This window comes from Pseudoalteromonas sp. SWYJ118 (assembly GCF_015864505.1).
GTDB classification, from domain to species: Bacteria; Pseudomonadota; Gammaproteobacteria; order Enterobacterales; family Alteromonadaceae; genus Pseudoalteromonas; species Pseudoalteromonas arctica.
The window spans coordinates 57,672-115,342 of the sequence record NZ_JADYXC010000002.1; the positions used below are offsets into that span (position 1 = coordinate 57,672).

Consider the following 57,671-nt stretch of genomic DNA (forward strand, 5'->3'; position numbering starts at 1 on the left):
CATCCATAGAGCGTTGCAATGAACCTCTAATGCCGGTTACTTGTATTATTTCTACATCTTCATCGACAACGGTTTCTGCAGCGTAGCTTTGGTGAGGAAGCGTAACCGACCCTATTGCAGCGAGTATGGCTGTTGAAATTATCTTTTTCTTAAACATCATGATGCCCTTTTTCTTATTTAATTATTATTGACGTACTGCAAGACTTTAAGAATTACTCGAAACATAATTGTAAACTATTTGTTTCATTTTACGGTCAATAAATAATTATTGTGTGTGTATGTTTTAAACGTTTTACAAAGACCACAACCAGTTTTAAACATGTGCTACTTAACTAAAAAACATTAAATATCATCAAGTTTATGCTAATTCTTTGTGCTAATTTTTTACTTTAAAATATTTTCATTTTGTCATATGTCCTCAGCTTCCTCTTAAATCGACCATTAACAAAATAAATTAATGGTCATATTGACTATATCTTTTTTGTGCAAATAAAAGGCGTTGCAGTGCTCACGCAGATAATTTGCATTGTTTATAACTATTTTTATTAAGCGTGTTCATATGGGCTTATTGTTTGGATTTTTCCGTTTTCGTCGTGCTCAAGCTTAGCCATTTTCATACTGCGTAAATGGGTTTGCCCGCTCGATAACGTACTGTCGTGATAAAATAAAAACCAATCACCATTGTGCTTAACAATTGAGTGGTGCGTGGTCCAACCCAGTACTGGGTTTAAAATAACGCCCTGATAGGTAAATGGTCCGTACGGATTATCGCCCGTTGCATAGACAATTTTGTGTGTATCACCCGTTGAATACGAAAAATAATAAACACCGTTGTGTTTGTGTACCCATGGGCCTTCAAAAAAGCGGCGGTTGTTATCGCATACTGTAATTGGTAAGCCACTCTCATCAAGTACAACAACCTCTTTTACGTCTTCGCTTAGGCTGATCATATCTTCCGATAATTTTGCAACGCGTGCTGGAATTGCAGCTTCACCATTTTTTGGATATGTACTTTCTTTGTTAAATTCGCTCGTTTGCCAATTTTGTAATTGGCCGCCCCACAAGCCACCAAAATACAAATAATAACTTGAGTCGTCGTCTTCAAATACAGCAGGGTCGATACTAAACGTGCCTTGAATGTAATCGTCTTCTGCTTTAAAAGGCCCTGTTGGGCTGTCACTTTTTGCAACGCCAATTCTAAAAATACCTTGCTGATCGCGTGCCGGAAAATAAAGGTAATACTGACCAAGTTTATGCGCTGCATCGGGTGCCCACATTTGCTTGCTTGCCCATTTTACGTCGTCTACACAAAGTGCTACGCCATGGTCTATGGCTTTGCCCGTGCTTTCGTCCAGCGAAAACACATGGTAGTCGCGCATTGCAAAGTGGTCGCCGTTATCATTAATTTCATTTTTTGATTCAATGTCGTGCGACGGGTAAATATACACTGTGCCGTTAAACACATGCGCTGACGGATCGGCGGTATACATGTGATCAACTAATACATTGTGATTTTGTATTAACGAGTTGGCTCGTTGTAAGTCTTTTAACTGTTTAAGTTCAGCGTCACTTAATCCATTAGATGGGGGTGCTGCTTGCGCTGTATTTTGCATTTTTACTCCTAGTATTGCCTGCCCAATTTACACTTTTAAAAGGTGAAAAATGGACTGCTAAATTAGTTTATGGTTTTGTTATCAGCCAGCTTCGTTTGAATGCGCTTTACTTCAGGCTCGGTAAGTTTGTAACGTGTTATAAAAATTAAACATGCCACGGTACAAATTACTGGAATACCAGCAAAGGCGAGTAAAATGCCTGATAACGTGTGTTCTGATTGCTCTTGATTAGGCACATATGCATAGCCAGATAATATCCACCCTGCAATAGCACCGCCAATTGCAAAGCCTAGTTTTATTGCTAATAAATGACCCGAAAACGTAACTGCCGTTAATCTGCGGCCAATTTTTAATGCGCCGTAGTCAACCGTATCAGCCACCATCGAAAACATAATTGGGGTAATAATCATGTGGGCAAAGTTAGCAATAAAGTACACAATAAAAATGGTGACTATAGCGTCGCTCTCAAGTACGTAAAACATGCTGTGAGAAATAATTACGACCACTAAAGCGACAATGAAAAGTGTTTTCTTTTCAATAAATTTGGTTAAAAAGTTAGTAGATATAGCACCCAATACTGAGCCAATTGCTGAGAGTGTTAAAAAGTTAGAAGTAAGCGAGGCTTCTCCTACGTAGTACTTAATATAATGCGGTGCGACTGAGGCTCTAACGCCAATTAAGATTAATGTTGCTAGGCTTATAACGGCTATAACAACCCATTGATCGTTTTTAAATAGGCTTAAAAACTCAAGAAAGGCATTCTTTTTACTTTGCGCGGGTTTAACTTGTTTGGTTTCTTTGGTCATTTTAAAACACAGTAAAAAACACGCTGCGGCAAGTCCGCCTAAAAACACCATTGCTAGCGGGTAACCTACTACATCGTTGCCGTCGCCAAAAAAGGCAACCAGCTTAGGCAGTGCCCATACAATTACAAGCAGTGCTGCCATTGCCATTGCAAATCGGTATGACTGTAGCGATGCGCGCTCTTTAGGATCGTTTGTCATTACTGCGCCAAGTGCACCGTACGGTATATTAATGGCGGTATAACACGTCATTAATAGCCCGTAAGTTAAGTAGGCATATATAAGTTTGCCCGTAGAATCAAAATCTGGGGTTATAAATGCTAAGCAAGCAAACACACCGTACGGAACAGCTAAAAATAATATGTAAGGGCGGTAAGAACCCCAACGGCTGCGAGTTCTATCGGCAATGCTGCCCATTATTGGATCGGTAATACCATCAAATAAACGAACCGCTAATAATAAGGTACCCGCAGCAGCTGCAGATAAACCGTAAACATCGGTATAAAATATCAACATAAAGTTAGCGACCATTTGAAATACAATATTACTGGCTGTATCACCTAGGCCGTACCCTATTTTTTCTTTAATTGTGAGTGTGTGTTTTGTGTTGTTCATGTGTGCTCAATTTTCAATGCAAATCGATATAGTCAAAAATACTATATGCATTTTTAGCGCATGTAAACATTTATGTTACATTTTTAATCAACTGGTAATTTATTTAATACATGACGCTAATTTGGCGTTAAATTTACTAACATACAAAGGTATTATTCGTTCGATAAAAAACCAATACCAAACCAAAGTCGAATATCGCCGTTAATGCGTAAAAACAGGGACAGTGTATAAAGTGATTAATTAAATAGATGTGATTGTTTTAGATAGGATTTATAAATGTTTTTTATTTGCGCTTTAAGCGCCTTTTATATACTCTTAATAGTCTTTATAACAATATGTATGTATAGCATTGGCTGAGTAATTTATGCACCATAAAACATCAAATATTTCTAACAATATTGACGAAGAATCGATTCCTGATGACTGCATTAGTAATCTAACCGTAGATAATATTGTATTTGCTATCCATGAAGGTAAGTTAAAAGTGCTGCTGGTTAAATATAATCGCGGCCTTGCAACAAGCCAATGGGGTTTAATTGGTCATTGGGTTCGTAAAGACGAAAACTTAGACCTTGCAGCTCTGCGTGTTGTTAAAAGTACCACCGGTGTTGAAAACCTTTATTTAGATCAGTTAGGTGCATTTGGTAACGTAGACCGCTACCCCGCTAGGCGTATTATTACTATTGTTTACTACTCGCTCGTGCGCTTTGAAGAAACCAATCTTGTGAGTGGCGATAACGCTGTAGAATGTGAATGGTTTGATGTAAATAACGTCCCTAGTTTAATGTTTGACCACGCCGACATTTTAAAAAGTGGCCTTGATTACTTACGTTATAAAGTAAGGCACGAGCCTATCGGTTTTAGCTTACTCCCAGAAAAATTCACCCTGCTTGAGCTACAAGGAATTTACGAGTCGATTTTAAATAAGTCACTCGATAAGCCTAACTTCAGACGTAAGTTTCAAAAAATGAACTTATTAATAAACTGCAAAGAAAAACAAACCAACGTAGCCCACAGAGCTGCTACTTTGTACCGTTTTGACATAAACGTATATGAAAAATTAAGAGAGTTTGGTTTTACATTTGAGTTTTAAATATTCAAAAACATTATTAGATTAAAGTTTGGTCTTTAAGGCCAAACAGCATGCTGCTAAAGTGTATGTGTTACTTATAATTCGCCCGCATTATTAATACACACTAATCAAAAAGGAGCTTTTTACTTGAAACTTACGCCGCCCTGGGCAACCACTCCCTTTTTCATCAGCACGTTGCGTGCACCCTTAATCGCCATCTGCGCGAGAATCACGGTTATTTAAATAAAATACTCCCCTATACTTTGGGAAACTAACTAATTAGGTTTATTACATGTTTGATCACGTAAAAAGAGATTGGCTCTCTAATGTTCGTGGTGATGTGCTTGCTGGTATTGTTGTGGCACTTGCCCTAATACCTGAAGCGATTGCCTTTTCTATTATTGCGGGTGTTGATCCTAAAGTGGGTTTATACGCCTCATTTTGTATCGCCGTTATTATTGCCTTTGTAGGCGGACGCCCTGGCATGATATCGGCTGCTACCGGTGCAATGGCGCTGTTAATGGTAACGCTAGTTAAAGATCATGGTCTGGAATACTTACTGGTTGCTACCTTACTTACTGGTGTACTACAAATATTTGCAGGCTTTTTAAAGCTTGGTGAGTTAATGCGGTTTGTATCGCGCTCTGTTGTTACAGGGTTTGTAAACGCACTGGCAATTTTAATATTTATGGCACAGTTACCTGAGCTGACTAATGTTACTTGGCATGTTTATGCGATGACCGCAGCGGGTTTGGGTATTATTTACTTATTTCCGTATATTCCAACTATTGGCAAAATACTTCCCTCTCCTTTAGTGTGTATTGTTGTTATTACACTGGTTTCAATATTTTTAGGGCTTGATATTAGAACCGTTGGCGACATGGGCGACCTGCCTGACACTCTGCCTATATTTTTATGGCCTGATGTACCGCTAACACTCGAAACACTGCAAATTGTTTTACCCTACTCTATTGGTCTTGCTGTTGTCGGCTTACTTGAGTCAATGATGACCGCCACTATTGTTGATGACTTAACCGATACAACAAGCGATCGTAATAAAGAGTGTAAAGGTCAAGGTATTGCTAATATTGGTGCAGGCTTATTTGGTGGTATGGCGGGTTGCGCCATGATTGGGCAGTCTATCATTAACGTTAAATCGGGCGGTCGTGGTCGGCTCTCAACGTTTATTGCCGGTTTGTTTTTAATCATCATGGTGGTGTTTTTAGATGAATGGCTACGGTTAATTCCTATGGCTGCATTAGTTGCAGTAATGATTATGGTATCGATTGGTACGTTCTCATGGGCATCCGTTAAAGATTTAAAAAAGAACCCGCTTTCGTCAAATGTAGTGATGATTTCCACCGTTATTGTGGTGGTTGCTACGCATAACTTAGCCATTGGTGTTTTAGTTGGCGTATTGTTAGCAACGTTGTTTTTTGCCAATAAAATTGGCCGCTTTATGGTGGTTAAAAGCAATCATGATGAAATCAACGACCAAATAACTTATGAAGTAGTTGGCCAAGTATTTTTTGCCTCTGCTGAGCAATTTATAGCGTCGTTCGATTTTAAAAATGCGGTTGCTAATGTAGTAATAGATTTAACCCATGCCCACTTTTGGGATATAACAGGTGTATCGTCACTCGACAAGGTGGTTATTAAATTTAGGCGTGAAGGCGCAACAGTTGATGTTATTGGTATGAATAGCGCAACCGAAACCGTTGTTGATAAATTTGGTGTGCACAATAACCCTGAAGAAGTCGAAAAACTACTTGGCGGACATTAAGGAGAATGTAATGACTAAAATAATTACCTGTGTTGATGGCTCAGCCATCACTAAAAATGTAACCGAAGCCGCTATTTGGGCTTCAAAAAAGCTAAATAAACCCATTAGTTTTGTGCATACGCTTGAAAAAGCCCAGCAAACTAATATCGGCAACTACTCTGGCAGCATTGGGATTGGCGCGCATTCTTCGCTGCTTAGTGAAATGGTAGCCCTTGACGAGCAGCGCTGCAAAGTAAGTTTAAAAATGGCTGACGAATTATTAAACTCAGTAAGTGAGCATGCTAAATCGGCAGGCATTACTAATTTTGAGTTAATTAAGCGCCACGGTGATTTGCTCGATACCGTTATCGACTTTAAAGACGACACTCGCCTTATTGTTATTGGACAAAATGGTACTGGGCATAGTAATAGCTTAGCGGTACTTGGCTCGCATATAGAAACCCTAATACGCAATGCAACCCAACCTATTTTGCTTGTTCCTGAAACGTTTAAACAACCTACGTCATTTATGATTGCGTACGATGGCCGCGAAACAGCCGACAAAGCGCTACAACAAGTGATTGATGGCGGTTTATTACACGGCTTACATTGTCATTTAGTGAGTATTAAAAACAACGAAGAAGACCTTGAAGAAAAGTTTATTAACGCGCAATACAAACTCACCAGTATGGGTTTTAAAGTGTCAGCAAGCTTTTTAGAGGGCAATATTTTTGACTCGTTAATGCAATACAAAGAGCAAAATAATGTAGAACTAATTGTAATGGGTGCGTTTGGCCACTCTAAGCTAAGGCAGTTTTTTGTAGGCAGCAACACCATTAAAATGCTCGAAAACAGCGATGTGCCTGTGGTTATTTTGAAGTAAAGGTCACTTTTAAGTAAGTGGTTATTTTAAAATAAGTAGTTATTTAAAAATAAATTTAATAGCCCACACCAAAAAGCCTAAAATCACTTAACTGATTTTAGGCTTTTTTGTTTTTGGCTTAGCTTCAAACTTTTCGAATAAAAACTGAATAAACGACGTCACCTTTTGAGCCACAAATTTTCTATGCGGATAAATAGCAAATAAACCAAACTCAAATGTTTTATAATCCCGCATAACCTGCATAAGCTTACCCGATGCAATATCGTCTCTCACCACTATTTCAGGGATTAAGCCAATACCGCCACCCGCTACAACAACCTCTTTTACAGCTTGTGGATTATTAACCGAAACACGCGAGTTTACGCTTGCCGTTAATGCCTCACCACTTGGTGAAACTAGAGGCCAATGACGACCTATTTTAAAGTTACTATCAATCACTGTGGCGTGTTGCTCAAGCTCTTCAACATTCATAGGAGCACCAAAGCGGTTTATATAATCTGCCGACGCACATAAAATTAAAGGATAACTGGTAATTTGCCTCGCGATTAAATTAGAGTCAGACACGCTACCAATTCTAATTGCTAAATCAACACCCTCTTCTAGCAAATCAATTGTTTTGTCAGAAAGCACTAAATCAATACTTAAATCGGGATAGCGACTCAATAACTCAGGCATTAACGGCGCTAGGTTTGATTCACCAAACGACACCGGTGCGCTCACCCTAAGCTTGCCGCTAGCAAGCGCTGTTTGACCCGATAAGTTATCGAGCATTTCGCTGTAGCTTTCAATAACGGGCACTACACTTGCGTAATAACTTTGCCCCGCTTCGGTAATCGAAATTCTACGCGTGGAGCGGTTAAATAATCTAACCCCTAAGTCTTGTTCTACAATGCCCACGTATTTACTAACTAGCGCCTTTGAAAGCCCTAGTCTGTCGCCTGCGGCTGTAAAAGAGCCTGTTTCAACAACCGCGATGATTGTTTTAATGCCAAGAATAGTATCCATGATTGTCAATATAGCATTGACATTAATTCCTTGCTAGCTCGGTTTTTCAAAACTGATAATAGTGAAAGAATAGCGTTACTAAAAATCACTATTCAAAATTAAAAACAGGACTACCCATGAACAACCTAACGCTATACCGTTTTACTTTATCTGGTCATTCACACCGCGCAGAGCTATTTACATCGCTTTTAAAGCTTGATGTAAATATGGTTGATGTGGCACTGCAAAACGGCGCACAAAAGCAAGCTAACTTTCTTGAAATGAATATTTTTGGACAAGTACCGGTACTTAAAAATAACGATGACGTTATTAACGATTCAAACGCTATTTTAGTGTACTTGGCACAAAAATTTGATGCTAACAGAACCTGGTACCCTGAAAATGTTACGGTTCAAGCGCACATTCAACGCTGGTTGAGTGTTGCTGCGGGGCTTGTGGCTTCAGGCCCTGCTGCAGCGCGTTTAGTTACTGTGTTTGGCGCGCAGCTCGATCATCAAAACGCGATAAACATTGCCCATTCATTATTTAAAACCATGGATGCGTACTTACAAAACCGTGAATACTTAGTAGGCACTCAGCCAACTATTGCCGACATTGCCAACTTTTCGTACATAGCACACGCACCAGAGGGCGGCGTATCACTTGAGCAATACCCAAATATTTTAAGATGGTTAAGCAACATTCGTAAACTTGACGGCTTCATAGCAATGCCTGAAACAAAAGCGGGTTTGCTGGCTTAGTTTTTTAAGTTTTAAATACTGTTTTATAAGAGGCTATTAAGCCTCTTTTTTTGTGCTTGTTTAAGTGAAATCTGAAAAGCTAGTCTATAATATTTATAATTGGCAATAGGTTTTAGAGTTTGGTATTAATAGTTAGCTATGGCTTTAGAGCTTTAATATCTAAATAATTGAACCTTGGAAACTAAACGATAAGGATGATCACCGTGCTCATTACCGCTAATAAAATTATAAAGCTCTTAATAATGTGTATTACGATGTCTTTGACGTTTTTTTTATTACGTGGGTTCTTCGGTGAAGACGAACTAATTTTAACTAATTTGTTCCCTTATTTACTATCCTCCGCAATTGGTATAACTTTAGTTTCTTTATACCTATATTATTTCCCTAATCAGCAAAAAGTTAAATTTTTTTCATTTTTTATCCCTGGTATGATTTTGATGCTGTTATTAATACCAACCGGCTTATCTCAAATATGGCTAATTGATGAACTAATATTACTCTTATGTTTTATATTTGGTGGACAAGAGCTTATAAAAACTAAAAAGTGAATAAAAATCGTTTAGTACTAAACAAGTTAACTACCCATAATAAACGTTATGCCTCTTGTAGGCTCACTCAACATCTAATTGGATCAAAGGTATATGAATAATACTGATTACTCACAATACTCAAAAGAGGAGCTTTTTGAAGCTTTAGAAAGCATTGACTATGAGTTGTATGCTTCTAATGCGCTTAACGCTTATAGTATGCTTTTAACTAAGTTTGATGTAAGCGATAACGAAATAACAAAGCGATATAGTGACGATAGCCTAATAGCTTCAATTTTCAAATTGTGCTTATTCCCTCTTGCTAATAATTCTTCATTTTCAAGTACGGATTTAAGAAATAAAATTGCTACGATTAAAATCGCACATCAAGAAGCCTGTTCATAACCACAAATGTTTTACTAACCCATCGAAATTTAAGTAGCTTGAGGGCTACAGCTCTAAATCAAGCTCATCAACACCTTTAGCCGGAACAGCGCAGCAAATTAGCGCCTGCCCTGCCTCTACTGGGTAACTTACGTTATTGCGATAAACCACAGCACCTGCGTTTATTTTTACGGCGCAACTGCCGCAGCTGCCGTTTCGACAACCAAACTCAGGTTCTAAACCATGGGCTTCGGCTACATTAAGTATAGTGTTGTCGCCTTTGTTCCAGCGCTGCTCAAAGCCCGATTTACTAAATTTAATTACCGTGTTGTCTGCTTCCTCAACGTTCAACTTTTTGCTTTTATTAGACGCTCCGCTTGTGTTGAGTACTTTGCGGTTAATAGCGGAGGGGCCAAATGCTTCTGCAAATATGTTTTTATCCTGTACACCTAGCAATAACAGCTCGTTATATACGTGCTGCATAAACGCTTCTGGTCCGCATAAAAAGAACTCGTAATCATCAAGCGGTAAATAATACCTAAACACATCAGCATTTATTCGCCCTTTTAAATCAAAGCTTTCGTCTTTTAAATTAAAGCTCTCATCTTTTAAGTTAAAACCACCGCCTTGCTTTTCATCAAGCACAGGCTGAGATAAAAGTGAATAGTAATCAATTGCCCCGCCACTCGTATCTGCTAGTGTTTTTAGCTCGTTATAAAATGCGCGCTGTTGGGTGTTTTTAGCACTGTGAAAAATATGTAAAGGGCGTGTATGGCGGGTTCTTAACCCTTCATGGGCAATGTGTTTAGCCATTGAGATCATAGGTGTAATACCTATTCCACCACCAATGAGTACCGCAGGTTTGGTACTGGTGGGGTCAATAAAAAACTGTCCTTGTGGGTATTTAGCTAAAATAACATCCCCTACTTTTACGTTATTATGAAAGTAGCTAGACACCTCGCCACTGAGCTCTTTTTTAATCGATAACCGATAAAAGAGTTCATGCGGGCTTGATGAAACGGTGTAGGTTCTAGTAACAGGTTTGCTATTACTATTGTTATTGTCGCTATTTTTACTTGGTATTTGTACGGTTAAGTGCTGCCCAGCTTTAAACGGTAACAAGGTTGTGTTGTTGTGCCCTTCTAAATAAAAGGAGGTAATTACATCACTATCTTTAATTATTTTAGTTACTTTTAAAGGCTGCCAAGCATGTTTTAGTTTTTCGGCTTGTTTGTTTTTATCAGCCTCAAGCCACGTGCCCGTCATTTTAGTGTTAGGTGAGTAAGCATCAAATTTGGCAGTAAAAGGGAGTAAGTTTTTAAGCCACATTCCTTTAGTAACGGTAAATTTCCAGCCTCGGTCTGCACCAATAAAACCTTTAAGCTCTGGATGCCCGTCCCATAAAATTTCAACGCTGCCGGTAAGCATTAATACATTACCCGTGTCAAAATCAGGAAATAACAAACCTGCTTTTGGGTTTAATAAAAAGTTACCCATGGTATTAAAAAAATTGTTACCTGCGTAATCAGGAATCGTTAATGTATTACCTTCGCGCTTTACAAAACCTGGCATTCCCCCACGGTGAGAAACATCAACACCTTCAATTTTTGGATTGTTTTTTGCCGTTATAAAGCTTGAAACAAAAAATGTATCTGTGGTGTCAATTAACGTTGTCGCGGCGTTATCAAGCGTATTAAATTCAACTTTTTGCACTGCATTACTTTTAAGTAAAGGATCTCTATTAAACGCTAAGTCGCGCGTTTGAATATACTGCGGGCAATTACCAAAAGATTGATCAACATTAAAACTCACCTTATTATCGCTAATTACCTCACCTACACGCACATTTAAACGGTTACGCCTACGCGTGCTCAGCTCAATGCCTAATAAACCAATTGGCGAGCCTGCAATTTTTAACGTGTTATGTAGAGGGTCGTTTTTATCAACTGCGTGCGTCATTAATAACGACGTAGGAGTTGGGGCGCTTAAAAAGCCTGACAGCCCTGAAACAATAGATACCCACACATCGGCGTTTTCATCAACACTGCCTGCAACCACAAACGGTAACTGCTCAAAAAATGCTTGATGCTGCTCTGGCATAAACGAGCGCACAGCACGCTTGCCAAATGTTGCCATTATTTCTCGTTTACCGAGTTTGTCTTGTATTGCCAGCTCGCCTTCATGAAAAGGTGAAGCATCTATTGAGTTTGTGTTAGTCATTTCGCTCGTAATTTGTGTGCGTATTTTATGGGTTAAATTTAACTCAATACACAATAAATGATAATGGGTGTTTTATTGACTGATAATGCACAAAACAATGACAATACTTGCACCCTATTAGTGCCAGGCGCGCACCAACATATAACAAAACTGGTTTTATCCTCACTCTAAAAACACATTAAATGCCTTTTAAACAATAAGTTATAAAACTGGCTGTGTTTTTGCAAACATTCTATTAACAAGCCCGTTTTACTTACGGCAAAAATTTAGGTTGTGAGCACACTAGCTATTAGCAACCATCGGCAAAGAAGCCCGCACACAGTTATGCATAATGCGTATTTGTGGCGGGCTTTTTTGTTAATTGTATTTAAACCGTCACTTTAAGGAATGCCCTATGCAAACCTCGCAAAAAATACTCATTATTGGTAATGGTATGGTCGGACACCACTTTGTTGAGCAAATGCGCCAAAGCGATGCCAACGCAGACATTACTGTACTTTGCGGAGAAGCAAATCTTGCATACGATCGCGTGTACTTATCAAGTGTATTTGATGGCAAAACAGCTGCCGATTTAGCACTTACCACCCACGACAACTACAAAACACTCAATATTAATGTGCATACAAGCCAGTGGGTTGAAGGCATTGATAGAACTGCAAAGGTAGTTACCACGCTAACGGGTGAACAATACCCGTACGACAAACTTATACTTGCAACCGGTTCCTTCCCATTTGTGCCGCCTATAAAAGGTAACGACCAACCCCATTGCTTGGTGTATCGCACATTAGAGGATTTAGAACAAATAAAAGCCAGTGCTGCAGTAAGTAAAAGCGGTGTTGTTATTGGTGGTGGTTTGTTGGGGCTTGAAGCCGCAAACGCGATTAAGCAACTAGGGCTTGATACCCACGTAGTTGAATTTGCGCCGCAGCTTATGGCTGTCCAGCTTGATGGACAAGGCGGTACGCTACTAAAAAATAAAATAGAAAAACTTGGCGTTACGGTACATACATCAAAAGCGACCAGCGAAATAGTAAAAGGTGAAACGAGCCGCTTTAGATTAAATTTTTCGGACGAAACATTTTTAGAAACAGACCTAATTTTATTCTCTGCCGGTATTCGCCCGTACGACCAACTCGGTAAAATTGCCGACTTAGAACTGGGTGAGCGCGGCGGTATTATTATTAATAACCAATGCCAAACATCTGATCCTGATATTTTAGCCATTGGCGAATGTGCCCTGTGGGACAAAAAACTATTTGGCTTAGTTGCACCGGGTTACAACATGGCACGCGTTGCAGCGAGCCAATTAAGTGGTGGCGAGCTTGAGTTTTTAGGTGCTGATATGAGCACAAAACTTAAGTTATTAGGCGTAGAAGTAGGCTCAATTGGCGACGCTCACGCAAAAACGCCAGACTGTAAAGAACTTATATACCAAGACGCTATTCGCGGTTGTTATAAAAAAATCATACTAAGTGAAAAAGGCGATAAATTACTGGGCGCTGTACTTGTTGGCGACACCAGCGATTACGATACATTACTACAGTACATGCTTAACGACATGGACTTACCCGAAAACCCTGAGTGCTTAATTTTGCCAGACAGTGGTGGCGCACCGTCGCTATCGGGCAGCGCCCTACCCGACACAGCCACTATTTGTTCGTGTCACAATGTGAGTAAAGGCGACATTGTAGGTGCAATTGATGGCGGCTCATGCGATTTAGCCTCGGTAAAGTCATGCACTAAAGCAGCAAGCGGCTGTGGCGGTTGTGCCGCGTTATTAAAATCAGTTGTTGATAACGAATTAGCAAGCCGTGGTGTTGAAGTTAACAACCATGTATGTGAGCACTTTGCGTATTCACGCCAAGAACTACTGCACATGGTAAAAGTAGAAAGCATTAAAAGCTTTGATGACTTACTAACTAAACACGGCAGCGGTCATGGCTGTGAAATATGTAAACCTGCCATTGGCTCTATTTTAGCCTCAACATGGAACGACTTTATTTTAGAGCCTGCCCATGTTGGCTTGCAAGACACTAACGATACTTACTTAGCAAATATGCAAAAAGATGGTTCGTACTCTGTAGTACCGCGTATTGCTGGTGGCGAAATAACCCCCGACAAACTCATTGTAATTGGACAAGTAGCCAAAGATTTTAACCTGTACTGCAAAGTAACGGGCGGTCAACGTATTGATTTATTTGGTGCGCGCTTAGAAGAGCTTCCTGTTATTTGGGAGCGACTGATCGAAGCCGGATTTGAGACCGGTCATGCTTATGGTAAGTCTCTCAGAACCGTTAAATCGTGTGTGGGTAGTACGTGGTGTCGTTATGGTGTGCAAGACAGCGTTGGACACGCAATAGAAATAGAAAACCGCTACAAAGGACTGCGTGCACCGCATAAATTTAAAATGGCGGTATCGGGTTGTACCCGAGAGTGCGCAGAAGCACAAAGTAAAGATATTGGCATTATAGCCACCGAAAACGGCTGGAACTTATACGTGTGTGGTAATGGCGGTATGCGCCCTCGACATGCTGATTTATTTGCGACCGATTTAGACACGCCAACACTAATTAAATACATTGACCGCGTAATTATGTTTTACATTAAAACGGCTGACAAATTACAGCGTACGTCGGTATGGATGGAAAACCTTGAAGGTGGTTTAGATTACCTTAAAAGCGTAGTCATTGACGACAGCTTAGGCATTTGCGACGAGCTAGAAGCGCAAATGGAATTAATTACACAAACCTACGCCTGTGAGTGGAAAAAAGCGATTGAAAGCCCAGATGCAGCCAAACGATTCCGCCAGTTTATTAATAGCCCTGAAACTGACGACAACATTTTATTTGTGCAAGAGCGTAACCAAATTCGCCCTGCTACAGAAGCCGAAAAACGTGAGCAACGTAATACACAAAACCGTATTCCAGTAATGGAAGTTGAAGAGGAGCAAGCTGATGTCTTGGCATAATATTGGAACAATCGACAACCTAGTGGCTAATAGCGGCGTATGCGCACTAGTTAATAATCAGCAAATTGCTATTTTTTACATTCCACAAAATCCAACGGCTGTGTTTGCCATTAGCAACTACGACCCTATTGGCAAAGCGAATGTATTATCGCGTGGCATTATTGGCTCAATCGACAATAAATTAGTTGTCGCCTCGCCTTTATATAAGCAACACTTTTGCCTAGAAACAGGCGAATGTTTAGAAGCAGAAGCAATACACTTACCGGTTTTTAATGCAAAAATTGAAGACGGTAGTGTATTTATAAGCTCTGAACCAAAAGTTACAACAGCTGTGGCTTAGGGGAATATTATGAGTGTACTGTCTTATTTTTCGGGTATTGAAAACGTGTGGTTAAATAAGCTTGTTACTAAACTAACAAGCTCAAATAGTCGCAGTGCTAAAAGTGGCAACGTTTATATAATTGGTGCAGGCCCAGGAGACGCAGAGCTAATTACAGTAAAAGCGCAACGTTTAATTAATACCGCCGATGTTGTTTTATACGATTGGTTAGTAAGTGATGATTTATTAAAAACGCTTCCTAAAAAAGCACAGCGAGTATTTGTAGGTAAACGTGCTGGTAAGCATTCGATGACCCAAGCTAACATTTGCGAACTACTGGTTAAATACGCGCAACAGGGCTTAAACGTAGTGCGTTTAAAAGGCGGCGATCCGAGTATATTTGCACGTATTAACGAAGAAGCTGATGCACTTACCAAGCATAATATTAATTTTGCTATTGTGCCAGGTGTTACAACGGCTTGTGCTACTTCCGCTTATACGGGTATTCCGCTTACAGCAAGAGACGTAGCGCGCAGTGTTACGTTTTTAACGGCGCAGTTTGCCGATCCTAACAAGCAGCCTCATTGGAAAAATTACGCGTTTATGCCTGGAAACAACAACCCCACTTTAGTGGTTTATATGGGGCTTTCGCGCTTACAAACGCTAAGCAACGGTTTACAATCAGTGGGCTGGCCAAGTAATACACCCATTGCACTAATCGAAAATGCCACTACTACTAAGCAAAAGGTAATTACCAGTACGCTTGAACTGATAGTAAATGAGCATGCTAAACACAACCTTCAAGGCCCTACCCTAATTATGATTGGTGAAGTGATAAATCATAAAATGGCAATTAGCCCTGAGTTATTAAACAGTATAAATGTTAACACATGATACAAAATGAATAATGCACTTTTCGCGCTTACTACCTCCCCAGGAGTAGGCGCTTTTTTTGTTTTTAATTTGGGTTCAAGTTGTGTGCAATAACATGCTTTAATGCACCAAATAAGTTAAAAGTAATGGTAAGTTAAATTATAGAAACACAGTGACAAACAAAAATAACACTTTAAGTAATTGTATTAGCTTGATTTTAAATTCAATGATGAAATTTATTAATGATTGGAACGGTGGTTGCACTTTAAAAACAAAAAAGTGTGGAATACTATCAATGGCGACAAACAATCCTCTCACAAAACAGTTTTTATTAGCGGCTAAATATCAAGAAATACACGCGCTAAAGCAATTACAAAACAGTTGTTCCTCGCTCACTAAGTTAGGCGATTTTGTACATCAGTTACAAAAAGAACGCGCAATGAGTAATATATTTTTGGCCTCAAATCGAGAGCGATTTAAAACCCAATTACAAGAACAAATCCCTTTAAGCAACAGCGCACAAACTGCATTTTATGATTCTCTTAAACAAACATTTATAAACGACAACGCCGATACGGGCCATACTCGGTTATTTAATTTAATTACCTACAGCTTACAAGCACTCGATGCATTACCGGTATTGCGCAAGCAAATAGCACAACAAAACATTAGTGCAGTACATGCTACGCAGTCGTTCACGCAGTTAATTGCTAGTTTACTCAATATTATTTTAGAGGCAGCAGATGGCGCAAGCGATCCTAAAATAACGCGTTTGTTAGTTGCCTTTTTTAATTTTATGCAAGGTAAAGAGTACGCAGGACAAGAGCGTGCCTGTGGCGCACAAGCATTTGCAGCAAGTAAATTTACCACTGAGCAAAAACAGCAGCTCGCGCACTTTGTACAAGAACAAAACCACAGCTTTGAATTTTTTAATGAATACGCCGATGAACACCTTTTAAAATGCTTTGCCACACTAACAACGCATCAGGTTAATAATCAGGTGGAGCAACTTAGAAGTTTACTGCAAAAGCTCGATGACGAGAATGCTCAACCGCTCTCACAACTGAGCGAAGTATGGTACGAAGTAACCACTACGCGCATAGATATAATGCACAAAATTGAACAAAATATAGCAGATCAATTAATTGATACCGCTGCAATGCAAATAGCCTGTGCTCAACGCAGCTTAAATACAAATAAGCAGGTACTTAACAATATGGCAGAGCAACACATAGCCCCTACTTTAGGCCAATTAGCCATTAAGCAACCAAAGCCAGAAGTAAGCCAAAACATAGCGGCCGATAAGCTCAATAGTAATAAAAGTATGTACGATTTAATTATCGAGCAAAGCCAGCATATTAAACAAATAAACCAAGCGTTACTTGACGCTAAAAAAGTGATTAGTGAGCAAAAGGTAATTCACCAAGCCAAGTACATACTTATTGAGCAGTTAAAGCTCACCGAAGAGCAAGCCCATAAACAGCTACAAAAACAAGCAATGGATACGCATAAAACCTTATTTAGCGTAGCGCAAACAATTATACAAATGAGCGATTAAATATGCTGTTTTTACTTGGGCATGTTGATCTTCAGTAAGAACACTACCCTACATAATACTTATTTATTCAGTTATAAATTTCACGCCCAGACTTAGTTTCGCCTTATTTTAAAATAGATTCATAAGCTACTGACTACAATAAGGTAAGGCTTTAATTTGGCATTAATTTATAAAGTGAATAATTCAACACATTCAAAATAATCAACTACAATAAGTTAATCATTTGTTGCATCTCATTTTGTTGAGGCGTATTTATTTAATAGTGTTGTAGGATTTTGAATGCCCAATGTAGAGAGTTATATCGCAGATGTATCATTAATTGATGAACAGCAATTAATTACGCCTGTTGATAATGGTATTCAAACAAGCTTAAAAAGCTTTGCTGAGCTAATTTTAACTATTTTTGATGCCACCGCATTTTCTATTGTTGCTAACCTCCCTGAACGTTCCGTTGAGCTATATAAATCAGGTTCAAAAATAACAGTCGATAAAGAGCAACTATCTGATGACGTTTTTAATGAATCGATTATCGAACATGATCCTAAAATATTTAGAGTGGTATCACCTATTATTTTGCCCTCAAACCTTAAATTTGGGTGGTTTATATTTGACCGACCAAGTAATTCGCGACTTACCGAAAAAGAAAAGTTAATCTTAAATAGTTTACAAAAAAACTTTGTAAATCAGTTAGTCCAACAAAAAGAATTATTAGAAAAATTAAACAGTGCTAAGTTTCACTCAACAATTTGTGAGCTAAAAAAAGAAGACGAAACTGAAAAAGATCGCCTAATTAAAAAATTACAAAAAGTGAGCGATGAACTTGATGAATTTATCAGCATTGCTTCACACGATCTCAAGTCACCATTAAATGCTATAAAACGTTTATTAGAGTGGATTTATGATGACTGTAAAAATTTACTCCCTCAAGAGCACCTAGAAAACTTTCAGCTTGTGCTCAGCCGGGCTAATAGAATGCAAGTACTGCTAGAAGATTTACTAAGCTACTCGAGAATAAATAGCTGTGATTCAACGCGTGCAAGCATATCTTTAGAAAGTATTTACCAAGATATAGAACAAATTTTAGAAGTTCCAAAAACTGTCACTGTTGATATACACGCCAATAACGAAGTACTCGATATACCGCTACTCCCTTTTAAAACTGTTTTTCAAAATCTTATTAGTAATGCAATAAAACATAACAATAAAGAGCACCCGATTATCGATATTTCACTTATCCCCTCTAATCAATATTACATTATTGAGATAACAGATAATGGGCCTGGAATTGACCCTAAATATTTTTCACTCATATTTAAGTTATTTCAGACATTGCAATCTCGAGATGATGTTGAAGGGAGCGGCATTGGACTCTGTATTGCCAATAAGCTCATTATTAATTATGGGGGCAAAATTGAAGTAGCCTCCGATGGGAAACTTGGCAGTACATTCACTATTTATTGGCCCAAAGTTTAACTATGAAATTATCAATTATAAACGAGCATCATGTAGATGCTGCTCTTAGAAGGAACTTATGAATATTTTAATTGTTGATGATGACTTAGTTGATCGCAAATTAATTAAAAAAATGCTTATTTCTGATGGCTCTCATCATCATGACATTACCGAGGTAACGTGCGTATCCGAGGGCTTGAAAGCCATTGAAGACACGCACTTTGATATAATACTACTCGATTATAATATGCCTAAAGAAGATGGCATTGAAATGCTAATTGAAATGCGTGCAAAGCCTAAACTCGGTAACACCGCAATTATCATGATTAGTTCCTCAGAGAACTCAGCTTTGGCTATTGAGTGTATAGAAGCCGGCGCTCAAGACTTTTTACCAAAAGGTGATATAACGAGGGATAGTTTAAATAAAGCGCTTATATATGCCAAAAAACGCTTCGAGGCAGAACAACGTATGCACAACAGTTATCTTGCTGTAAAGCATATGGCAGAAAGGGATCAGCTTACTGGTTTGTCTAATCGATATCATTTTGAAGAAATACTAAAAGTAATGATAGCTAACAATAAACGTGCTAAAAACTGCGTGGCGTTACTTGCTTTAGATTTAGATAACTTCAAAAATATTAATGATACGCTTGGGCATAGTGTCGGCGACGAAATTTTAATACAAACAGTAGAAAGGATTCATAGTTGCCTGAGGAAAAACGAAGGATTTGCACGCTTAGGAGGCGATGAATTTGCAGTTATAATAGGTGGGATTTGCAACATTAATCAAATAGGTATGATAGCAAATAGAATTTTAGCTGAAGTTTCTAAACCCTTTTTACATGAAGGTAGAACTTTAAATTGCAGTGTTAGCATTGGAAGCGCCATATACCCAAATGATGCTACTGAATCTCATGAACTGCTAAAATGTGCTGATATTGCAATGTATCGCTCAAAGCAAAGTGGTAAAAGTAGAATAAGCTTTTACAAACAGCAATATCAATATGAATTTAGTCGTCGGGTAGATATTCAAAATAGTATAAAAGAGCATATAGAGGAAAAAAACTTTAGGCTATTTTATCAACCTGTTTATTGTTCAAAAACACAAATAATGACAGGTGTCGAAGCCCTGATCCGTTGGCCAGATACAACCGTTAATTATACCCCCGATGAGTTTATTCCTATTGCTGAAGAGTGCCGATTAATAGCCCCCCTTGGAAAATGGATAATTGCGAGCGCTTTAAAGCAGTTATCTTTGTGGCAGAAAGACTATCAAACGCCGTTAACTCTATCTATTAATATTTCACCGATACAGCTGCAAAGAGAAGTTTTACAAACGTATCTATTAGAGACGGTCGAAAAATACAATTTAAAAACCAGTAGTATTATTCTCGAAATAACAGAAACAGCTTTTATGGAAAACAGTAAAGAAGTGATTGAGATATTAACTTCTTTGTCTAATAAAGGGTTTAGAATTGCTTTGGACGATTTTGGTATGGGTTATTCATCCATATCTCACCTTATTTCCTACCCTATTGATATAGTAAAATTAGACAAAAGCATGCAATCGTTAGGTGGAGAAAATAATAAGCGATTAAAAATAATCGAGAGCTTATCTTTAATGCTGAAGAAACTAGATTTTTCTGTGGTAGCTGAAGGAATCGAAACTGAAACCCAGCATCAGCTGTGTAAAAAATTAAATATAGACTACCTGCAAGGTTTTCTCTTTTCAAAGCCTATGCCTGTAAACGAAATTAATTTGCTGCTCGATGACTATAGTAAAAAAATAAGCCTTTAATAAATAGGTTATTTTGAGCCTTTGTAAAATTGAAGCTTAAATCAAACATCTGTGTAACCTTAAGCTAAAAACCTTTGGTTTGTGTCATATACTCAAACTAAAGGCTCTCCAATTGGCACAGCCTAGCGGATTAAAACTTAAAACACATGCAAATCAGCTGTGTTTTTTCAAATGCTGACCGATGACAGCCAATACTTTTTCTTTTAACTCTGCTGCCTGAAAACTTCCTTTTACAAGGTAACCTTTAACAAAATCGTGTGACATTATAATCTTTTTTTCTTCTTCTCTTTCTGATGAGCTAAACATCATAACCACACACGAGCTGATTTCTATCATCTTTCTTAGTTTAGAAAATTCCTCTAAAAATTGGATCCCATTAACTCTTGGCATATTAATGTCTAAAAATATAAGTATTGGAGGAAATCCATCAGGGTATTCTTTTCTGTTAGCTTCATAATTCTCTAAAAATTCTAATGCTTCCTGGCCATCTTTTTTTTCAAAAATTGTAAGATCTAATTCAGCCTCTTTAATTAATCTTTTAAGAATATACCGGTCAACTTCATTGTCATCGACAATTAATATAGGGGGTTTAATTTTTGTCATGTTAGCTTATCCATTGGTATTATTATTTTAAACGTCGTACCTTCATCAGAGCTTTGCAGTGATACTTCACCATTTAAATACTCAATATGTTTTTTAACCAGCGCCATCCCTAAACCAGACCCCGTACTTGTCTGTGCATGAAATCGCTTAAACATATCAAACACTTCACTTTGATGCTTTTGTGGTATTCCCATTCCGTTATCTGTAACAGTAATAAAAAACGTCTCTTGCTCATTAAAAATATCACAGCGGACATAAGGCGAGTCTTTATTTCTGTCGTAATACTTCAACCCATTTGATATCAAATTTTCAATAATTTGAGCAAAACGCGCTTTTTCCGACCTTATAGGTACTGATAGATTAATTGTTGTTTCGAGCGTACAAGGATTATCTTTCATGAGCCAAGACAGTCGTTCTTTCATATCAATAATTAACTGATTAAAGTCAATTACATCTTTATCCTCATTACCAATATCAGCTTTGGCTAACAATAAAATATCAACAACAAGTGTTTCTAACTTTTCCATTTGTTGATAAATAACCAGTGCATTTCGGCTTGCCTCCTCTGTGTCTCCCGCTTTTATATCTTCGATAACAAAATGCGCTAAGGATTTAGCCCCTGACAGCGGTGACTTCAGGTCATGGGAAGCCCGATAAGCAAACTGGGCAAGCTCATCATTTGCTTGCTGCAGGGAAGCTGTCTGGCTGTTTATAATCTCTTTGAGTTCAATACTGTTTTCAATATTTAAAAGATCATTTTTAATTCGCTGTCTAGCCGCGATAACGAGTGCTTTTAATTCACCCGACGTTTTTATATCAAGTTCATCGTCTAGATTAATATTGCTTTCGGGCTTACTTGATAAAAGTAGAGTAAGATTTCGAATAGAGCTCGATATTGTGCGAGAAAGATAACTTATAAAAAGAATATTAAAAAAAGATATGATTATAACAAGTGGAATTAACGTCATTAGTATAAACGATACTGTTTTTCTAATTGGTTCCTCAAACAGCTCCGTGTTTTTATTAAAGCCACTTAGCGAAGTATTAAGATTTAGTAAAAAAGCGTCTCTACTAAGTTCCCCCTTTTTATACTGATTAACTGACAATAAGGCTTTATCAGCAATTTCAATATCGTTTTCACAGATTGTTAATGTATGATCTGTGTTAATAACTTTCATAACAGCATAATTTAACGGGTTTATTTGTTCAATACATTCAATCGGTTGCTGCCTAATTAACAATATATCCGACTCAATGGTATTTATATCTATGGGGATATCATTTTCTATTTTTTTAACTGACTTGGTAAGTTGATGTGTATACTTTAAATGAAGAAAGTTAAGTTGATGAAACTTAGCTCCTTTAGCTATTTCAAAAGCTGAGTAGACAGTAATACTTATCTCTGCTGCAGTTAATATTACAATAAGCATCAGTTTTCTTGAGATATTCATATACGACACCTATTTTAGCTACTAACCCAAAAATTTTTAAATAACACTATAATAATTATAGTATTTATAACCTTAGGTATAGCAGATTTTATCTTTTTTACTAGCTCCTCTATAAATAATACCAACCTGCATAAATCTTTGATCAATTTACCGAATTAAATTGCACTATAACGTCGTTAAAAATTTTTTATTTAGAACAACTAGATACAAAAATTTTTGCCTAGTTCTAGTGTAATTTCCTTAACGTTAAATAGACCCCATACATAAGCAGATTGGTATAACAATTGATATTTAGCTTTATTCACTTTTAATAAAAAGATCCTTTATTAGTTTTTTGCCACTATAAAGCAAACTTGGGTAATATTACGCCTCTAAAAGTTCTGGTGCATTGGCAAATACACCAGCAGCTAAATACAAAACTTTGTTAAGTCATCCCATATTTAAAAAGTGTATTAACATGCAGCATTTTTTGAATGAAAAATATAGGCTCGTGTGTGGTCGTACACTAGGTTAAAAGTAAAAGCGTAAAGGGTTATAAAAAAAGTTACGCCAATATCCATTATTAATGCTTCCCATAAGCCTACTTTTAAAATGATTGCCATCACGGGAATAGTAAAAACAAGTAACCCGCCTTGAAATAAAAGCACGTGAAAAATACGGAATAATACAGAACGTTGCTCTTTTGCACCAGTAGCTACTTTGTCAAAACACCAGTTGAAAATAAAGTTCCAACACATAGCAATTGTGGCAACAATTACCATAGTGCCCGATAAAGCCCCTATTGCATGATCTGTAAATAGTGCTAAACCTAAAATTGATAATGACACGGCTAAAATCTCAAACAAAACTGCCTGAAATACTCGCTCTGTTGCTCCCATTTTCTCTGTCATAATGTTCTCTTTTATCTATTAATATTTAAGTGTAGTGATAATGACAGATTTATTTAATTACAAAAGTTAGCAACTATCACCTATAGTGATAAGATGAATATATAGTTCTAGGGCGTGTTGATCATTGGTGGGTGAATTTGCAGCAGTATGTTTGGTTTTTAGGCAAGGCAGAGCCTATATAGTGTGGTTATTCCCCATAAATAGGTGATAACGCAGCATAAAGACCAAACATGCGCTGCCCTTTGGGTTCTTTCTAGGGGCGATTAACTCTTTGTTGCTCGGCTTTTACTTAGCCCACTAGGTTACAAACCTCGCGCCGTGATTTAATCGCCCCTAGATTGAACAAATTTCAATCCACAAAGATCAACACGCCCTAGATAAAGTAGAATAAAATGTACAGTTTAGAGCAACTAAAAATATTTGTAAGCGTAGTAGAAACCGGCTCTTTTTCAGCAACAGCGCGAAAGTTAAAGCGTGCGCAGTCGGGTATTAGCCAAGCTATTTCTAATCTTGAAATCGCAATAGATCAAACATTGTTTGACCGCAATAAAAACACTCCCACTTTAACAAAAAGTGGAAAAACCTTGCTACCGGTGGCTTATTCAATACTGCAACAACAAATTTATTTCGATCAAAAGGTTGAGTCTCTTGCTAAAAACAACGAGCAAGACGTAGTAATTGCGATTGACGAAAGCATAAGTAATCACGGAATTTTAAAAATAATAGCCCCCCTTGCACAGCAATATCCTATTACAAACTTTGAATTAATATCGGCTACTACGTTTGATGTAGAAGAACTTGTAAAAATAGGTAAAGCACAAATAGGCATCATTTATAGTGATGGTGAATTAAAGGTAGATATGGACTTTTTTTTGCTAGGCCAAGCTCGATTTTTGACGATTGCGTCACCGCAACATGCGCTTGCCAAACTTAATAAAGTAAATAGCAGTGACTTAAAAGCACATAGGCAATGTGCTCACCGTAGCCTTAATCAATCAGAGTTATGGTTTAGCTATGCTATAAGCGCTAAGGTTTGGTACGCCAATACTCATCAAACACTCATAGATTTGGTAACACAAAATGTGGGCTGGGCGTTGGTGCCTGAGTTGGCAATAAAACAACAACTTAAACAAGGTGGCCTTGTTGCCCTACCCGTAACACATGAGCAAGGCGGTTGGCTAACGCCTATTGGTTGCGTGGTATCAAGAAGTAAACCGGCAGGCCCAGTTACTGAAAGTTTACTAACCCTTTTACAGCAACATTTTTTAAAAGAAGGTGATTGGAAAGCTAAAGTTTAACAACACTCACACGGCGTTATATTGCGAGCTTCTTTTTAATCTTAGTTTGCCACTCAAGCGCAAGCTCGGGTAGTTCAAGTGCTGCGAGTAAAACGCTTTCATAACCTGGGTATTGTTTATCAAAAAACGCCTGGAACAACGTTTTTACTGAAATGTTATGCGTCGCTTTATGCTCAATAGTGACTGCATCCCCCGTTTTAGCTATACCTGGCTCTTGCACTCTAAAGTAAACACCGGTGTGATAATACTGAGTAAACAGTTTTAAGCTTTGTTTATTATTAAGTGCAATAGCCAATTTAAAGCACGGCACACGAGGCTGACTTACTTCAAGCAGTGCAGTACCCATTCGAATTTGGTCGCCTATATGTATATTCGTTTCATCGAGGTCAGAAATAGTGAAGTTTTCACCAAATATGCCGCTACTTAAGTTTTCGTTTTCAAGAGTCTTCTGCCAGTACTCATAATGATTGTGCGAAAAAGCATATACTGCTTTATCTACCCCGCCGTGGTTAATTAAATCAGCTTGCTCGTCACCTATTATATTTAGCTTTTCAATCGCTACAGGTTCGTTAGTTGGGGTTTTGAATATTCCTGTTCTCACCTCTTTATCATTATGAATAAGAGTTTTAATTTTAGAGATATTAGTCGAGATGATTTTCATTGCGATACCAACGGATGAGGAAGTAGTGATTAATTATGCAGGTTTTAAAATTATTATAAATAAATTTAAGCAAAAAAATGACCGCTCAAAACTAAGCAGTCATTTCACAATATACAGTTTTTATTATTCTGCTTGTTTTAAAAAATACGTCTCAGCTAATCCATTATGTATTCCGGCTAAGTCTATTTGTATTTCATCGATAAAGTCATGCAACAGACCATTTTTAAGTACTCGTACGTCTTTATTTTCTAACTCAACAATTGCATCATCAATTGATTTAATAATTTCTGTTGAGTTTGGCAAAGGTAAAACCAATGCTTTTAATTCATTCATACAAAATAAAATAGATCGTGGGAATACTTTGCTGTGCATCACAAATTCTATTACATCAGCACGCTGTACTCTAACGCCCATTTCTTGGCGATACATTTGATAAGCACTTAATGAGCGCAATAAGCTGATCCACTGAATATTATCAAATGGCTTCACTTCTTCTTCATTAGTAATTAACGTAGCTGAGCGAATATCTAAAATTCGCGATGTCATGTCTGCGCGCTCTATAATCGAACCAAAGCGGATAAAAACATAGCCCTGATCATGATTAATTGTGGCATCTAACGCCCCAAATATTTGATGGGCTGAATCTATAATCTTTTTTAAATAATCAAAACGTCCGCGCTTTGTTATCCCTTCTTTTTGATTATCTTTTACATAATAATAAAGAGAGTTAATTTCTTCCCATACATCTCGAGGAATTACATCGCGGATTGTACGCGCGCTTTCTCGTGCCGAAGTAATAGAGTTTAAAATTGACGAGCTATTATCGCTACCAACAAGTAAATACCTTAATGCTTTTTGTTCAGTAAAATCAGTATGGTTTTCTGAATACGCTTTACGCACACCAATAATATCAATTAATGGCTCCCAGCCGGTACATACGCCTTTGGGTAAGTCCATCATCAGTAAATTGTTAACGTTGATTAAACGAGCCACATTTTCCGCACGCTCAATGTATCGAGATACCCAATATAAAGTTTCGCCTACTCTTGATAACATATTATTTAGCCTCTTCGTCAACAATCCAAGTATCTTTACTGCCACCACCTTGCGATGAATTAACCACCAAAGAGCCTTTAACCATAGCAACACGCGTTAATCCACCAGTGGTAACTTGCGTATCTTTACCTGATGATAAAATAAACGGTCTTAAATCGGTATGTCGACCATCTGGTTTATTACCATCAAATGTTGGTACTGTTGATAAATCTAATGTTGGTTGAGCTACCCAGTTTCGTGGGTCCGCTTTAATTTGAGCAATACACGCTTCTTGTTCTTTTTTAGTCGATTTAGGACCAATTAATAATCCATATCCGCCAGATTCATTTGCTGGTTTAACAACAAGCTTATCGATATTTTTAATCACATGGTCGCATTCTTTCGGGTCTAAACATTTGAACGTTGGGACATTAGCCAGTTTAGCTTCCTCGCCTAAGTAGTACTTAATCATCTCAGGTACATAGGCGTAAACTACTTTGTCATCAGCAACACCTGCGCCTGGTGCATTAACCAAAGCAACATTACCTTTAGACCAAGCACGCATTAATCCAGGAACGCCAAGTTGGGATTCTGGTAAAAAGGCTTCTGGGTCTAAAAACAAATCATCTATACGACGATAAATAACATCAACTCGTTGTAGCCCTGTGATTGTTCTCATGTATACACAGTCATCTTTTTCAACAACTAAATCGCGCCCTTCTACCAGTTCGCAACCCATTTCTTGGGCAAGGTAACAATGCTCAAAATAAGCGGAGTTAAACACCCCAGGAGTAAGTACTACGACTTCTGGTTTATCTTGTGGACGAGGCGACATTGCCGCTAGCATATCAAATAATTGTGAAGGGTAATCATCAACAGGTAAAATCGACACTTGCTCAAATAATTCAGGGAATACACGCTTCATTACAGAGCGATTTTCAAGCATATAAGATACACCAGAAGGAACACGCAGGTTATCCTCAAGCACATACATTGTACCGCTGCCATCGCGTACTAAATCTGAGCCACAAATATGCGCCCATATTTTATTTGGCGGGTTTATTCCCACGCATTGCTGGCGAAAGTTAACTGATTTTTCTAGTAATCCTTTTGGAAAAACACCATCTTTTATTATTTTTTGGTCGTGGTATAAATCATCTATAAAAAGGTTAAGCGCTTCAACACGTTGCTTTAAACCAACCTCTACGCTTTGCCATTCTTTTTTACCAATAGTTCGAGGGATAATATCAAACGGCCAGGCTCTATCAATCATATTACCTTCGTTGTAAACCGTGAAAGTAATACCCATTTCTTTAATAGCTAAATCAGCAACCGCTCTGGCTTTTACTAATTCTTCGCCCGATAAATTAGCAAAAAATTGTGCTAATTGTGTTCCATGCGATCTAATGTTTCCTTGTGCATCAATTAATTCATCAAAGAAACCTTTTGTTTGGTACGCTTTCCAATCAATTTTCATACACTCTTTCACCTTATCCATCATCATATATGACGTAGTTAAACTGCTATTCCATTCGAATCATATCAACCGCTACATCAAGCAATTGACTACCGCCACCAAATACCACTCCTTTTAAAGGAGTTACGTCAGAAAAGTCTCGCCCTACGGCTAGAGTAATATGCTGATCGCGTGGTAAAACATTATTTGTTGGATCAAAATCAACCCAACCAAAGTTTGGCACAAATACCGCAAACCATGCATGAGTTGCATCTGCACCTTCTAGCTTTTCTTCGCCTTCTGGCGGCATGGTTTCTATGTACCCACTTACGTATCGACCTGCTAACCCCACGCTGCGTAAGCATGCAAGCGCAAAGTGTGCAAAGTCTTGGCAAACGCCCCTTTTTTGTGCAAAAACAGTGCTCAAAGGCGTACTAATTGTTGTAAAACCAGGATCATAATGAAATTCATGAAAAATCCGTGCCATTAAATCTTTGCATGCAGAAATTATATTTTTGTGTGCATCAAACGAAATTAATGCGTATTCCTTAATTCCTTTATCTATTGGAATAAGCTGTGAAGGTAGTACAAATTCAGACGTTTTTAATAATTCCGCTGTATTTGGTTTAACCAATAAATCACGTACTTTTCGCCAAGCAATATCAACGCTCTCTAAATTACTATTAGCGCCGACTAACAGTTCTACCTCGCTGATCATCGTTACTTTAAGTTTTTTATGCTGTATTGCTATTTCAAACGCTGTTACCTGATTATTAAAATAATCAGTAAATGATTGTAAGTAAGTCGGTGTAGGTTCAATTTCTACACGACTACTGTGGCATATTTGCCCGCGATTCGTTTTTGGCGTTAATCGCGCTTGGTTTTGACACAAACTAACAAAGTCTGAATAGTTGTATGTAGTCGAGTGCTTTATTTTATATTTCACGATTGAGCTTGCTCAATATTAGTCCAGTTCAATTTATTTGCCGTTTGGGTATGAGAAAAATACTGTAGTAATAATACATCACAAAATGTATCTAAGTTCATACGCGTATTATGGTTAAATTCGATTAACTGGTTACGTTGTCCATTTTCACTTTTTTGTAGGTAATCTTTCTCAGTTACATAACAACTTGTTTTAGAAAGTAAAATTGCTTTTTCGTGTGCCGCAATTACGCCTTGTCTGCGTTTTGTGGGTAAATGCTTACACAACTTATTAATTTCCTCTAACTGAAATAATAAAGAACGTGGGTATTCAGCATCTAAAAGTAATAACTCAAGCCCTGTACCAATGGTTTGATACATTCTGTATCGGCGCTTATGCGTAACTAAACTAACTTGGCAACTTAGCACTGCTTCAAGTAAGCCAAGCTCTTCGGGCTCGTCTAACTCTTTGGTTAATAAAGCCGCACTTAATGATGTTATTTGTAAGCTACGCTCTACTCTTCTGCCCATTTCGAGTAAAAACCAGCCATTACTATTTGGCATACAATCTGTAATCGAGCCATTAAAAGCCATAATTGAGCCTATAACTCTATCTAGGCTGCTTTGCATTGCACGTGTTGGAATATTAATATTTACATTTTTAAATACTTTAATTTGCTCATTAATATCATCAATTATTCGGCGACTATCATGAGATAGTAATTCTTGAATTTGCACCGACGCATTTGCAATGTACTTTAATGTATTAATAATACTGCCAGCGCATTGCTCGTCTGCAAGGAGTTGAAAAGCAGTTTCTTTAGACAGATTTACATCAATGCCATCTAGTTTTAAATCAGGTTCTATATAGGGATAAACAATATACTGCGACCTAATGGCATTAGAAAGCCGTGCAACTATACTTTTTCGTATTGAATCTGGGTAAACAGAAAACTCGGTGTACTTGTCTATAAAAATACGCAAAATACGTATGGTGTTTTCGCAGCGTTCTAAGTATCGACCCAACCAAAAAAGGTGCTCAGCCGTACGGCTCGAAATAACCCCTTCGAGTAGCGTTACATCCATTCTTTTTCTAATTGGCACCGGTGGATTATGCTCGCCTAAATCAACTCTATCGGCTGTATTTATCCATGTATCTTTGATCCAACCAGATATTCTCGGGTTGTTACTTTTTTCGTTCGAAAAACACAGTGCTGAAGGAAGTACTTCTACGCCATTTTCTGTGGTTAATGCATAGCATCTAAACACCACTGGCTTGGAGATTAATTGCCCATCATGCCAAAATGGTGCACTGCTAAAAGAAGGTTTTTCTTGGAAAAAGTAATTATCGGGTTCTTTGCTAATAAGTAGCTTTATTTCTTGCTCGTCTAACACTCCATCTAACTTGAGTGTAGGGTCTATAGCAGATAGTAGTTCGAGGTTATTCCAATCAACGGCTTGCGCTTCTTTTACACTTAAATAATTTGGCTCACCTAATAACAGCGGTTGTTTTAAAATTTGCTGCGATAACTTTTCTAAGTTGCACTTTATTGAAGGTGACGAGAGCACACCGCTACCAAACGGGTTTAAAACCTTAACCGACCCTTGTCGTACCGATTGTAATAAGCCCGGAATACCATGAAGTGAATATTCAGTTTGCTCTAAAGAGTCAATACAACGATCAGAAACCCAGCGTAAAATGACATTAATTTTACCCAAGCCTTGTAACGATTTTAAACAAACGTCACCACCACGTACGGTTAAGTCGGCGCTTTGTACTAACGTGTAGCCAAAGTAGGTAGATAGGAATGCATGCTCGTTGTAGTTAGGGTCATCAATTCCTTGGGTGAGAATTACAATTCGTGGGTCATCCATATAATGGGTATATTCATTAATACCCTCTTGGAATAAATTTAAAAATTCTTTAATTTGCTGAACATTACATTCGGCAAATTCTTCAGCCATTACACGCCTTGCAATAATACGGCTTTTAATTAATAGCCCTAAGCCTAACGGGCACTGACAATGATCGCTTAATACTTTAAATTCGCCTGTTGGCGTGCGGTAAACATCTAATGCAGTAAAAAAAAGTGTTAATTCATTACTAGGTAAACTAAAACCTTCGCGTAAGTAATTAGGGTCTTGAAAAAGCTGCTTTGCAGGAATATGACCATCAACTAATAGTGTTTGGTCACCGTAAATATCTTGCTGAATTTTATTTAATAAAAGGGTTCTTTGTTTTATTCCCTCTTCGAGCAACGCCCAATCGGCTTTAGATAACATAAATGGCAATGGGTCAAAATGCCACTGCTTATTGCTTTCATTTTTAATATTGCCATTTTGTAGCAATTGGCTAATTTCTGTAGCGCGGCTACTAACATCATCTGCTGTTAGACTAGCTAAACGCTTAAATAAAGTATCCCAATGGTCTGGGTTTAAACCACTGTGGTTTGCTAGTTCATCATGTCCATGTGATTTATCAAGGTATAAAGACAACCACTCAGGCAATTCCGGCATCGCGTTATTGTTAATATACAAGCTGAAAGCGCTCCAATTTATAGTAAATAGCCGTGTTCATAATGATGCTTTAAAAATATTTAGTCATTCCACTTTAAATAATTTCAAAGTGGAATGACACAACTATCAATTATTATTTAAAGTTAGGCTGCCTGCGTAAATCCAAGGTATTTGGATAATCAGGATTACTACTTTCTTCATCAGGTACCACGTATTCACTTGCGCTTTGCGCCGATTGAAAACTATGCGTAACCGCCGATGGGCTCCAGCTTGGTTCTGCTGATGCAAGTAACGATGGTGTATGCCCATGCTCCCAAAATCTTGCAACTCTGCGCCCTTCGGCTTCAAATGCATTAACCGGTAGTGTTTCAGGATTACGACCTCCAGCATGGCTCACATGATATACAAAGCCTCCAACTGAACGACCTTCCCACGTATCAATTAAATCAAAAACTAATGGAGCATGTACGCCAATAGTTGGGTGAAGCGCTGTAGGTGGTTGCCAAGCTCTGTATCGTATACCCGCGACCATTTCATCTTTTGCTTTACCTTTAACCGGTTTAAGCGGCACTCTTCGACCATTACACGTTACAACATAGCGATCGCTCATTGTTCCTTGTACTTTTATTTGTACTCTTTCTAATGACGAATCTACATAGCGCGCCGTACCCGACGCACTTGCCTCTTCGCCTAGTACATGCCAAGGCTCGATTGCGGTTCTAAGCTCAAGTGTTACGTTATCAAGTTCTCGCGTGCCACATACCGGAAATCTAAATTCAAAAAATGGATTTAACCAACTTAACTGAAATTGAAAACCTGCCTGTTGTAAATCGCGGCTTACTTCAGCTAAATCGTTTTCTACATATTGTGGTAATAAAAACTTGTCGTGTAACTCTGTACCCCAACGTATTAATGGCTTGTGGTAAGGTTTTTTCCAAAACCAAGCAAGTAAAGTACGCAACAGTAGCATTTGCACTAAACTCATTTGTGAATGTGGAGGCATTTCAAAACCTCTAAATTCTACAATCCCTAAACGACCTGTGGCTGAGTCGGGTGAATAGAGCTTATCAATACAAAACTCTGCTCTGTGTGTATTACCCGTTAAATCCACTAATAAATTACGCAGTAACCTATCAACTAACCAAGGTTCAGGCACCTCACCTTCGGGCATATGCGAAAAGGCAATTTCTAGCTCGTATAAAACTTCATCACGGGCTTCATCCACTCGCGGCGCTTGGCTTGTAGGACCAATAAAAAGCCCCGAAAATAAATACGACAAACCAGGATGATGCTGCCAATAGGTAATAAAACTTCTTAAAATATCAGGTCTGCGTAAAAATGGGCTTTGCTCAGGTGTTTCGCCACCAAGCGTTACGTGGTTACCACCACCAGTACCAGTATGGCGACCATCTGCCATAAACTTATCGGTACCTAATCGGCATTCTTTTGCTAAACCGTATAACGTTGTAGTTCGACTGACTAATTGATCCCACGATGTTGAAGGATGAATATTTACTTCAATAACACCTGGATCTGGCGTTACAGCGTATTTTTCTACGCGGCTATCTTTAGGTGGGCTATAGCCTTCAATAACAAGCGGCATTTTAAGTTCTTTAGCCACACTCTCTATACTACTTATTAAACCCATGTAATGTTCAAAATGACTTGTTGGTGGCATAAATATATATAAACGCCCCTCTCTCACTTCCATTACAAGCGCAGTTTTAACCATTTCTTTACCAATAAAGCCCTTTTTAAGCTTTTTAGCTTTGGTAAAATTTTCTGGAATATCAAATGGGTCGCGGTCAATAATATTGCCGCTCCACTCAAGGCTGTCTAAAGGTAGGCGATAACCAAGTGGTGATTCACCCGGTAATAAAAAACAATGACCCCGTTTAAACTCCCACGTACACGACTGCCAACAGTTTTTACTATCGTTCCATTTTAAAGGTAGAACATAGCCAACAGGCTTTTCTATGCCTTTATCCATTTTAGCTAAAAAGCCTTTTCGGCTCATTGCATGGAGAAGTTCTGGTTGATCTGGCTTTATTTCGGTAGGTAATGAGGCTTCTTGCCACATGTGATATAAAAAATCTTCATAAGCCGTAGTAAGTGCCTTGGTTTCAAGACCAAGTGAGTCACACAGTTTATCAGCAAACTTTTTAGTATCGGTATGATCAAATTTATAATCTTTATTAGGATCGGCTAATAGTGCAGCATCTTGCCATAAAGGCTCGCCGTCTTTGCGCCAATAGCACGCATATTGCCAACGTGGTAATGGCTCACCCGGATACCATTTACCTTGTCCGTAATGAGTAAAGCCACCTTTTGTGTATACTTTATTCATTTCTACAAATAAATTTTGAGCTAATATTCTTTTTTCTTTACCATCGGCATCAGTATTCCACTGAGGATGTTCCATATCGTCAATAGAAATAAACGTAGGCTCGCCACCCATAGTTAAATGTATGTTTTCTTCATTGTAAACATTGTCAACGTGCTGACCTAAGCGGTTAATTGCCGCCCACTGCGCCTCAGAATAAGGCTTAGTAACACGTGGGTCTTCGTGTACACGCGTTACTTTATTATAAAAGCTAAACTCCGATTTACAGTCGTCTATACCGCCGGTTACCGGCGCTGCCGAGCTTGGCTCTGGCGTACACGCCAATGGAATATGACCTTCACCAGCAAATAAACCCGAGGTAGGATCAAGCCCTATCCAACCTGCACCCGGAATATACACCTCGGTCCATGCATGCAAATCGGTAAAGTCTTCTTCTGGACCGCTTGGGCCATCTAGTGATTTTTGATCTGAGGTTAGCTGTACTAGGTAACCCGATACAAATCGAGATGCCAACCCTAAATGACGAAACAATTGTACTAACAACCAAGCAGAATCACGACACGAACCTGTTTTTTTACTTATTGTTTCGTTTGCCGTTTGCACACCGGGTTCTAAACGAATGCCATAACCTACTAATTCATAAATAGCTTGATTAACAGCCACTAAAAAATCAACGCTTCTAAGCGGCTCTTTAGGGTTTAAAGATTCAATTAATTCTTTAAATTTTGGACTGGCTTTGCGTTTTTTTAAATAAGGAGTGAGTTCTGACTTTGAAATAGCATCGTAAACAAACGGGAAGTTTTCGGCGTAATCTTCTAAAAAGAAATCAAAAGGATTAATAACCGTTAGTTCGGCGACCAAATCAACTGTAAAACTAAATTCGGTAGTTGGCTTGTTAAACACCACCCTCGCTTGGTAATTACCAAAAGGGTCTTGTTGCCAATTTATATAATGATCTTCTGGAACTATTTTTAAAGAATAACTTTTAATTTTTGTACGGCTATGTGGCGCTGGACGTAATCGGAATATATGCGGCCCCATATTAACTGACCGATCGTATTTATACTGAGTATGGTGCGAAATCCCAACTGTAATTGTCATCTATTAATTCCCCTTTAATAATGTATGGCCACAATATAACGCTGAAAATATTATTTGGACTAATTCACTTGTGCAATTTTTATACCAAAAGACTTGCTTAAGTAGTACTGTTCATCCACTCGCGGCTCTTACACAAAGCAACGTTATGCATAAAGGTTTTGACCTAATTAATAGGAAAAACACACCAATTCAATAAATAGTAAACTTAGTGTAATTTAAACCATCAATTTTAGATTTTTAATGGTGCAGAAAATGCACCAAAATAGTGCTTTAAAATAACTTACAATTAAAGCTAATTAATTTAAAATATTGAAATAAAACAAATAAAGTTAATTTTTCAAAATACTTACTCCGTTATTTATAACGCTAAACGGTTATAATTAAAAGTATTTATTTAGAGTTTAAAAATCATTAAAAATAATCATTAAATAGTAAGAAATAGTTCACAATAAAGCTGCTGTTAAAGTAAGTAACGGTGCTATACTAGATCGATTTTTAACCGCTTACGTTACAGTAAAACTAACAATCTCGATGAGATAAAACAAGCAACTTTTAATACAAAGATGCTTGTTTTAAAGATTAGTTTTACAGTGGTGTGTTTTAATTTCAAACAAAACAGAACACGTCCAATTTGAAAAACCAGCACACCTCACTAACCTGTTAATTTTTCATTATCATCAATGCTAAAGGTAATGCAGCACTAGGGCGTGTTGATCTTTGGTGGTTGAATTTGCAGCAGTGTGTTTGGTATTTAAGCAAGGCAGAGTCTATGATGTATGGTTGTTCCCTATACATAGGCGATAACGCAGCATAAATGCCAAACATGCGCTGCCCTTGGGTTCTTTCTAGGGACGATTGACTCTTTGTTGCTCGGTTTTTACTTAGCCCACTAGGTTACAAACCTCGCGCCGCGATTAAATCGCCCCTAGATTGAACAAATTTCAATCCAAAAAATCAACACGCCCTAGCGTATTTAAGTTTTTTTAAATCAACCCAATCTACCTAATAGGATATTTTCTTATGCAAAAGCTAACAGATGTCGGTGAAAACTTAGTTAATGGTATAGCATCTCGTTATAACCTCAGTCACGATGCAGTAATTCACATGTTAGTTAGCGTTAATAACGGCGGTTGCTCAATGGCACAGTTTAATTGCCCAGAACTTGGTGGTTCTGGTCAATGGATGCGTGGCGGAATGACAATGGTTGGCGACATGTTTAACAACGGTTTAAAATCAACCGTTGATAACTTGTGCAACGAACTTGCTAATATATTGAGCAATAACCAAATATTTCCGGTTATTCCTGCAGGAACGCCTGGCAGCAATCAATGGTGGCCAGGTAATCTAGGCAGCCCATTTAGCAGTGGTGCGCAAAATAATATTCGCTACGCTATATTCCCTAATCGCTTAGCCGTTGAATTAAATGGACAAGTGAGCGTATACGACACGTTAGATCATAATATTGGTGGTGTAAGCCAACAGCAAGGCAATAATACTTCTCTTACATTTAACAGTCAGTGGGGGACAATTAATGTAAATACCCTGCCATTAATTTCAGGGCAAACGCCAACGCCTCCAGAACCTCAAAAAGATTTTACGCAGCAAGTAACGCAGCCGAATTTTGCATCGTTAACACCAAACCAAGTTGAAGCACCGGCTAATAATACTGTGGGGCAATACTCGGTAGACGAAACACTTCAAATTATTGAAAAGTTAGCACAACTTCGCGACTCTAATGCGTTGAGTGATGATGAATTTAATATTAAAAAGTCTGAACTTTTAAAAAGGATTTAACCACTATCCTCCAATAGCATAGCGCTAAGTAAAAGTGGTTTATACGGTCTCTTTTTTATTCGGTAACATATGAAAACATTTAAATGTAATTGCACAGATCAACTTATTTTATTTTTTGAAAGCAGCCATTGTTTGGCTTGCGGTAGAACCGTGGGTATTGATGATGAGTTCGACCAAGTTGAACCCTATGAAATTGATGAGCAATCGGGGTTATTTTACAAAGCAGAAGCGCCTGAAGTTTTTTATAAAAAATGTGATAACAACGCTCAGTATCACGTATGCAATGGTATGGTTAATTTAGACACATTTATACCTGTTGCCGATAAAGACGAAGTGCTGTGTTTTTCGTGCCGCTTTAATGAAACGGTGCCCGATTTAAGTATTGTTGAACATATTCCATTATGGAAAAAAATGGAGACAGCAAAACGTCGCGCTTTGTATACATTAAAGTCATTATCACTCCCTTTAAATACAACGATTCAAGAACCTGAAAGCGGATTAAGCTTCGATTTTATAGCAGACCGTAACGTAAGCGATCACTTTGTAAGCCCTATTATAGGTCAGGACGTTGTATTTACAGGACACGATTGCGGGCATATCACTATAAACCTAGCTGAAGCAGACGACGTAGCACGCTCTCAAGCTAAAATAGCAATGGGTGAGCGTTATCGGACTTTACTTGGTCATTTTCGCCATGAACTTGGTCATTATTATTTTGATCAACTAATCGCAAATTCACCAAAAAAACATACTTTATGTAAGCAATATTTTGGTGATGACGAATTAGATTACCAGCAAGCGCTCGATACTCATTACAAGCAAGGTGCGCCAGCTAACTGGCATGAAACCTTTATTAGTGAATACGCTACTATGCACCCTTATGAAGACTGGGCAGAAACATGGGCGCATTACATGCATATTATCGATACTTTAGAAACAGCCAAAAACTTTTCAATTACAGGCTCAACAACGGGTAATGAGTTTGAATTAGAAGAAGCAGACGAGCTTCGATTGCCACAAAGTGCTTATTACTTTAATTCGCAAACATCGATTGATGCTATTTTAGATACTTGGATGGAATTTTCGATCATTCTAAATTCACTAAATCGCAGCATGGGACTTGCCGATGCCTACCCATTTGTACTTACTCAAGCGGTGCGAACTAAGTTATCTTTCATACATCATGCCATTCATAACAGGCTCAATTTAATACCTGATTTGAGCATTGGAAAAGTGTAATAAAATAAGCTCAGTCCAAAAAACATTTTAATAAAGAGCCATTTATTCTTGCTATGACTTTTCATGCATAGGTAGGTGGCTTTTTTATGATGAGAAAAAAGCCGTAAAAATAGTATATCCCCTACTTTCTCGCTGAAGCTTTGTTAGTTTGTCACAGCGAGGTTATTCTTAAGTCGACTTATGATTTTTTCTTGGTAAATACTAACTGTAGAAAACTTTTGTATTGAAACAAATAAGTCAGTTAGTTTTTCGTTTGATATATCAGAGATATTAATCCCTTTATATATAATAGGTGCATTATTTTGTCTGGTTAGATTATTCGACAGTAAAATATTCAATTTTACTGTACGTGCTAACTCTTCTTGATATAGAAAAAATTCTCTTAAATGTGTGCTAACAATATTGGCTGATTTTGATCTGTCTATCATTAAAATTTCGTCAATTAGTCGATTTAACCTGCTGCGAGACTCTATTGCTTCGTCGAGAATATCTAACCAATTAAGCTCTGTACTTGATAGTAAAGCTAAAAAATACACCGTTCGAGCTTTATTGTAATTAATAAAACCAGGCCACATAACATCTTCGCTAGATACTCTAAGTGCTTTATCAAACTGCTCAGCGGCAGATTTAAGATACATACTTACTTCTTCAAGTATTGATGGCTCTATAGTATTAATATTTTTTTGAGCCAGTTCTAAACCATCAATCGACAAAATATCTACAGAGTTCATATTTAGCGACTCTCGTAACAAATGCATGCCTTTTTTGTTGTAATACAAACCTAGGTAATTATGGTAAATGGTTTTTGTCACTGGGTTACGAAGAATTGGACCTCTCACATGAAGTAAGTCTGCATGAATATTAAAATTATCATCTGCTACAAAACTTTGGTAAGACACAACAGCTTTAAATAGCTTTATTGTTTCCGTTATTTGAATTGAATTACCTTTACTCACCGAGTGCAATATTTCACAGCGCCTATCAACTTCTGACAAAATTGTACCCATACGCTTTTTATAAAGCACTTTGTTAGTTTCTGATGCATTAAAAACAGCTGGAAATAAAACAATTAGGTCAATTATATACTGAAGGGTATCGGCAAAAAGAACGGCGGTTTCTGACTCTTTTTTTAGTTTATGCTCAATAGAGTCAAAAATTTCATTCTCTAGTGTATTTTCATCTTGGGATTTAAACTGATTAATTAACTCTGGAAGTGAGGTTACGTAATTTTCATTATCTAAAATGTTACCTTCCATTTTACTAATGTTATTTACACTATCAATTGATGTATATGTTCTAACAGTAATAAATAAAGCTAATACGGCTATACAAAAGCTTACTGTTGATATAGTAAAGCTTAGTAAATCTTTACCTTCTTTTAAATCATATACCCATACAGCAAGAAAAGCTGAAAGTAGAACAAGTAATAATATTGTAAAATATAACATTTTTGATGTGCGCATATGTCTTCCAGACTTGGGTCGAGCTAACAATCTAATATTGCTGATTTATAACACGAAAAACGCAGACTTCACACGCAAACTGAGAGTTACATAAGTTATTTATTATCGAGCTATAAAGCCTTTACTGAACGTAAATTATTAAATATCTGTATCACTCTTCCCACTTGCCCAGCGCTTGTTTGTCACTTTGTTTAAACTCAACCCAATTTGATGAGTCTTTAAAGTGCTCTTTTTTCCAAAACGTGGCGTGGTTTTTTAAATAATCCATTATAAATTGTGCGCCTTCGAACGCGGCTTGGCGATGGCGGCAAGTTACGCCTACAAATACAATTTGCTCGCCAAGTGCTAAGTAACCAACGCGGTGAATAATGCATATTCTCGCCAGTTGCCAGCGAGTTTGTGCTTGCTCTGCAATAGATTGAAGAAGTTGCTCGGTCATACCTGGGTAGTGTTCAAGCTCAAGTGCAATAACGTTATCGCCACTGCTGAACTCTCTTACCAAACCTGTAAAGGTGACAACAGCGCCATCGCTTTTATTATTACTACAAAGCGCATTGTGCTCGTCACCTACATTAAAATCATCAGTTTGTACTTGAATATGTATGCTCATTAGCCACCTGTAACCGGCGGGAAAAAGGCAAGCTCATCCCCTGCTTTCACTATTTCGTCGCTTGATGACATAGTTTGGTTAAGCGCTGCAAGTAGCTCACGCTCCTCCAGCCACGGTTGCCAATGCGGGTATTGGCTAACTAATCTTAATTTAAGCTCTGAAATACTAAGCGGCTGCGTAATCTCAAGGCTTAATTTACTGCACTTCAAGCGCTCTTTTAGTTGCCCAAAAAACAATAACTCTACATTTTGGGCGCTAGATATAGCATCGTTTGGATTAATCTCGCTGCCAACTGCCATTTTTGCCCCCAGCTTTTTGAGTAACGCGCATGCCGCTAATTTCCATTAGTGGGTCGGCTGCTTTACACATATCAAACAAAGTAAGCGCAGCAACAGATACCGCTGTTAACGCTTCCATTTCTACACCCGTTTTACCGGCAAGTTTGCAGTAGCTGGTTATTTTAATTTGGCTGTTTGCTTCATCAAGTTCAAAATCAACAGCGACTTTAGTAAGTGCAAGCGGATGACAAAGCGGAATTAAATCGGCGCACTTTTTAGCGCCTTGAATACCCGCAATACGAGCCACGCCTAACACATCGCCCTTTTTGTTTTGATTAAGCATTACTTGCTCAAAGGCAAGCTTACTCATGCTGATAAATGCTTCAGCTGAGGCATCACGCAGGGTTACGTCTTTGAGCGATACATCAACCATATTAGCTTGGCCGTTTTCGTCTACGTGGCTTAGCATACTATTGCTCACGCGATTCACACTTTTTACCAATGGTAATGTGCGGTACAAAGTTACACGGTTTATGCATTGAGTTAAGTTGATCTTTTATAATGCCTGTCCACGCTGTTTTACATGCGCCTGTAGAGCCTGGCATACAAAAAATAACGGTGTTGTTAGCAAGTCCTGCAAGTGCACGAGATTGAATAGTTGAGTTACCAATTTCACCGTACGATATATGTCTAAATAGCTCACCAAAGCCGTCTACGCTTTTATCAAACAGCGGCGCAAATGCCTCTGGTGTTGAATCACGTTCGGTAAATCCTGTACCACCAGTCACTAAAATAGCGTGAATCGTGTCGTCGGCTATCCACTGCGATGCAATAGCGCGCATTTGGTAAACATCATCTTTTACAATTTCTTTATCCGCTAAGTGATGACCCGCCTCAGTTAGCGCTTTAATTAAGTAATGACCAGAAGTATCGGTAATCGCATCACGCGTGTCGCTTACTGTAAGTACGGCAATGTTTAAAGGTATTTGTGTATCGCTTGTGTGGCTCATAATGTTCTTCTCAATTGGTTAATGCTTAGGTCAAAATGCTCATTTACAGCTTTAAATTGCGCCGGTGTATTGGTGTTTATTAATGCATGCGCTTTATTACATAAAAGCGTTTGCACACCAATGCTTTGGGTAAACTGTTTTATTGATTTATGACTGTTTGCGTTTGTGAGTATGTGTTTTAAATGATTTTTTACACTGCTTGTATTACGAATATACAGCGGTAGCGGTTCATTTTCAAAGTGCCAAGCATGTATTTGTGACTGATTTAATTGATTGCTCACACTTTGTACGTTATTTGTCTGAGAAGCCAGCACTATTGTGCTTAACAAACTACTCGTAAGTAGAGGCATATCTACCGCAGTAATAAGTAAATCGTGCTCAGTGGCTATTAATGTTGAGTAAATTCCGCCAAGGGGCCCACTGTTTGGGTATATATCTTTAACGTACTTTTCTGAGGGATAATCGCTCGGTGAATAATGGTTCAATGATTTGATTGGATTTGTAACGTTGCGGCTTATCAGTATGTTTTTAGCGCCTGCGTCTTTTAATAAATCACACGCATTGTGCAATAGCGTTTTATTTTTTAAAACTAAATCGGCTTTGTCTGTGCCCATTCTTGATGACTTACCACCAGCAAGCACAACACCTGTAAAATCTCGCTTAACTTTCATATTAGCTTTTATATGAGTATTCACATCAGCTCCCATATTAGCCGCCTAACATGGCTAAGTGAGTTGTCGCACCTGTTAAGCGTTTATCTAGCTCATGGCTTATTTCTTTATCGCCCATAGCAGCTCGAATTGCCTTTACGGTCGCTGCAGTATCATCCTCGTTTAGCAGTTCGCGTAAATCTATACCTTGCTCGGCAAACAAGCATAAGTGTAATTTACCCAGCGCCGACACCCTTAAGCGATTACAGCTTTTACAAAAGTCTTTACTGTACGGCATTATTAAACCAATACGACCATCGTAATCAGGATGACAAAATTCCTCAGCGGGTCCGTTTAGTTTCCCCCTAACGACTTGTAACCAGCCTTGGTCGAGTAATTGGGCTTTAACCGTTTGCCCACTTAAGTGGTTTTCTTCAAAAAAGGTTGCGCCGTCACCTGTTTCCATTAATTCTATAAAGCGAACCGTAACTTTGTGGTGTTTTACCCACGCTAAAAAATCCTTCAATTGGTTTTTATTAAACTGCTTGGCAAGCACTGCATTTATTTTTATGTCTTTTATGCCCAGCTCTACCGCGCGCTCAATCCCTTTTAAAATAAGGGTAAGTTTGTCGTGCCCTGTTATGAGTTTAAACATACTCGGATTTAAACTATCAATGCTGACATTAAGCGCATCAAGCCCTGCTTCAGCAAATTCATCAATTTTCTTTAATAAATTAAATCCGTTTGTAGTAATGGCTACTTTTTCTATGCCGGGCGTGTTTTTACAAAGCTTTATAATATCGGTTACGTCGTTTCGTAAGCATGGTTCGCCACCTGTAATACGCACTTTTTTAGTACCAAGCTCTGCAAACGCATTTACTAACGTGCTAATTTCGTTTTTATTTAAAAAATTACGCGGCGTATCGCACTGATACCCGTTTGGTAAACAATAACTACAACTAAAATTACATACATCGGTTATTGAGAGGCGCAAATAGTTAAACTGCCGACCAAATTGATCATTAAGCATATGCTTCCTTTTTTCTTTACATTACAACCGCAACATCAATGCTGCTAGAACCTGCTTTGTAATGTTGTTTTATTAATTGGCTTAATTGTGTTTTACACGAACCGCAATTCGTTCCACATTTAAGTTCAGACCCCAATTGCTCGACTGTGTTTGCACCGTTTTTAATGGCGTTTATAATTGGCTGCTCTCTTACTTTAAAGCAGCTACACACTTGTGCACCTTGGGTAAATTCTTCATCGGGGGTTGCATAAAGCAAAGACTGTAACTGTGTAAAGGTCAGTAATGGCTCTGCAAATAAATGGTTTATCCACTCAAGTGATATTTCTTTTTGCTCATTAGAAATAACACCAACAAACGCTAATTGATCGTTTTGAATACACTGCACATGCATGGCTTTTGCCGTATTCATAGCCGACCACTGCCCTTGTAAACCTGTTAAGGTTTGGCAGTAATACAGTAAATCACTTTGTGGCTCATTAAGCGCCAATTGGTAATTAAAGCAATTACTAGCATTAACTTTGAGCCAAAAATCACTGTCTATAACAAGTTCGTTTTTAGCAAACAGCTGCATATATTGCACAAAGGGTGCTTTAACTATATTAACAGCGCCGTGTTTGCACTCAGCCTGACCAGATAGAGGGTCAACTACCGATTGATACAACCCACTTACTGTTGCTGACGATGCAAATTGCTTATTCCAATGAATAGGCATAAAGCATTCACCTTTTCGCACCGAATCGGTTACTTTTGCATGCGCGGTAACCTGCCCTGTTTGGGCAATCGCACTTATTAAATCGTTTTGCTTAATTGCTAATTTACTGGCATCAAGCGGATTAATTTCAATGTACGGCCGTGTAATATGCGATGAAAGCGCAGTGCTTTTACCCGTGCGGCTCATGGTATGCCATTGGTCGCGTATACGTCCTGAGTTCATTACAAACGGGTAATCACTTGATGTTTTTTGCACCGGTAATTGCGGCGTTATGGCTATAAAGCGTGCTTTTTTATCAGCGGTGCTAAATTGGTTATTTGTAAAAACCTGACCATTTTTATAAGGCTGATTTTTAACAACAGGCCACATAATGGGTTTTAAATTATCATACTGATTTTGTGTGAGCCCAACTAAACCAGAGAGATTTAATAATCGGCTGCCGTTATTTTCAAAGTCGGTTAATTGTGCCCATTCTTCAAAAATGCCACTAGGGTCTGTAAAGTCAAACCCTTCAAAGCCCATTTTTTTAGCAACATCGCACATAATTTGCCAATCGTTTTTAGCTCCCGAATAAGGCGCTACTAACGGGCGTTGCCTTGATATTCTGCGCTCTGAGTTAGTTACTGTGCCGTTTTTTTCACCCCATCCGGTTGATGGAAAAGCAACATCGGCAAATTTTAACGTATCACTTTTTGCAATACAGTCAGATACAACCACCAGCTCGCAGGTCTCTAATGCTTTTTTAATAGCGGCGTTATTGGGCAAACTCACCATTGGATTTGTTGCCATTATCCACACTGCTTTTATTTTGCCTGCGGCTATTTCATCAAACATATCGATGGCATTGCTGCCTGCTTTTGTAGCGATAGTTGGCGAGAGCCAAAAGCGTTGTACAAGTGATTGATGTGCTTCGTTTTCAATATCTAAATGCGCCGCTAACTGATTAGCCAAACCACCTACTTCGCGCCCGCCCATCGCATTGGGTTGCCCCGTAATCGAAAACGGACCGTTGCCTGGTTTAAGTAATTTACCTGAGGCTAAATGCGCATTAATAATAGCGTTGCATTTATCTACACCCGAACTTGATTGATTTATACCCATTGAGTAAAAGCTAATCGCACTTGGGCTGTTAGCAAATAGCGCGTAAAACTCAGTTACTTGCTCAATTGCTATATCGCAAAAATCGCTAACTGCCTCACAACTCCATTTTGTTGCCTCTTGCAGTGCGCTTTCAAAGCCGTTTGTGTGCTGATCAATAAATTGCGTATCGAGGTGGTTATGCTCATGTAAATAATTAAGTAAACCGTTATAAAGTGCGGCGTCACTGCCTGGTTTTATATTTAAAAATGTGTCGGCAAGCTCAGCTGTGTCAGTTTTACGCGGATCAATAACCACCACTTTCATATTTGGGTTAAGTTGCTTTGCACGCTCCATTCGCTGATACAAAACCGGATGAGTCCACGCTGCATTAGAGCCAATTAAAATAAGCAGCTCAGTTTGCTCTAAATCCTCGTAAGTACACGGCACTACGTCTTCACCAAAAGCCCGTTTATAACCTGCCACAGCAGACGACATACACAGGCGCGAATTTGTATCAATATTGCCTGAGCCTATGTAGCCTTTCATTAATTTATTAGCGATGTAGTAATCTTCAGTAAGTAACTGCCCTGACACATAAAAAGCCACCGCATCGGGTCCGTGCTTTTGTATTATGTCGTTAAATTTATTGGCAACATGGTCGGTGGCTTCATCCCACGTAACAGCTTGATTATTAATAAGGGGTGACGTTAAGCGGTTATCACTGCCTGTGGTGTCGAGCAAATGGGTGCCTTTTACACATAAACGACCAAAGTTTGCGGGGTGCTCTCGCATGCCTTCAAGCTTAGTTGGCACATTATTAAAAAGTGAAATATCAACACCACACCCTACACCACAGTAAGCACATGTTGTTTGTTTTAAACTCGTTTTATTTATAGTTGGTGACGTGTTTACGGTTGCCATACTGCTCTCTTTTAGTGTGCTTTAATTTATGCGGGCTGTTTAACAGGCTCATTAAGAGTAACTACGTTAATAGTGTTACTTGCTTTAGCGAGTGCGCTGTTTATTACGTTTTGAACGAGCTTTTCACAACCTCCACAGCCTGTACTGGCTTTGGTGCTTTGCTGCACACTTGCTAGGTCTATAAAGCCTTTAGCGACTGTTTGTTCAATGGTGTGTTTAGTTACTTTATGACAAGCGCAAATAATAGCGTCATCAGGCAAGTCGTCGGCGCTTAGCTCTGCGATATCGCCGGCAAGGGGCATAATGAGCGCTTCGGGGGCGGTGGTAAGTTCAATGTCGTTTAAATGATATTGCAGTAAATTATCGTAATCGCTGGTATCGCCAACAAGCACGGCGCCAATCAGTTTATTACTTTGTGAATTAGTGACTACTTTTTTATAAATGCCATTGGGTTGGTCTTCAAAGTAATAGCTTATTGCGCCTTCGCTGCGTGCATGTGCATCGCCAATAGAGCCCACTTCAACACCCATTAATTTAAGCTTGGTGCTCATATCGGCACCACTGAACTCATCGGCTTTATTGTCTAAGCCATTACTTTGCAAGGAACCTTGCTGGGTCTGTTGTAAAATATGCCCAACTGCAATTTTAGCCATGGCGTAACCGGGTGCCACTAAGCCAAAAATAAAATTATTCCACAGTGCACATTCACCAATTGCGTATATGTTTTTATCGCTCGTTTGGCAGTGGTTATTAATTACAATACCGCCGCGCTCGCCTAACTCTAAATTAAACTCGCGGGCTAAATTATCATAAGGGCGAATACCTGCTGAGAATACAATCATATCGGTTTCAAGGGTTTTACCGCCCTTAAAACACATTTTGTAACGGCAGTTCTCACCCTCTACTATCTCCTCAGTTGCTACCGATGTATGCACAGTAACGCCTAAATCTGTAATTTTGTTTTTTAGTAGCCGACCGCCACCCGCATCAACTTGTACGCCCATAAGTTGCGGTGCAAATTCTATTACGTGAGTCTGTAAACCCAATTGCTTTAATGCGTTTGCAGCCTCAAGACCCAGTAAACCGCCACCAATTACCACGCCTACTTTACTACCGTGGGCTGAGTTTTTTATTGCGTGTAAATCGTTAATGGTGCGATAAACAAGGCAATGCTCACGATCTTTACCCGGTATAGGAGGTACAAATGGAAATGAACCTGTAGCAAGCACAAGCTTGTCGTATTCAAACGACTCCCCTTTAGCGGTCGTTACAGTTTGCGCATCACGATTTATGTCAACCACTTTAGAATGAGTATGAAAGCGTACTTGCCAATCGTCATAGGTTTTATTGCATGTAAGTGCGAGGTCGTCTGCGGTTTTACCTTTAAAAAAAGACGATAATTGCACGCGGTCATACGCTAAACGGTCTTCACCGCTTAATACCGTAATTTCAAATTGCTCATCAGCTTGATTTTGAGAAACCAGCTGCTGCACAAAATGGTGCCCCACCATTCCGTTTCCTACTACTACAACACGCTGCTTACTTAGCATTTACTCACCTTAAAATGATATCTACTTTAGTAATTGACTAAAATTGAAATCGAATGATTTGTTATAGGTTTGTTATAGCAATATGTAAGCCAAATATATAAGCATTTAAAATCAGTAAGTTGCCTACATTGGTGCAGAGGTGAAAAGCGTAAAGCCCCACAAGATGGTGCAACTGCACCATCTTGTGTCGCTATAAATTACAAGAGGATTTTAGAAGATAGTGAGGGTTAAAATTTAGCGCTCATCCATACCCATAATTTTTGAGTATCGACTTTATTAGCAGCGGTATCGCCCGCTGAGTAATCAGCGTATTTAACACCCACTGCGTATTGTTTATTAATAGGTTTAACGTATTGTACGTTTAGCTCACTGCCTAAATCGTCAACCCCATTTGATTGCTCATTAGCATCAAAACTGTGATAAGCCACCAACCATTTTCCGTCAAACGCTTTACCATTTAAGCTTATGTAAGTGTCGTCCAAGCCTTGTGCGGGTGTATTTAAAAACGTATCTGCCCAACCATTAAATTTATGTAACGTGGCAAGTGGTGTTGCAAACCCGTAATCGCCATTATCAGAGCCAAGTGACTCTATGCCAACTTTTAATGTTACTGTTTTTATACCCAAACCATTTAAATCAACAGCGCCTTCAAGTGCATAGTAATCGGCATCAAAATCACTCACGCTTGTTGACGCAGACTGCGTTGCATACTCCGCTTTGTAATAAAATTTTATGTCGTTTAGGGTTTTATTACCGTTAAAAGAGACGCCATAAGTGTCTAAACTGTCGTCTTGTAGTGCATCGTCACTTAATAAGTAACTGTATAAAACCACTTTACCGTAGTCTGTTTTAAAGCTTGCATTAATAAGATGATCGGACGATTTAATGTCTTTATCGTCAGCAAATATGCGGTTACGCTTATTTAAATAACTGTATTGTAAATCTATGTTATTAAATGCGTAATTAATGGTTGCTGCATCAAAGGTTTGTCTGTCTTGGCGCCAACCTACGTGCCCAACAAAACGCTGCCCATCAAGGGCTATTACTTGGCGTCCTACTTTTAGCGATAGACCATCGCGGGCATATTTAACAAAACCTTGGTCAATCTCAGTGTTTTCTGGGTCTGCAATAACAGAGTAATTAGTGTTTTTTCCCACCGTATTATTGTAATCATCTACGCCTAATAGGCTGCGAGTATCTTCTACTTCAATAAGGGCTGAAAAACCATTCACCTCGTCTGTTTGATGCGTTAAGCGGGTTCTAAGTGTTAAGCCGCTTGCATCTTTTAAAGCATTGTTTTGATCAACGCTTTCAAAACGCAGTCTAAAATCAAGATCCGTTTGCGCAGCAAAGCTTATTGAAGGCGCAGTGAAGCAACCCAGTATAAAAATAATAGGTAAGTTGTTCTTATAGTTAAGCATTTTGGTTCTCTACGTTTTAATTATTAATACACATACCAAAGCAATAAATAAACACAGCGAAATACATTTCCACACCATAACTGGATCGCGTTTCATTATTGAGCTTTTATTAGCGGTACTTTCTAAATAAGGATTAGGTTTGTTGATATCGTTTATAAACTCAGAAAAAGCTTGGTATCTGAGTTCTGGTTTAGGGGCAAGCGCTTTCATAAGGGCTTGATCTAACCAAAACGGAATATCGGCTCTGTATTTACGAATACTTGTGTAGTGCCAATGGCTGTAATCTTTTGGCGCTACGTGGTTAAGTGGCAATGGTTTGTAAGGCAATTTTGAGCACAATAACTCGTATGCAATAACGCCAAGTGAAAACAAATCACTTTTAAAATCGGCGTGCATAGTAATAAGTGTTTCGGGTGCGGTGTAGTCGGCAGTGCCTTGTGGGCAATCATCCGCAATTTGCTTAACCGACTCGTCCATAGCCGCAACACTTACAGTGCCGTAATCAATGAGCGTTACTTTTCCGTGCGCATCTATCATTACGTTATCGAGTTTTAAATCACGATGTACCATATCGAGTCGCTGAAACGCCCTTAGTGCATGTACTATTTGTTCAATAATACTGCGCACTTGGGTTATTTCTGGGTGCGGCACGTCGTGCTTCCAATCACTAAGTGTTTGTCCGTCCATGTACTCACAAATATGATACAAAAAACGACTCTGCGATTGCGTGCTTAGTACTTTCATCACGTTAAGGTGGTTTATGCGTTGCCCTACCCAGCCTTCTCTTATAAAGCCTTGAAGGTAGTGCACATCGTCTTCAAAATTAACCGAAGGTGCTTTTAAAACCACTGGCGGTATATCGGGCGCTTGTTGCACTAAATAAATATGCGAGCGACTACTGGCATGCAATTTACGAATAACCGTGTAGTCATCAATTTTTTGTCCCACATTAAGCGCAGGTGGAATTTTTCGTCGTGTTAGCGAATGATAAAGCTCATCTAACTTTTGCTCGGCAATATTTTCTACTTTTACCAGTAAGCAACTTACGTTGTCGTCACTGCCTCGCGCTAATGCAAGTTCGGTAATTGCTTTAGCTGCATTTTCTAAATTAGTGTGCTCGTTAATTAATTTAGCTATATCACTACTTGGAAGCACATCGTGTACACCATCGCAGGTTAATATATAAATATCGTCTGCTTTTAGGTCAACTTCGTATACATCTATTTCTTGATGAAGTTGTGCGCCAAGTGCACGCGTTAGCGTATCGTTTACTTTGTGATCCCGTGTTATTGCCTCTATTTTATTTCCTCGCAAGCGAGTAATACGCGTATCACCTAAGTGAAATATATAACCCGTTGCCGACTTTAAAATAAGTGCTGTAAAAGTCGTCATCCAATCGGCTTGGCGCTGACCTAAGTGATTGTAATTAACTGATTGCGAATAAAGCCACTGATTTAAACTTGCTAACACCTTCGACACTGACTTTTTAACCGCCCAACTTTCGGGGGTATTTAAATACTCATTTATAAAATGAGTAACCGAAAGTTGAGACGCTTGTTTAGCATTTTTTGCTGATGAACACCCATCGGCTAAGCAGGCAATAACGCCTTTAGACTCTTTTTCTTGCGCTTTGGTATTAAGAGCAGCAAACGCATCTTGGTTTTCTGCTTTTAACCCTTTAGCGCTGTGCCCGCCAAATGAAACGTTGAGTTCATTTTCAAGCGCTTTAGCTTGGTGTGTTTCATCAAACATAGTCAATAATGCCTTAAGTCACTGAAATAAGTTCAACGGTGCCGTCTTCATTTACTTCGGTAATATGCCCGTCTGGTTCTTTCATAAAAAATAGTGCGCCTAAGCCAAGTAATGCACTACCCGCAATAATGAAAAAGAAGGTTTTATAATCAACAAGTGACAATGCAGTTAAGTAAACTACTGCACCAACATTACCGTAAGCCCCTGTCATACCAGCTATTTGCCCTGTTAAACGACGCTTAATTAGCGGTACTGCGGCAAATACAGCGCCTTCACCGGCTTGTACAAAGAACGAACATGCCATAGCCGCTACAACTGCAAGCCATAAAGGCCACGATGCATCAACCAAGCCCATTACAAAATAACCAACAGCAAGACCCATCGTAAGTACAATAAGTGTTATACGACGACCTAATTTATCTGAAATCCAACCGCCACCAGGGCGAGATGCTAAGTTCATAAATGCATAAGCAGAGGCTAAAATACCCGCGTACACCATATCAAGACCAAACACATCCATAAAAAACAGTGGCAACATAGAGACAACCGCAAGCTCAGAACCAAAAGTTGTAAAATATAAAACATTTAAAACAGCCACTTGCTTAAACTCATAACGATGCGACTCAGGTACTGGCTCTTTAAAAATATGACCATTTACGTCAAAGGTTTTATACACTTCGTAAATATAAAGTAGAACTAAAAAAGCATACACAGCAAGTACAAAATTAGCCGAAATTAAGTTAGCACCGGTTGGCGAAAGCTTCCAAGTAAGTAATGCTAATGCGCCGTACATAGGGATTTTCATTATAAGCAGTAATACAAAGTCGCCTTTACTGGTAACTTCCATTGCGCCTACTTTTTTAGGCTTAAAGTATGTACCGCCTTTTGGCGTATCGGTTACATTTAAGTACCAAATAACACCAAATATAACGCTTAATACACCGGTTAAACCTACTGCATAACGCCAACCATCTTCGCCACCAAACATTAGTGCAATAATTGGCAATAACATAGCCGCTGCTGCTGATCCAAAATTACCCCAACCGCCATAAATACCTTCCGCTATACCCAACTCATTAGCAGGAAACCATTCACTCACCATACGAATGCCCACAACAAAGCCAGCACCAATAAAGCCTAAAGCAAAGCGCGCTATTGCGGCTTGCTCAAATGTAGTTGCCATAGCAAACATAAAACATGGAATACTACAGCTAATAAGTAGTGCCGCATAAACAATACGGGGACCAAATTTATCGGTTAGCATACCCACCACAACACGCGCTGGAATAGTTAACGCTACATTTAAAATTAGTAATGTTTTAACTTGTGCCATGGTGATCCCAAGTGAACCCGCTATGGCACCTAATAAAGGAGCATGGTTAAACCATACAAAAAATGACACAAAAAAGACCATCCAACTTAGATGCAATACTTTCATTTTTCCGCTAAACGATATTAGGTTAAACCCAGAACTCGGTTGCATGTTTATTTTCCTCGTAAACGTATTATTGTTTTATTAATGCCCCACCCTTTTATATGAGTAGCAGCCCAATGTTTGTTAAATTTAAGTTAACCCGATATAGCAATTACTGAGCCACTAATTAAAAACCATAAATTTCAGATAGTTACATGCAACAGTTGTTTTTATACGTTATAGTTGCACTATATGAGTGAAGGGCTCTGGGTTGTTAGAGTGCAAATAAAAAGCGTTACTACTTGCTCTTGGATTTAACAACTTGGTATTGTTCAAAAAAAGGTTGAGATTTTAAAAATGCAAAAGCCACCATTAACTTACCAGCAGCAACTGCGCTATTCTCGGCACATTATGCTGCCGCAGCTTGATATAGACGGACAAGAGCAGCTATGGCAATCGCATGCTTTAATTATTGGTGTGGGTGGGCTTGGGTGTGCGGTAGGTCAATACTTAGCGGCATCTGGCGTTGGGACGCTTACCTTAGTTGATAACGATGAAATAGACGTGACCAACCTGCAAAGGCAAATACTGTATAAAGAAAGTGATATTGGTAGTTCAAAATGCAGTGCTGCTAAAAAACAGCTTAACGCGCTTAATAGTGAAATAGACATAAACACCATTGAGGAATTTTTTGATACAAGTACCTCTACAGAACAATTATTTAATAACATTGATATAGTGATTGATTGCTCAGATAACCTAGCAACGCGCAATGCACTTAATAGCGCCTGTTTTAAAGCTAAAGTTCCGCTAGTGTCAGGCTCTGCAATACGTATGGAAGGACAAGTCGCGTGTTTTACTATGGATGAAAACAGCCATTGTTATGGCTGTTTATCACAATTTTTTAGTGAACAAACACAAAGCTGCTCTGAATCCGGCGTGCTTTCCCCAATTGTGGGGCTAATAGGCAGTATTCAGGCTACTGAAGCGCTAAAAATGCTTGCTGGTTTGCCAAGTGGTTTAAGCGAGCACTTACTGCTGGTGGATGGCTTAAGCATGGAGTTTAATCGTTTTAAAATAGCTAAAAACAGTCAATGTGCGGTGTGCAGCATTTAGTTATTCTAGATTACTGATTGTTGTATAAAACACATCGCCCACTTTAAAGTCGTTTTTGTCCCACACTCGTCTTGAAGCCAAGCAATACAAAGTTTGCCCATCTACATTAAGCGTTAACTGCCACTTATTATTAATAAGCTCAGCCTGAGTTAATACCGACCTTAAAACATTACTGTGCGTTGTTTGCTCAGGTTTTAACGCACTAAACGACATTTGCTCACTTTCTATAATTAGCTTATTACTGCTATCTACAAGTTCAGGAAGCACAAAAAGCGGCTGCTCACTTTGCTGTAATTGCAATTGATATAGCCCGTAGTTTTCATCAAATTTAACCACATCGTAATTAATTAAGCTCAGCGGTGTTTGCCTATCGTTTGCATAAATAGCTTTTGCAACGTGCGCACTCGCACCTTGGTTTATCACCTTACCTTTATCAAGCTGAATAAGGGTATCGCAGCAAAATAGCAGCTCTTTTAATGAGTGACTTACTATTATAAATTTAATATTAAACTTAACTGCAAACTCGCTAAGTTTAGTGAGCGTTTTAAAACGCAATGACCAATCAAGTGCACTAAAAGGCTCATCAAGCATTATAAATTTTTGACCTGCTAACAGCGTACGCGCAAATACTACACGTTGGCGTTCGCCACCCGATAAGCTTTGTACGTCACGGTTTAGTAAGTCTTGTAATTCAAGTGTTTTAACAACGTATTCTATCGTTAAGCTGGTTTGCTTATTCCCGCAGTGTTTTTGTGTAAACGCTAAATTACCTGCCACATCTAAATGAGGAAACAACGGGCACGATTGCAACTGAAGCGTAATACCGCGTTTATCGCTTGGTAACTCATGCACTGCCTGATTGTTTACATAAACACTTTTTGCAGGCTCTAAACCGCTAATACAACGCAGTAATGTTGACTTACCCGAGCCAGAAGGCCCGTAAACACCCAATACATTAAACGACTCAAGCTCAAGGTTTATATCTAAATCAAAATTATTGAGTGCTTTAAAAAGGCTTAACTTAATCATGTTATTGCTTAACCCCTACAATGCTTTTATTAAACTTAAATAACAGCACTAAACAGGCAAACGAAATAGCCAGTAAAATAAGTGAAAGCTGATGCGCCGCCGTATAATTTAACGATTCAACATGGTCATAAAGCGCAATAGACACCACCTGTGTTTGCCCCTGAATATTGCCGCCAATCATTAATACCAAACCAAACTCACCCAATGTGTGCGCAAAGCCTAAAGCAAATGCGCTACCAATACTGGGTTTTAAAAGCGGAATAATTAAATGCACAAAGCGTTTAAACGGGCTTAACCCAAGCGCAATGGCTGCTTCGTTATAGGTTTGATTAATATGCTTAAACCCAGCCACAAGAGGCTGCATTACAAAAGGCAGCGAATAAAAAAGCGAGCCAATAACCACGCCCTGAAAACTAAACGCAAGCTGAGTACCCGTTAGCCAAAACAAAAACTGCCCAAAAGCGTGATCAGGCGAAAACAAAACAAGTAAGTAAAACCCTAATAACGTAGGCGGCAGCACTAAAGGCATTGCAATTAATGCCTCTAAAAATGGTTTAAATTTACCGTTATAGCCAGCGAGCTTGTAAGCCAGTGGAATACAAAAAACAAGAAGGAGCACTGCGGTTATAAAGGCAAGTTTTATAGTTAACCACAGCGCGGTTAAATCACTTTGAAGCATTGTTGTCCTTTATTCTGTAACCTAATTCAATTAACTGCTGCTGCGTAGCCTGCGTCATTAAAAATTGCATGAGTTGCTTAGCGCTAGCACGCTTTTTAGTCGACTTAATAATAACGCCTTGTTGAATTATATCGGGATATTGATTTGTAGGCAGCACGGTGTAATCTAAATATTTTTGATCTTGCGTGTTACTGTAAGCTGCCTTTAGTGATGAAACAGCCACCAGCCCTATTCCTACATTACCACTTTGCACAAACTGAAATGCATGCGTAATATTATTACCGTACACATAATTTACTGGCTTTTTAAAATGGTTATTCGCGTAGTGCTCTGAGGCACGCCCGTATGGTGAAAAACGCGGATTAGCAATGGCTACTTTATCATTTACTTTTTCAGCTTTGGGTTGCCACAAAGCAAGTTCGCCTAACGCGTAAGTGATTAAGCTACTTTGCTCGGCATAGCCTTCTTTAATAAGTGATTGCGGTCGAAAATCGTCAGCCGATAAAAACACATCAAATGGCGCACCATGCACTATTTGCGAATATAAAACACCGCTAGAAGCGGCTGATATTTTCACGTCAACATTAGGTAATGGGGATTTTTTTAGTAGGGTTTGCAATACAGTTTTAAAATTACTCGCTACGGCTACTTGCAGCGTTTCTTTTGCGTTTACGCCGCACGAAAGCATGCATGCTATAAGCAAAAAATAACCCAACCATGTATTGTAAAGCTTTGACATTATAAGTATTGTTTCAAAATAAAATGATTTAAGTAAGCAATATATATGAACGATGTTTGCAATGCACCCGGTTTATTGCCAATTGAAACTGCAATACAAAATATACTTGGCTCAATAACGCCTGTTAAAGACGTTGAAACCATCACTATAATGCAAAGCGTTGATCGCGTTTTAGCAAGCGATGTTAAATCAACTATAAACGTACCAGCTCATAACAACTCCGCAATGGATGGCTATGCGCTATGTATTTCAGATAAAAGCTTAACCTATACACAAGTAGGTAGCGTGTTTGCAGGGCAAGTTTTTGAAGAAACGCTTACCCCAGGGCAATGCGTAAGAATAATGACCGGCGCCGCCATTGCACCTGGCGCTAATGGCGTTGTAATGCAAGAAAACGCCTCGGTTGATGGCGACAAAATTACATTTACTGCGCAACCTGAACTAAATGAAAACGTGCGTTTTGCTGGCGAAGATATTGCAATTGACGATGTTATTTTAAAAGCAGGCGATAAATTAAAAGCCGTTGATGTGGGGCTACTTGCATCTTTAGGAATTGCCAATATAGACGTGGTAAGAACCCTAAAAATAGCCGTGCTTTCTACAGGCGATGAGCTAATAGAACCTGGTCAGCCTCTTAAGCAAGGCGCTATTTTTGAAAGTAACCGCGCTGTTATTATTAGTGCGCTGCAACAAAAAAATATAGACGTGCTTGATTTAGGAATTATCCCTGATGACAAAGAACTCATCACTAATGCATTTTTAAAAGCGAATGAACTTGCCGATGCTGTAATAAGCTCAGGCGGTGTATCGGTTGGTGAAGCCGACTTTACTAAAGAAGTGCTCAACGAAATTGGCGAAATTCACTTTTGGAAAATAGCCATGAAACCAGGCAAACCTTTTGCCTTTGGTAAACTAAGTAACAGTTACTTTTTTGGCTTGCCAGGTAACCCTGTGTCGGCTGCTGTTACGTTTAATCAGTTAGTAGAGCCTGCACTGCAAAAGTTGTCGGGGCTTGGTGAAGTAAACCCTAAAATGCGATTTAACGCGGTTACTACATCCGTTATTAAAAAGCGCCCTGGCAGAGCCGACTTTCAGCGAGGTACTGCAACAATTAACGAGCAAGGTGACTTGATGGTTGCCCCGTTTAATAAACAGGGCTCGGGTGTACTTTCGTCGCTTAGTAAAGCTAACTGCTTAATTGTAGTGCCAGCACAAAGCGGCAATATCGAAAAAGGCGCAACAGTAAGTATTGAGTTGCTATAAGCCTAAAATGCTACAGCTAACTGTATAATTTAGCTGTAGCACTGCTGCAAACCTTAAAATATTTTTATATTTAATGTTTGAATTAAACAATTTAACTTTTCGCTACGCCCTACAAACTCTTCTTTGCTCAATTTATTAACACACTTTAGCGCATTTTTAGTCGCAAAGTATCTATCATAACTTAGGCTTCTTTCGCATTTAACACTATACGTTGAGGGCCAAGAGCCACCAGCACCTGTTGCTACTCCAACAACATTACATGTAGCATCTATATACTGCTCCCATGCTGATATTTGCGCTTTAACTGCATCAACTTGTTAATCATCAGTTAGTTGCGCGTAAATTTCATCCATCATTTTACTGATTTTAGTTTTGTATCTATTACCCTCTAAATTATAAATATTCCCAGTGTGCATTGCACCGCCTTCTGGCCAACCATCAGCGCTTTGTGCAAATGCGCCAAATGATGAAATAGCAAAAGCAAACCCAATAATAATTTTATTCATTTTAAATCCTTTTAATAATTAGACCAGATACCTGTAAAAAACGCCTATAAAAAATGCCGCTAAGCTTAGCTGAGCGGCATTATATTATTCAATAAGCTTTTAAAGAGGTCTATTTAAAAACCAAATATTTTTAAATCAAAAAACTTAGTCGCCACTGTATTTATAAATATCACAGCTAGAATGACAGGAATAAACGTTGAAAGTGAAAAGTTAACGTACTTTTCCATCAAGCTTCCCGCATAATTAGGCGAACCTAAGCTTAGCTCTTGTGTTAAGCGTGCTTTTTTCCAGCGGTACATTACAAACAAACACACCATTAAGCCATTAAGCGGTAAAATTGTGTCGTAAAATACATCAACAATAATATCAAAAAAGCTCTTATTAACGCCGCCATAACTGGTGAACGAAGTAAGGCTGTCAATCATACCAAACGACATTGTACATAAAATAGTAAGTACACCGGTTGAAAGTGTAAGGATGCCCAATGCTTTTTTACGGCTAATACCTTTACGGTCACTTAGTGTTGCTGTCGGTACTTCTACT

Annotated in this window: 47 protein-coding genes (2 of these 47 cut by a window edge); 16 read left to right on the forward strand and 31 right to left on the reverse strand. The window is 38.6% G+C overall.

Annotated elements, in window-relative coordinates:
- The 3 genes from I6F48_RS02980 to I6F48_RS02990 form a co-directional block, all read right to left on the reverse strand.
- On the reverse strand, positions 1-157 hold the 5' portion of the coding sequence (locus I6F48_RS02980; RefSeq protein ID WP_197118898.1) for a TonB-dependent receptor. The gene continues 2,873 nt to the left of window position 1, outside the view; 157 of the gene's 3,030 nt are visible here — the first part of the coding sequence; it begins with the start codon at positions 155-157; its stop codon lies off the left edge, out of view.
- Between the two features lie 388 nt (positions 158-545).
- Complete coding sequence (locus I6F48_RS02985) at positions 546-1,613, reverse strand: glycoside hydrolase family 43 protein (protein ID WP_197118762.1); 1,068 nt, start codon at positions 1,611-1,613, stop codon at positions 546-548.
- Positions 1,614-1,675: 62 nt separating this feature from the next.
- Positions 1,676-3,031, reverse strand: coding sequence for an MFS transporter (locus I6F48_RS02990; protein ID WP_165727802.1), 1,356 nt, complete (start codon positions 3,029-3,031; stop codon positions 1,676-1,678).
- A 364-nt stretch (positions 3,032-3,395) separates the two neighbouring features.
- Here I6F48_RS02990 and I6F48_RS02995 point away from each other — a divergent pair, with 364 nt between their 5' ends.
- The 3 genes from I6F48_RS02995 to I6F48_RS03005 all read left to right on the forward strand — a co-directional run bounded on the left by I6F48_RS02995 (position 3,396) and on the right by I6F48_RS03005 (position 6,748).
- Complete coding sequence (locus I6F48_RS02995; protein ID WP_166419481.1) at positions 3,396-4,124, forward strand: NUDIX hydrolase; 729 nt, start codon at positions 3,396-3,398, stop codon at positions 4,122-4,124.
- A 271-nt stretch (positions 4,125-4,395) separates the two neighbouring features.
- A complete protein-coding gene (locus I6F48_RS03000) occupies positions 4,396-5,886 on the forward strand; it encodes a SulP family inorganic anion transporter (RefSeq protein ID WP_197118763.1) in 1,491 nt (496 codons plus the stop codon).
- Positions 5,887-5,896: 10 nt separating this feature from the next.
- Positions 5,897-6,748, forward strand: a complete 852-nt coding sequence (locus tag I6F48_RS03005) for a universal stress protein (protein ID WP_197118764.1) — start codon at positions 5,897-5,899, stop codon at positions 6,746-6,748.
- An 87-nt stretch (positions 6,749-6,835) separates the two neighbouring features.
- Here I6F48_RS03005 and I6F48_RS03010 read toward each other — a convergent pair whose 3' ends face one another.
- Positions 6,836-7,753, reverse strand: a complete 918-nt coding sequence (locus I6F48_RS03010) for a LysR family transcriptional regulator (RefSeq protein ID WP_197118765.1) — start codon at positions 7,751-7,753, stop codon at positions 6,836-6,838.
- Positions 7,754-7,869: 116 nt separating this feature from the next.
- On the opposite strand from I6F48_RS03010, the gene I6F48_RS03015 reads away from it, so the two are divergent.
- Complete coding sequence (locus tag I6F48_RS03015) at positions 7,870-8,493, forward strand: glutathione S-transferase (RefSeq protein ID WP_197118766.1); 624 nt, start codon at positions 7,870-7,872, stop codon at positions 8,491-8,493.
- Positions 8,494-9,134: 641 nt separating this feature from the next.
- Positions 9,135-9,425: a hypothetical protein gene (locus I6F48_RS03020; RefSeq protein WP_197118767.1), complete on the forward strand. Its 291-nt coding sequence runs from the start codon at positions 9,135-9,137 to the stop codon at positions 9,423-9,425.
- A 45-nt stretch (positions 9,426-9,470) separates the two neighbouring features.
- On the opposite strand, the gene I6F48_RS03025 is transcribed toward I6F48_RS03020, so the two are convergent.
- Entirely contained in the window at positions 9,471-11,624 is a 2,154-nt protein-coding gene (locus I6F48_RS03025; RefSeq protein ID WP_197118768.1) for a 2Fe-2S iron-sulfur cluster-binding protein, read from the reverse strand.
- A 394-nt stretch (positions 11,625-12,018) separates the two neighbouring features.
- On the opposite strand from I6F48_RS03025, the gene nirB reads away from it, so the two are divergent.
- From nirB to I6F48_RS03055, 6 genes are all read left to right on the forward strand, one after another.
- Positions 12,019-14,592 carry a nitrite reductase large subunit NirB gene (gene nirB / locus I6F48_RS03030; RefSeq protein ID WP_197118769.1) on the forward strand — a complete coding sequence of 858 codons (2,574 nt, stop codon included), beginning with the start codon at positions 12,019-12,021 and terminating at the stop codon, positions 14,590-14,592.
- Positions 14,579-14,932: a nitrite reductase small subunit NirD gene (gene nirD / locus I6F48_RS03035; RefSeq protein ID WP_197118770.1), complete on the forward strand. Its 354-nt coding sequence runs from the start codon at positions 14,579-14,581 to the stop codon at positions 14,930-14,932. The genes nirB and nirD overlap by 14 nt, the downstream gene beginning before the upstream one ends.
- A 9-nt stretch (positions 14,933-14,941) precedes the next feature.
- Entirely contained in the window at positions 14,942-15,805 is an 864-nt protein-coding gene (gene cobA, locus I6F48_RS03040) for a uroporphyrinogen-III C-methyltransferase (RefSeq protein WP_197118771.1), read from the forward strand.
- A 274-nt stretch (positions 15,806-16,079) separates the two neighbouring features.
- Entirely contained in the window at positions 16,080-17,342 is a 1,263-nt protein-coding gene (locus tag I6F48_RS03045; protein WP_166420745.1) for a nitrate regulatory protein, read from the forward strand.
- Between the two features lie 279 nt (positions 17,343-17,621).
- Positions 17,622-18,815, forward strand: a complete 1,194-nt coding sequence (locus I6F48_RS03050) for a sensor histidine kinase (protein WP_197118772.1) — start codon at positions 17,622-17,624, stop codon at positions 18,813-18,815.
- Between the two features lie 58 nt (positions 18,816-18,873).
- Complete coding sequence (locus I6F48_RS03055) at positions 18,874-20,592, forward strand: two-component system response regulator (RefSeq protein WP_197118773.1); 1,719 nt, start codon at positions 18,874-18,876, stop codon at positions 20,590-20,592.
- Positions 20,593-20,745: 153 nt separating this feature from the next.
- On the opposite strand, the gene I6F48_RS03060 is transcribed toward I6F48_RS03055, so the two are convergent.
- The 3 genes from I6F48_RS03060 to I6F48_RS03070 all read right to left on the reverse strand — a co-directional run bounded on the left by I6F48_RS03060 (position 20,746) and on the right by I6F48_RS03070 (position 23,536).
- A complete protein-coding gene (locus I6F48_RS03060; protein WP_165721826.1) occupies positions 20,746-21,195 on the reverse strand; it encodes a response regulator in 450 nt (149 codons plus the stop codon).
- Positions 21,192-22,646 carry a sensor histidine kinase gene (locus I6F48_RS03065; protein WP_165742191.1) on the reverse strand — a complete coding sequence of 485 codons (1,455 nt, stop codon included), beginning with the start codon at positions 22,644-22,646 and terminating at the stop codon, positions 21,192-21,194. Before I6F48_RS03065 ends, I6F48_RS03060 begins: the two co-directional genes overlap by 4 nt.
- Before the next feature lie 452 nt (positions 22,647-23,098).
- Entirely contained in the window at positions 23,099-23,536 is a 438-nt protein-coding gene (locus I6F48_RS03070; RefSeq protein ID WP_197118774.1) for a PACE efflux transporter, read from the reverse strand.
- Positions 23,537-23,928: 392 nt separating this feature from the next.
- Here I6F48_RS03070 and I6F48_RS03075 point away from each other — a divergent pair, with 392 nt between their 5' ends.
- The gene (locus tag I6F48_RS03075; protein WP_197118775.1) at positions 23,929-24,834 is read left to right on the forward strand and encodes a LysR family transcriptional regulator; all 906 of its coding nucleotides are present in this window, start codon (positions 23,929-23,931) and stop codon (positions 24,832-24,834) included.
- Positions 24,835-24,850: 16 nt separating this feature from the next.
- Here I6F48_RS03075 and I6F48_RS03080 read toward each other — a convergent pair whose 3' ends face one another.
- The 6 genes from I6F48_RS03080 to I6F48_RS03105 all read right to left on the reverse strand — a co-directional run bounded on the left by I6F48_RS03080 (position 24,851) and on the right by I6F48_RS03105 (position 34,872).
- Positions 24,851-25,495 (reverse strand): MOSC domain-containing protein, encoded by a 645-nt coding sequence (locus tag I6F48_RS03080; RefSeq protein WP_197118776.1) that lies wholly within the window; start codon positions 25,493-25,495, stop codon positions 24,851-24,853.
- A gap of 123 nt (positions 25,496-25,618) precedes the next feature.
- Positions 25,619-26,551, reverse strand: a complete 933-nt coding sequence (locus tag I6F48_RS03085; protein ID WP_007585221.1) for an alpha-E domain-containing protein — start codon at positions 26,549-26,551, stop codon at positions 25,619-25,621.
- A gap of 1 nt (position 26,552) precedes the next feature.
- Positions 26,553-28,007: a circularly permuted type 2 ATP-grasp protein gene (locus I6F48_RS03090; protein ID WP_197118777.1), complete on the reverse strand. Its 1,455-nt coding sequence runs from the start codon at positions 28,005-28,007 to the stop codon at positions 26,553-26,555.
- Between the two features lie 46 nt (positions 28,008-28,053).
- Positions 28,054-28,932 (reverse strand): transglutaminase family protein, encoded by an 879-nt coding sequence (locus I6F48_RS03095; protein WP_165740826.1) that lies wholly within the window; start codon positions 28,930-28,932, stop codon positions 28,054-28,056.
- Positions 28,929-31,448 (reverse strand): circularly permuted type 2 ATP-grasp protein, encoded by a 2,520-nt coding sequence (locus I6F48_RS03100; RefSeq protein ID WP_024611321.1) that lies wholly within the window; start codon positions 31,446-31,448, stop codon positions 28,929-28,931. Before I6F48_RS03100 ends, I6F48_RS03095 begins: the two co-directional genes overlap by 4 nt.
- A 112-nt stretch (positions 31,449-31,560) precedes the next feature.
- Entirely contained in the window at positions 31,561-34,872 is a 3,312-nt protein-coding gene (locus I6F48_RS03105; protein WP_197118778.1) for a transglutaminase family protein, read from the reverse strand.
- A 1,020-nt stretch (positions 34,873-35,892) separates the two neighbouring features.
- Here I6F48_RS03105 and I6F48_RS03110 point away from each other — a divergent pair.
- Together I6F48_RS03110 and I6F48_RS03115 are read left to right on the forward strand one after the other, a co-directional pair.
- Positions 35,893-36,666, forward strand: coding sequence for an SHOCT domain-containing protein (locus tag I6F48_RS03110; protein ID WP_007585227.1), 774 nt, complete (start codon positions 35,893-35,895; stop codon positions 36,664-36,666).
- Between the two features lie 69 nt (positions 36,667-36,735).
- Complete coding sequence (locus I6F48_RS03115; RefSeq protein WP_165727774.1) at positions 36,736-37,905, forward strand: zinc-binding metallopeptidase family protein; 1,170 nt, start codon at positions 36,736-36,738, stop codon at positions 37,903-37,905.
- Between the two features lie 143 nt (positions 37,906-38,048).
- Here I6F48_RS03115 and I6F48_RS03120 read toward each other — a convergent pair whose 3' ends face one another.
- From I6F48_RS03120 to I6F48_RS03175, 12 genes are all read right to left on the reverse strand, one after another.
- Positions 38,049-39,368 carry a hypothetical protein gene (locus I6F48_RS03120; RefSeq protein ID WP_197118779.1) on the reverse strand — a complete coding sequence of 440 codons (1,320 nt, stop codon included), beginning with the start codon at positions 39,366-39,368 and terminating at the stop codon, positions 38,049-38,051.
- Between the two features lie 151 nt (positions 39,369-39,519).
- A complete protein-coding gene (moaE, locus tag I6F48_RS03125) occupies positions 39,520-39,978 on the reverse strand; it encodes a molybdopterin synthase catalytic subunit MoaE (protein WP_197118780.1) in 459 nt (152 codons plus the stop codon).
- Positions 39,978-40,277, reverse strand: a complete 300-nt coding sequence (locus I6F48_RS03130; protein WP_165721836.1) for a MoaD/ThiS family protein — start codon at positions 40,275-40,277, stop codon at positions 39,978-39,980. The genes moaE and I6F48_RS03130 overlap by 1 nt, the downstream gene beginning before the upstream one ends.
- Complete coding sequence (gene moaC, locus I6F48_RS03135; RefSeq protein WP_024593775.1) at positions 40,255-40,725, reverse strand: cyclic pyranopterin monophosphate synthase MoaC; 471 nt, start codon at positions 40,723-40,725, stop codon at positions 40,255-40,257. The genes I6F48_RS03130 and moaC overlap by 23 nt, the downstream gene beginning before the upstream one ends.
- A gap of 1 nt (position 40,726) precedes the next feature.
- The gene (gene moaB, locus I6F48_RS03140) at positions 40,727-41,266 is read right to left on the reverse strand and encodes a molybdenum cofactor biosynthesis protein B (RefSeq protein WP_007585240.1); all 540 of its coding nucleotides are present in this window, start codon (positions 41,264-41,266) and stop codon (positions 40,727-40,729) included.
- Positions 41,263-41,937, reverse strand: a complete 675-nt coding sequence (locus I6F48_RS03145) for a molybdenum cofactor guanylyltransferase (RefSeq protein WP_024607909.1) — start codon at positions 41,935-41,937, stop codon at positions 41,263-41,265. The genes moaB and I6F48_RS03145 overlap by 4 nt, the downstream gene beginning before the upstream one ends.
- Positions 41,938-41,974: 37 nt before the next feature.
- Complete coding sequence (moaA, locus tag I6F48_RS03150; RefSeq protein ID WP_197118782.1) at positions 41,975-42,946, reverse strand: GTP 3',8-cyclase MoaA; 972 nt, start codon at positions 42,944-42,946, stop codon at positions 41,975-41,977.
- Positions 42,947-42,962: 16 nt separating this feature from the next.
- On the reverse strand, positions 42,963-45,659 hold the full coding sequence (locus I6F48_RS03155) for a nitrate reductase (RefSeq protein WP_197118783.1): 2,697 nt from the start codon (positions 45,657-45,659) through the stop codon (positions 42,963-42,965).
- Positions 45,660-45,685: 26 nt separating this feature from the next.
- Positions 45,686-47,209: an FAD-dependent oxidoreductase gene (locus tag I6F48_RS03160; protein ID WP_165727761.1), complete on the reverse strand. Its 1,524-nt coding sequence runs from the start codon at positions 47,207-47,209 to the stop codon at positions 45,686-45,688.
- 227 nt (positions 47,210-47,436) lie between these two features.
- On the reverse strand, positions 47,437-48,630 hold the full coding sequence (locus I6F48_RS03165; protein ID WP_165727759.1) for an alginate export family protein: 1,194 nt from the start codon (positions 48,628-48,630) through the stop codon (positions 47,437-47,439).
- Between the two features lie 9 nt (positions 48,631-48,639).
- Complete coding sequence (locus tag I6F48_RS03170; protein ID WP_197118784.1) at positions 48,640-50,382, reverse strand: bifunctional protein-serine/threonine kinase/phosphatase; 1,743 nt, start codon at positions 50,380-50,382, stop codon at positions 48,640-48,642.
- Between the two features lie 13 nt (positions 50,383-50,395).
- Positions 50,396-51,865, reverse strand: a complete 1,470-nt coding sequence (locus I6F48_RS03175) for a NarK family nitrate/nitrite MFS transporter (RefSeq protein WP_197118785.1) — start codon at positions 51,863-51,865, stop codon at positions 50,396-50,398.
- Positions 51,866-52,153: 288 nt separating this feature from the next.
- Between I6F48_RS03175 and moeB the strand changes: the two genes are divergently transcribed.
- On the forward strand, positions 52,154-52,912 hold the full coding sequence (gene moeB / locus I6F48_RS03180; RefSeq protein WP_165727753.1) for a molybdopterin-synthase adenylyltransferase MoeB: 759 nt from the start codon (positions 52,154-52,156) through the stop codon (positions 52,910-52,912).
- Here the strand turns inward: moeB and I6F48_RS03185 are convergent, their stop codons facing one another.
- Genes I6F48_RS03185 through modA form a run of 3 tightly spaced genes read right to left on the reverse strand, consistent with a single transcriptional unit; the run spans position 52,913 to position 55,359 of the window.
- A complete protein-coding gene (locus tag I6F48_RS03185; protein WP_165727750.1) occupies positions 52,913-53,941 on the reverse strand; it encodes an ATP-binding cassette domain-containing protein in 1,029 nt (342 codons plus the stop codon).
- Position 53,942: 1 nt separating this feature from the next.
- On the reverse strand, positions 53,943-54,620 hold the full coding sequence (modB, locus tag I6F48_RS03190) for a molybdate ABC transporter permease subunit (RefSeq protein WP_197118786.1): 678 nt from the start codon (positions 54,618-54,620) through the stop codon (positions 53,943-53,945).
- On the reverse strand, positions 54,607-55,359 hold the full coding sequence (gene modA / locus I6F48_RS03195) for a molybdate ABC transporter substrate-binding protein (protein WP_197118787.1): 753 nt from the start codon (positions 55,357-55,359) through the stop codon (positions 54,607-54,609). Before modA ends, modB begins: the two co-directional genes overlap by 14 nt.
- Positions 55,360-55,404: 45 nt before the next feature.
- Between modA and moeA the strand changes: the two genes are divergently transcribed.
- On the forward strand, positions 55,405-56,622 hold the full coding sequence (gene moeA, locus I6F48_RS03200; RefSeq protein WP_166420723.1) for a molybdopterin molybdotransferase MoeA: 1,218 nt from the start codon (positions 55,405-55,407) through the stop codon (positions 56,620-56,622).
- 317 nt (positions 56,623-56,939) lie between these two features.
- Here the strand turns inward: moeA and I6F48_RS21265 are convergent, their stop codons facing one another.
- Positions 56,940-57,128, reverse strand: coding sequence for a hypothetical protein (locus I6F48_RS21265; RefSeq protein WP_231615175.1), 189 nt, complete (start codon positions 57,126-57,128; stop codon positions 56,940-56,942).
- Positions 57,129-57,241: 113 nt separating this feature from the next.
- A protein-coding gene (locus I6F48_RS03210) for a sodium-dependent transporter (RefSeq protein ID WP_010552537.1) crosses the window boundary here: on the reverse strand, positions 57,242-57,671 show its 3' portion. It continues 995 nt past the right edge of the window; the window shows 430 of its 1,425 coding nt (coding positions 996-1,425); the start codon falls outside the window, past its right edge — the gene reads right to left on this strand; it ends in the stop codon at positions 57,242-57,244.

What these genes read in the sequence shown, in the direction of transcription:
- I6F48_RS03025 (WP_197118768.1), bottom strand. Translation starts at nt 11,624, where the DNA reads ATGACTAACACAAACTCAATAGATGCTTCACCTTTTCATGAAGGCGAG.
- I6F48_RS03015 (WP_197118766.1), top strand. Translation starts at nt 7,870, where the DNA reads ATGAACAACCTAACGCTATACCGTTTTACTTTATCTGGTCATTCACAC.
- I6F48_RS03080 (WP_197118776.1), bottom strand. Translation starts at nt 25,495, where the DNA reads ATGAAAATCATCTCGACTAATATCTCTAAAATTAAAACTCTTATTCAT.
- I6F48_RS03045 (WP_166420745.1), top strand. Translation starts at nt 16,080, where the DNA reads ATGGCGACAAACAATCCTCTCACAAAACAGTTTTTATTAGCGGCTAAA.
- moeA (WP_166420723.1), top strand. Translation starts at nt 55,405, where the DNA reads ATGAACGATGTTTGCAATGCACCCGGTTTATTGCCAATTGAAACTGCA.
- I6F48_RS03185 (WP_165727750.1), bottom strand. Translation starts at nt 53,941, where the DNA reads ATGATTAAGTTAAGCCTTTTTAAAGCACTCAATAATTTTGATTTAGAT.
- modA (WP_197118787.1), bottom strand. Translation starts at nt 55,359, where the DNA reads ATGTCAAAGCTTTACAATACATGGTTGGGTTATTTTTTGCTTATAGCA.
- nirD (WP_197118770.1), top strand. Translation starts at nt 14,579, where the DNA reads ATGTCTTGGCATAATATTGGAACAATCGACAACCTAGTGGCTAATAGC.
- I6F48_RS03130 (WP_165721836.1), bottom strand. Translation starts at nt 40,277, where the DNA reads ATGGCAGTTGGCAGCGAGATTAATCCAAACGATGCTATATCTAGCGCC.
- I6F48_RS03145 (WP_024607909.1), bottom strand. Translation starts at nt 41,937, where the DNA reads ATGAAAGTTAAGCGAGATTTTACAGGTGTTGTGCTTGCTGGTGGTAAG.
- I6F48_RS03005 (WP_197118764.1), top strand. Translation starts at nt 5,897, where the DNA reads ATGACTAAAATAATTACCTGTGTTGATGGCTCAGCCATCACTAAAAAT.
- I6F48_RS03160 (WP_165727761.1), bottom strand. Translation starts at nt 47,209, where the DNA reads ATGCTAAGTAAGCAGCGTGTTGTAGTAGTAGGAAACGGAATGGTGGGG.
- moaE (WP_197118780.1), bottom strand. Translation starts at nt 39,978, where the DNA reads ATGAGCATACATATTCAAGTACAAACTGATGATTTTAATGTAGGTGAC.
- modB (WP_197118786.1), bottom strand. Translation starts at nt 54,620, where the DNA reads ATGCTTCAAAGTGATTTAACCGCGCTGTGGTTAACTATAAAACTTGCC.
- I6F48_RS03000 (WP_197118763.1), top strand. Translation starts at nt 4,396, where the DNA reads ATGTTTGATCACGTAAAAAGAGATTGGCTCTCTAATGTTCGTGGTGAT.
- nirB (WP_197118769.1), top strand. Translation starts at nt 12,019, where the DNA reads ATGCAAACCTCGCAAAAAATACTCATTATTGGTAATGGTATGGTCGGA.
- I6F48_RS03060 (WP_165721826.1), bottom strand. Translation starts at nt 21,195, where the DNA reads ATGACAAAAATTAAACCCCCTATATTAATTGTCGATGACAATGAAGTT.
- I6F48_RS03165 (WP_165727759.1), bottom strand. Translation starts at nt 48,630, where the DNA reads ATGCTTAACTATAAGAACAACTTACCTATTATTTTTATACTGGGTTGC.
- moeB (WP_165727753.1), top strand. Translation starts at nt 52,154, where the DNA reads ATGCAAAAGCCACCATTAACTTACCAGCAGCAACTGCGCTATTCTCGG.
- I6F48_RS03055 (WP_197118773.1), top strand. Translation starts at nt 18,874, where the DNA reads ATGAATATTTTAATTGTTGATGATGACTTAGTTGATCGCAAATTAATT.
- I6F48_RS03065 (WP_165742191.1), bottom strand. Translation starts at nt 22,646, where the DNA reads ATGAATATCTCAAGAAAACTGATGCTTATTGTAATATTAACTGCAGCA.
- I6F48_RS03020 (WP_197118767.1), top strand. Translation starts at nt 9,135, where the DNA reads ATGAATAATACTGATTACTCACAATACTCAAAAGAGGAGCTTTTTGAA.
- I6F48_RS03110 (WP_007585227.1), top strand. Translation starts at nt 35,893, where the DNA reads ATGCAAAAGCTAACAGATGTCGGTGAAAACTTAGTTAATGGTATAGCA.
- I6F48_RS03070 (WP_197118774.1), bottom strand. Translation starts at nt 23,536, where the DNA reads ATGACAGAGAAAATGGGAGCAACAGAGCGAGTATTTCAGGCAGTTTTG.
- I6F48_RS02985 (WP_197118762.1), bottom strand. Translation starts at nt 1,613, where the DNA reads ATGCAAAATACAGCGCAAGCAGCACCCCCATCTAATGGATTAAGTGAC.
- I6F48_RS03115 (WP_165727774.1), top strand. Translation starts at nt 36,736, where the DNA reads ATGAAAACATTTAAATGTAATTGCACAGATCAACTTATTTTATTTTTT.
- I6F48_RS03090 (WP_197118777.1), bottom strand. Translation starts at nt 28,007, where the DNA reads ATGAAAATTGATTGGAAAGCGTACCAAACAAAAGGTTTCTTTGATGAA.
- cobA (WP_197118771.1), top strand. Translation starts at nt 14,942, where the DNA reads ATGAGTGTACTGTCTTATTTTTCGGGTATTGAAAACGTGTGGTTAAAT.
- moaA (WP_197118782.1), bottom strand. Translation starts at nt 42,946, where the DNA reads ATGCTTAATGATCAATTTGGTCGGCAGTTTAACTATTTGCGCCTCTCA.
- I6F48_RS02995 (WP_166419481.1), top strand. Translation starts at nt 3,396, where the DNA reads ATGCACCATAAAACATCAAATATTTCTAACAATATTGACGAAGAATCG.
- moaB (WP_007585240.1), bottom strand. Translation starts at nt 41,266, where the DNA reads ATGAGCCACACAAGCGATACACAAATACCTTTAAACATTGCCGTACTT.
- I6F48_RS03170 (WP_197118784.1), bottom strand. Translation starts at nt 50,382, where the DNA reads ATGTTTGATGAAACACACCAAGCTAAAGCGCTTGAAAATGAACTCAAC.
- I6F48_RS03085 (WP_007585221.1), bottom strand. Translation starts at nt 26,551, where the DNA reads ATGTTATCAAGAGTAGGCGAAACTTTATATTGGGTATCTCGATACATT.
- moaC (WP_024593775.1), bottom strand. Translation starts at nt 40,725, where the DNA reads ATGCTAAGCCACGTAGACGAAAACGGCCAAGCTAATATGGTTGATGTA.
- I6F48_RS02990 (WP_165727802.1), bottom strand. Translation starts at nt 3,031, where the DNA reads ATGAACAACACAAAACACACACTCACAATTAAAGAAAAAATAGGGTAC.
- I6F48_RS03105 (WP_197118778.1), bottom strand. Translation starts at nt 34,872, where the DNA reads ATGACAATTACAGTTGGGATTTCGCACCATACTCAGTATAAATACGAT.
- I6F48_RS03155 (WP_197118783.1), bottom strand. Translation starts at nt 45,659, where the DNA reads ATGGCAACCGTAAACACGTCACCAACTATAAATAAAACGAGTTTAAAA.
- I6F48_RS03120 (WP_197118779.1), bottom strand. Translation starts at nt 39,368, where the DNA reads ATGCGCACATCAAAAATGTTATATTTTACAATATTATTACTTGTTCTA.
- I6F48_RS03010 (WP_197118765.1), bottom strand. Translation starts at nt 7,753, where the DNA reads ATGGATACTATTCTTGGCATTAAAACAATCATCGCGGTTGTTGAAACA.
- I6F48_RS21265 (WP_231615175.1), bottom strand. Translation starts at nt 57,128, where the DNA reads ATGAATAAAATTATTATTGGGTTTGCTTTTGCTATTTCATCATTTGGC.
- I6F48_RS03175 (WP_197118785.1), bottom strand. Translation starts at nt 51,865, where the DNA reads ATGCAACCGAGTTCTGGGTTTAACCTAATATCGTTTAGCGGAAAAATG.
- I6F48_RS03075 (WP_197118775.1), top strand. Translation starts at nt 23,929, where the DNA reads ATGTACAGTTTAGAGCAACTAAAAATATTTGTAAGCGTAGTAGAAACC.
- I6F48_RS03050 (WP_197118772.1), top strand. Translation starts at nt 17,622, where the DNA reads ATGCCCAATGTAGAGAGTTATATCGCAGATGTATCATTAATTGATGAA.